This is a genomic window from Bacteroides stercorirosoris (genome assembly GCF_900142015.1).
In the GTDB taxonomy this organism is placed as follows: domain Bacteria; phylum Bacteroidota; class Bacteroidia; order Bacteroidales; family Bacteroidaceae; genus Bacteroides; species Bacteroides stercorirosoris.
In genome coordinates, this window is sequence record NZ_FQZN01000009.1 from 57,672 (window position 1) to 115,342 (window position 57,671).

At 46.1% G+C, this 57,671-nt stretch carries 29 protein-coding genes (2 of these 29 cut by a window edge); 15 read left to right on the plus strand and 14 right to left on the minus strand.

Features of this window, described 5'->3' with window-relative positions; genetic code table 11:
- The 11 genes from BUC01_RS08480 to BUC01_RS08530 form a co-directional block, all read left to right on the plus strand.
- Positions 1 to 433, plus strand: partial view of a SusC/RagA family TonB-linked outer membrane protein gene (locus BUC01_RS08480; RefSeq protein WP_025834598.1) — the end only. Its footprint begins 2,606 nt before the window's first position; only the last 433 of its 3,039 coding nucleotides appear in the window; the start codon falls outside the window, past its left edge; the stop codon is at positions 431 to 433.
- 95 nt (positions 434 to 528) lie between these two features.
- Positions 529 to 2,049, plus strand: coding sequence for a RagB/SusD family nutrient uptake outer membrane protein (locus tag BUC01_RS08485; RefSeq protein WP_073313348.1), 1,521 nt, complete (start codon positions 529 to 531; stop codon positions 2,047 to 2,049).
- Positions 2,050 to 2,068: 19 nt separating this feature from the next.
- The gene (gene bglX, locus BUC01_RS08490; protein WP_073313350.1) at positions 2,069 to 4,372 is read left to right on the plus strand and encodes a beta-glucosidase BglX; all 2,304 of its coding nucleotides are present in this window, start codon (positions 2,069 to 2,071) and stop codon (positions 4,370 to 4,372) included.
- A gap of 143 nt (positions 4,373 to 4,515) precedes the next feature.
- A complete protein-coding gene (locus BUC01_RS08495) occupies positions 4,516 to 5,919 on the plus strand; it encodes a glucoamylase family protein (RefSeq protein WP_073313352.1) in 1,404 nt (467 codons plus the stop codon).
- A 366-nt stretch (positions 5,920 to 6,285) separates the two neighbouring features.
- Positions 6,286 to 9,354, plus strand: coding sequence for a SusC/RagA family TonB-linked outer membrane protein (locus tag BUC01_RS08500; RefSeq protein WP_073313355.1), 3,069 nt, complete (start codon positions 6,286 to 6,288; stop codon positions 9,352 to 9,354).
- Positions 9,355 to 9,382: 28 nt separating this feature from the next.
- A complete protein-coding gene (locus BUC01_RS08505) occupies positions 9,383 to 10,849 on the plus strand; it encodes a RagB/SusD family nutrient uptake outer membrane protein (RefSeq protein ID WP_025830903.1) in 1,467 nt (488 codons plus the stop codon).
- Positions 10,850 to 11,048: 199 nt separating this feature from the next.
- Positions 11,049 to 13,379 carry a beta-glucosidase BglX gene (gene bglX, locus BUC01_RS08510; RefSeq protein WP_073313358.1) on the plus strand — a complete coding sequence of 777 codons (2,331 nt, stop codon included), beginning with the start codon at positions 11,049 to 11,051 and terminating at the stop codon, positions 13,377 to 13,379.
- A gap of 24 nt (positions 13,380 to 13,403) precedes the next feature.
- On the plus strand, positions 13,404 to 14,264 hold the full coding sequence (locus BUC01_RS08515; RefSeq protein WP_025830904.1) for an endonuclease/exonuclease/phosphatase family protein: 861 nt from the start codon (positions 13,404 to 13,406) through the stop codon (positions 14,262 to 14,264).
- An 8-nt stretch (positions 14,265 to 14,272) separates the two neighbouring features.
- A complete protein-coding gene (locus tag BUC01_RS08520; RefSeq protein ID WP_073313361.1) occupies positions 14,273 to 15,592 on the plus strand; it encodes a glucoamylase family protein in 1,320 nt (439 codons plus the stop codon).
- A 296-nt stretch (positions 15,593 to 15,888) separates the two neighbouring features.
- Positions 15,889 to 18,717 carry a triple tyrosine motif-containing protein gene (locus BUC01_RS08525; RefSeq protein WP_073313363.1) on the plus strand — a complete coding sequence of 943 codons (2,829 nt, stop codon included), beginning with the start codon at positions 15,889 to 15,891 and terminating at the stop codon, positions 18,715 to 18,717.
- 62 nt (positions 18,718 to 18,779) lie between these two features.
- Positions 18,780 to 20,660, plus strand: a complete 1,881-nt coding sequence (locus BUC01_RS08530) for an outer membrane protein assembly factor BamB family protein (protein WP_025830905.1) — start codon at positions 18,780 to 18,782, stop codon at positions 20,658 to 20,660.
- Positions 20,661 to 20,783: 123 nt separating this feature from the next.
- Here the strand turns inward: BUC01_RS08530 and BUC01_RS08535 are convergent, their stop codons facing one another.
- The 11 genes from BUC01_RS08535 to prfB all read right to left on the minus strand — a co-directional run bounded on the left by BUC01_RS08535 (position 20,784) and on the right by prfB (position 37,436).
- Complete coding sequence (locus BUC01_RS08535) at positions 20,784 to 22,079, minus strand: zinc-dependent metalloproteinase lipoprotein (RefSeq protein WP_025830906.1); 1,296 nt, start codon at positions 22,077 to 22,079, stop codon at positions 20,784 to 20,786.
- 14 nt (positions 22,080 to 22,093) lie between these two features.
- Complete coding sequence (locus BUC01_RS08540) at positions 22,094 to 23,254, minus strand: Omp28-related outer membrane protein (protein ID WP_025830907.1); 1,161 nt, start codon at positions 23,252 to 23,254, stop codon at positions 22,094 to 22,096.
- Between the two features lie 13 nt (positions 23,255 to 23,267).
- Positions 23,268 to 24,830 (minus strand): DUF6029 family protein, encoded by a 1,563-nt coding sequence (locus tag BUC01_RS08545; RefSeq protein ID WP_073313366.1) that lies wholly within the window; start codon positions 24,828 to 24,830, stop codon positions 23,268 to 23,270.
- Positions 24,830 to 25,315 carry a peroxiredoxin family protein gene (locus tag BUC01_RS08550; RefSeq protein ID WP_073313420.1) on the minus strand — a complete coding sequence of 162 codons (486 nt, stop codon included), beginning with the start codon at positions 25,313 to 25,315 and terminating at the stop codon, positions 24,830 to 24,832. The genes BUC01_RS08545 and BUC01_RS08550 overlap by 1 nt, the downstream gene beginning before the upstream one ends.
- Before the next feature lie 67 nt (positions 25,316 to 25,382).
- The gene (locus tag BUC01_RS08555; protein WP_139261832.1) at positions 25,383 to 27,983 is read right to left on the minus strand and encodes a hypothetical protein; all 2,601 of its coding nucleotides are present in this window, start codon (positions 27,981 to 27,983) and stop codon (positions 25,383 to 25,385) included.
- Between the two features lie 1,329 nt (positions 27,984 to 29,312).
- Positions 29,313 to 30,887, minus strand: a complete 1,575-nt coding sequence (locus BUC01_RS08560; RefSeq protein ID WP_025830910.1) for an MAC/perforin domain-containing protein — start codon at positions 30,885 to 30,887, stop codon at positions 29,313 to 29,315.
- A gap of 235 nt (positions 30,888 to 31,122) precedes the next feature.
- Positions 31,123 to 33,651 (minus strand): TonB-dependent receptor domain-containing protein, encoded by a 2,529-nt coding sequence (locus BUC01_RS08565; RefSeq protein ID WP_025830911.1) that lies wholly within the window; start codon positions 33,649 to 33,651, stop codon positions 31,123 to 31,125.
- Positions 33,652 to 33,836: 185 nt separating this feature from the next.
- A complete protein-coding gene (locus BUC01_RS08570) occupies positions 33,837 to 35,129 on the minus strand; it encodes an MgtC/SapB family protein (protein WP_025830912.1) in 1,293 nt (430 codons plus the stop codon).
- A gap of 120 nt (positions 35,130 to 35,249) precedes the next feature.
- Positions 35,250 to 35,717 (minus strand): CYTH domain-containing protein, encoded by a 468-nt coding sequence (locus BUC01_RS08575; protein WP_025830913.1) that lies wholly within the window; start codon positions 35,715 to 35,717, stop codon positions 35,250 to 35,252.
- Positions 35,718 to 35,724: 7 nt separating this feature from the next.
- A complete protein-coding gene (locus BUC01_RS25440; RefSeq protein ID WP_175560872.1) occupies positions 35,725 to 35,862 on the minus strand; it encodes a hypothetical protein in 138 nt (45 codons plus the stop codon).
- Between the two features lie 458 nt (positions 35,863 to 36,320).
- Positions 36,321 to 37,436 carry a peptide chain release factor 2 gene (gene prfB / locus BUC01_RS08580; protein WP_025830914.1) on the minus strand — a complete coding sequence of 372 codons (1,116 nt, stop codon included), beginning with the start codon at positions 37,434 to 37,436 and terminating at the stop codon, positions 36,321 to 36,323.
- 136 nt (positions 37,437 to 37,572) lie between these two features.
- On the opposite strand from prfB, the gene BUC01_RS08585 reads away from it, so the two are divergent.
- The 3 genes from BUC01_RS08585 (at position 37,573) to BUC01_RS08595 (ending at position 44,678) form a co-directional block, all read left to right on the plus strand.
- Positions 37,573 to 40,491 (plus strand): M16 family metallopeptidase, encoded by a 2,919-nt coding sequence (locus BUC01_RS08585; RefSeq protein ID WP_073313369.1) that lies wholly within the window; start codon positions 37,573 to 37,575, stop codon positions 40,489 to 40,491.
- Between the two features lie 206 nt (positions 40,492 to 40,697).
- The gene (locus tag BUC01_RS08590; protein ID WP_025830915.1) at positions 40,698 to 42,176 is read left to right on the plus strand and encodes a glycoside hydrolase family 28 protein; all 1,479 of its coding nucleotides are present in this window, start codon (positions 40,698 to 40,700) and stop codon (positions 42,174 to 42,176) included.
- A 30-nt stretch (positions 42,177 to 42,206) separates the two neighbouring features.
- Complete coding sequence (locus tag BUC01_RS08595) at positions 42,207 to 44,678, plus strand: glycoside hydrolase family 95 protein (RefSeq protein ID WP_073313371.1); 2,472 nt, start codon at positions 42,207 to 42,209, stop codon at positions 44,676 to 44,678.
- Positions 44,679 to 45,121: 443 nt separating this feature from the next.
- On the opposite strand, the gene xyl3A is transcribed toward BUC01_RS08595, so the two are convergent.
- From xyl3A to BUC01_RS08610, 3 genes are all read right to left on the minus strand, one after another.
- Positions 45,122 to 47,710, minus strand: coding sequence for a xylan 1,4-beta-xylosidase (gene xyl3A / locus BUC01_RS08600; RefSeq protein ID WP_073313423.1), 2,589 nt, complete (start codon positions 47,708 to 47,710; stop codon positions 45,122 to 45,124).
- A gap of 127 nt (positions 47,711 to 47,837) precedes the next feature.
- A complete protein-coding gene (locus tag BUC01_RS08605; protein ID WP_025830917.1) occupies positions 47,838 to 49,862 on the minus strand; it encodes a RagB/SusD family nutrient uptake outer membrane protein in 2,025 nt (674 codons plus the stop codon).
- Positions 49,863 to 49,884: 22 nt separating this feature from the next.
- Complete coding sequence (locus tag BUC01_RS08610) at positions 49,885 to 53,163, minus strand: SusC/RagA family TonB-linked outer membrane protein (protein ID WP_139261836.1); 3,279 nt, start codon at positions 53,161 to 53,163, stop codon at positions 49,885 to 49,887.
- 281 nt (positions 53,164 to 53,444) lie between these two features.
- Here BUC01_RS08610 and BUC01_RS08620 point away from each other — a divergent pair, with 281 nt between their 5' ends.
- Positions 53,445 to 57,671: the 5' portion of a hybrid sensor histidine kinase/response regulator transcription factor gene (locus tag BUC01_RS08620; RefSeq protein ID WP_073313376.1), read on the plus strand. 132 nt of this gene lie beyond the right edge of the window; 4,227 of the gene's 4,359 nt are visible here — the first part of the coding sequence; the start codon lies at positions 53,445 to 53,447; its stop codon lies off the right edge, out of view.

Genomic DNA, 57,671 nt, shown 5'->3' on the forward strand with positions numbered 1-57,671 from the left:
GGAATTGTCCGTGGATATGATGGGACAAGGCGGTAATCAGATTTACCGCACATGGGACAATTATACCTGGAGCCAGTTCAACTTCATGGCGCAGCGCATGGGCCGTTGGCATGGAGAAGGCACCAGCAACACCCAACCGCTGCTGAACACGAAGCATAGCATCAACAATATGAATTCTGAATATTACATAGAAGATGGCTCGTTCTTCCGCATCCGCAACGTGTCTCTAGCTTACAACTTCGACAAGGCGCTGATTTCCAAAATCGGCATGCAGGCATTGAAACTCTACGTGAACATACAGAACTTGAAGACGTGGAAGCATAACACCGGATATACACCGGAGTTGGGCGGAAGTGCCATTGCCTTCGGAGTGGATGACGGCAGTTATCCGATGCCGGCCATTTATACATTCGGATTTAACCTGACGTTTTAGGGGATTTTTTACCTACCACCCCGCCCTTTGGGCACCTCTCCTCCCAGGAGGAGAGGAATTGAGATAGTATCCTAAACCATTAATACCTTTAAATTATGAAGATAAAAAAATATATCCTGTCACTGTTGATTGGCGCAACCGCCCTCTCATTCAGTTCTTGTAATGACTTTCTAGACCGTGACCCGCTGGGACAGTTCACGGAAGATGACGCCCCGAACGCCCTTGTAGGCGGAAAGATATTTAACGTTTACTATCTGATGCGTGGTTACGACATCACCGCAGGTATCCCCGCCTTCATGGTGCACATGGTGCGCAGCGAGGACTCCGAAAAGGGTAGTGATGCCGGTGACGGTGGCGAACAGGCCGCTATGTGGGACGATTTTGAATATACGGCTTCCAATGGCCCGTTGGGCGCCTACTGGAGCCAGAACTACAAAATCATCTACCAGTGTAATGAGATTCTGGACGACATCGCGGGCAGTGACCACAAAGATGACACCGAGTCCATCCGCAACCGCGGCGAAGCGCTCTTCTTCCGTGCCTACTGTTACTTCAACCTAGTGCGTGCCTTTGGCGAAGTGCCTCTGGTGACCATCAAAGTAGTGGAAGCCTCCGATGCCAATGTCCCCAAAACCACTGCCGAGAAGATATACGAACAGATTGACAAAGACCTGACCGAAGCCGAAGACTGCCTGCCCCTGAGATGGGACAGCGACTACACGGGCCGACTCACCTGGGGTGCCGCACGCTCATTGCACGCACGCACCTACATGATGCGGGGTGACTGGGAGAACATGTACAAGGCTTCCACCGAAGTCATCACTTCCGGCATCTACAATCTGAACACTCCGGTAGATAAAGTCTTCACCGTGGAAGGTGAGAACTGTGGTGAAAGCATTTTCGAGTTACAATGCGAAGCCACCGATGCCATGAAGGAAGACGCCAGCATCGGCAGCCAATTCTGCCAGGTACAGGGTGTGCGTGGAGCCGGCGACTTCGACCTCGGCTGGGGTTGGCACATGGCTACCAAACTGATGGGCGAGGCTTTTGAAAAAGGTGACCCCCGCAAAGATGCCAGTTTGATATACTTCCGCCGCAGTGACGAAGAACCTATCACCCCGGAAACGACTAACAAGCCATACGGCGAATCACCCGTATCTACCGCCATGGGCGCTTACTTCAACAAGAAGGCTTATACAGACCCTGCACTGCGCCGTAAGTACACCCGCATGGGATTCTGGGTGAATATCCGTATCATCCGCTATCCGGACGTATTGCTGATGGCTGCCGAAGCGGCCAACGAGAAAGGTCTGATGGGCGAAGCAAGCGGTTATCTGGAACAGGTACGTGCACATGCCCGCGGCACGCTGACGGATGTATTGCCCAAAGTGGAGTCTCTTGACCAAAATGTCCTGCGCGAGGCCATCCGCCACGAACGCCGCGTAGAACTGGCATTGGAGCCCGACCGTTTCTATGACCTCGTGCGCTGGGGTATCGCACAGGAAGTGCTCCAGGCTGCCGGAAAGAACTATCAGCCGAAGAACGCACTGTTGCCTTTGCCGCAGACTGAGATAGATAAATCGAACGGGGTATTGGTGCAGAACCCGGACTACTAATTAATATAAACTGAAGTATATGAAAGCAATATTCAAAAAAGCAAGTCTGTTGCTGCTGGGCACCCTAATGAGTTTGGCAGCCGCACAGGCGCAGAATTCCCCGCTGGACATGGACCGATTCATCGACGCACTGATGAAACGGATGACCGTGGAAGAGAAGATTGGTCAGCTGAACCTACCCGTCACAGGCGACATCACCACAGGACAGGCCAAAAGCAGCGACGTGGCGCAAAAAATCGAGAAAGGGCTGGTAGGCGGCCTTTTCAACCTGAAAGGCGTAGACCGCATCCTTGAAGTACAAAAACTCGCAGTAGAAAAATCACGCCTCGGCATCCCCTTGCTATTCGGCATGGACGTGATACACGGATACGAGACTATCTTCCCCATCCCTCTGGGATTGTCCTGCACCTGGGATATGGCAGCCATCGAGCAGTCCGCCCGCATCGCCGCTATCGAAGCAAGTGCCGACGGCATCTCCTGGACGTTCAGCCCGATGGTGGATATCAGCCGCGACCCACGTTGGGGACGTGTCTCCGAAGGTTCGGGAGAAGACCCTTTCCTGGGTGGAGCTATTGCACAGGCTATGGTCCTCGGATACCAGGGTACGGATTTGAAAGACCAACTGCATCGCAACGATGAAATCATGGCCTGCGTCAAGCACTTCGCCCTGTATGGCGCCGGAGAGGCCGGACGCGACTACAACACCGTGGACATGAGCCGCAACCGGATGTTCAACGAATATATGTACCCGTATGAAGCTGCCGTAGAAGCCGGTGTGGGCAGTGTGATGGCTTCCTTCAACGAAGTGGACGGCATACCTGCCACCGGAAACCGATGGCTGATGACCGACTTACTCCGTGACAAGTGGGGTTTCCAGGGTTTCGTAGTAACGGACTTCACGGGCATTTCCGAAATGGTGGAGCACGGCGTGGGCGATTTGCAAACCGTCAGCGCCCTCGCCTTGAATGCCGGAGTGGACATGGATATGGTGAGCGAAGGTTTCGTAGGTACATTGATGAAATCCATCAAGGAAGGTAAAGTACGGATGGCTACGCTGAACACAGCCTGCCGCCGGATACTGGAAGCGAAATATAAACTGGGATTATTTGATAATCCTTATAAATACTGCGACGTGAACCGTCCGAAACGGGATATATTCACCAAAGAACACCGCGACGTGGCACGGAAGATTGCCGGAGAGAGTTTTGTGCTCTTAAAGAATAGTGCAGGTGTGCTTCCATTGAAAAAGCAAGGCACCGTTGCTGTCATCGGCCCCCTCGGAAACACCCGCAGCAATATGCCGGGCACATGGAGTGTAGCCGCCCGCCTCAACGATTATCCTTCCCTCTACGAAGGTCTGAAAGAAATGATGGCAGGCAAAGTCAACATCACCTATGCCAAAGGCAGTAACCTCATCGGCGATGCCGCCTACGAGGAACGTGCCACGATGTTCGGCCGTTCGCTGAACCGCGACAACCGCACGGATAAGGAGTTGCTGGACGAAGCCCTTCAGACGGCCGCCGGAGCCGATGTAATCGTAGCCGCACTGGGCGAGTCTTCCGAAATGAGCGGTGAAAGCAGTAGTCGCACGGAACTTGGCTTGCCCGACGTGCAGCACACTTTGCTGGAAGCTCTGCTGAAAACCGGTAAGCCCGTTGTACTGACTCTCTTCACCGGTCGTCCGCTGACGCTGACTTGGGAACAGGAACACGTTCCTGCCATTCTGAACGTATGGTTCGGCGGTAGTGAGGCGGCTTATGCCATCGGTGACGTCTTATTCGGTGACGTAAATCCGAGTGGCAAGCTGACAATGACTTTCCCGAAGAATGTAGGGCAGATACCTTTGTTCTACAATCATAAGAACACCGGACGCCCGTTGGCGGAAGGCAAATGGTTCGAGAAGTTCCGCAGCAATTATCTGGATGTGGACAATGAACCGCTGTATCCTTTCGGTTATGGTTTGTCGTACACCACTTTCCAATACAGCGACATTGCTCTGAGCACGCCGACACTGGGGAAAGACGGTTCCGTGACGGCCGTAGTCACCGTAACCAACACCGGAAAACGTGACGGTGCAGAGGTGGTACAGCTTTACATCCGCGACCTTGTAGGAAGCATCACCCGTCCGGTACGCGAACTGAAAGGTTTCAATAAAATCTTCCTCCGCGCCGGAGAAAGCAAGACGGTATCTTTCAAGATAACCCCTGACCTGCTACGTTTCTATGATTATAACCTGAATTACATTGCAGAACCGGGTGATTTTGATATCATGATCGGTGGAGACAGCCAGGCTGTGAAGACGGCAAGGTTGACACTGAAATGATAATTTATCGAAATGAAGAACTAAGAATGAAGAATTACCTAGCGACATGCTTGCATAGCGCAGCCAAATTCTTCATTCTTCATTCATCATTCTTCATTAAATTATCATTTATATCATCATTCACTCATTAACCCTTTATTAATATGAAGCATATACCTCAATACCTTTTTCCCCTCTTCTTCCTCCTCTTTCTTGGAGGCTGCAAGAACTCTAAATCCGGCAGTACCTCCCCGCTTACCGATGATGCCCTCATGGACACTGTCCAGCGCACTACTTTCAACTACTTCTGGGAGGGTGCCGAACCCAACAGCGGTCTTGCTCCCGAACGCATCCACATGGACGGCATCTATCCCGAAAAAGATCAGAACGTCGTCACCTCCGGCGGCAGTGGCTTCGGCATCATGGCCCTGATTTCCGGTATTGACCGTGGTTACATCACCCGTGCCGAAGGTCTCGCCCGTATGGAAAAGATAGTTTCCTTCCTCGAAAAAGCCGACCGCTTCCACGGTGCTTATCCACACTGGTGGTATGGAGATACCGGAAAAGTGAAACCCTTCGGGCAGAAAGATAACGGCGGTGACCTCGTCGAAACGGCCTTCCTCATACAAGGACTGCTTGCCGCACACCAATACTACGTCAACGGTAACGACAAAGGAGTATCTCCCAAAGATTATTCTCAAGGAGATTCTTCCCAAGCCGACAGTACCCTGACAGCCCGCGAGCAATCTCTTGCCCGCCGCATCGACACTCTTTGGCGTGATGTAGACTGGAACTTCTACCGTCAGGGCGACCAGAACGTCCTCTATTGGCACTGGAGTCCCGAATACGGTTGGGCTATGGACTTTCCCGTTCACGGCTACAACGAATGTCTCATCATGTACATCCTTGCCGCCGCATCGCCTACTCACGGAGTTCCCGCTACCGTTTATCATGACGGTTGGGCACAAAACGGCGCTATCGTCGAACCCCACAAAGTCGAAGGTATCGAACTCCATCTGCGTTACCAGGGCTGTGAAGCAGGCCCTCTCTTCTGGGCTCACTATTCCTTCCTCGGTCTGGACCCCACAGGGCTGAAAGACGAATACTGCGCCAGCTACTTCGACGAGATGCGCAACCTGACCCTCGTCAACCGTGCCTACTGCATCCGTAATCCGAAACATTGGAAAGGCTTCGGTGTCGACTGTTGGGGACTGACCGCCAGCTACTCCGTCAACGGCTATGCCGCCCATATGCCGAACGAGAAAGACGATCACGGCGTCATCTCCCCCACCGCCGCCCTGTCATCCATCGTTTATACCCCGGAACAGTCCCTTGCCGTCATGCGCCATCTCTACGAAATGGGTGACAAAGTCTTTGGCCCTTACGGTTTCTACGATGCCTTCAGCGAAACGGAAAACTGGTATCCCAAACGTTATCTCGCCATCGACCAGGGCCCGATAGCCGTCATGATAGAGAACTACCGCACCGGATTGCTATGGAAACTCTTCATGAGTCATCCGGATGTACAGGCAGGACTAAAGAAATTGGGATTCTCAATCAGCAATTAAAACGAATCAGGAGTTGAAATTCATTCATAACCGCTACAGAAAGGAGGTAAATTCAACTACTGATTCATATAATTAAATAAAAAGAAGCCGACAACAGTACACAATCCCCGTTGCCGGCTTCCGCTTTTTCAAAAGTCAATCCTTACGTCCCTATCTTTATAATTCTAATAAACAACGCATTAAATCAATTTGAGTAGTAAATGAGTAGTCTCCTGTTTGTTAAAAATCGGGGAGATGTATTTGTGGTGAATATCTTTTTTGCTTTCCGTTTCCTGAAATTCCTACATTTGCGATGAAGTTGAATTCAAGCCCTGCGCAGAGCGAAGAATAAAAGAAACTGAGTTATCCACTAAAAAATTTAATGCGATGAAGAGTAAGACACATCTTCTGAAAAAAGCCTCATGGCTGAAAAATCTATTATTAGCGGCATGCCTGCTATTGGTGACAATGCCGGCAATCTCCCAAACAAAAACAGTGACAGGCGTCGTAACCGATACCTCGGGTGACGCACTGATTGGTGTATCCATCCTCGTGCAAGGTACCGGCAATGGTGTGGTTACCGACCTGGATGGTAAATATACATTAAAGGATGTTCCCGGAAACGGAACACTCATCTTCAGCTATATAGGTATGCTGACACAGGATGTAAAGGTGAACGGACGTTCGGTCATTAATGTGACACTAAAAGAAGATTCACAGCAGTTGGAAGAGGTTATTGTTATCGGCTATGGTGCAGCAAAGGCCAAAGACCTGACAGCACCGATCACGGTAGTCAAGGGTGAAGAACTTGCAGCCGTGCCGTCGCCTACCCCAATGGCAGCCCTCCAGGGAAAAGTCCCCGGTGTCAATATTGTGAATAATGGTGCCCCGGGCGAAGGTCCTACCGTCCAAATCCGTGGTGTCGGTTCTTTCTCCAACAGCACACCGCTGTTCGTGGTAGATGGCATGTTCTATGATAACATCAACTTCCTGAACAATGCAGATATTCAGGAAATGTCTATTCTGAAAGATGCCTCGGCAGCCGCTATTTATGGTGTACGCGCCGCAAACGGCGTCGTGCTGATTACTACCAGAAAAGGCTCACGCAACCAAAAGGCCAAGATTACATACGATGGTTATGTAGGTATTCAGAAAGCCTCCAATGTGCTCGAACTCTGTAATGCACACGAATATGCAACCATGCTTCTCGAAGGTAACTTCGACTCCTATAAGACGCACTTCATACAGTCCATCGACAAATACGGCGGCAGTCATGACGACCCCGACTTTCACAACTGGACTTTCAAAGCAGACAATGACTGGTATGACCAGCTTTTGCGTACTGCCGCCATCACCAACCACAGTTTGAACATCAACGGTGGTTCGGAGAAAGCTGTTTATTCTGTTGGTGTGAGCTATTTGTATCAAGACGGTATTATGGATGTTGACAACAACTATAAACGCATGAACTTCCGTGGCTCTGTCGATTATGATGCAACGAACTGGCTGAAAGTCGGCTTCAACGGCGTGTTCAGTAACTCCACCCAGCAGGTGCCCAATAACCAGGCATGGCAGAAGGCTTTCAACTGTCCGCCTATCGTAGCTCTTTATGATGACGAATTTAACGAGAAAGGTTTCCCGGATAAATTTGGCTCTCCGGACGCAATCGGTTATACGTCAAACTTCTATAATCCCATTGCAACTGCCAAATATTTCGACTCAAGCAAAGAGAATTATCAGGTACTGAGTAATTTCTATGCACAGATAGACTTCATCCCCAGTAAACTGAATTTCAAGACAAACTATTCTTATAGTTTCCTTTCCACCCAAGGCCGTGAGTTTACTCCGAAGTACTACGTAAGCAGCTGGCAGCAATCAGCCACCACCCAACTTACAAAGAACGAAAACAAGTACTATAACTATATCTGGGACAATACCCTGACCTACAATGACCAATGGGGAAAGCACAGATTCGGTGCAATGGCAGGTTACTCCATGCGTCAGGAACAATGGCGTATGTTCGAAGGTAAAGCAAGCAACGTTCCCGATGGAGCGGATGAATATTGGTACATCAAGAACGGTGATGCGGCAGGTGCTACCGTAAAGGATGATGGCTACTGTTACAGAGGTCTTTCTTACTTTGCCCGCCTCAACTACAATTACGATGACAAATATCTGCTGATGTTTACGATGCGCGCCGACGGTTCCAGCAAGTACCAGGAACATTGGGGATACTTCCCTTCAGTAGGTGCCGCCTGGGTTCTGTCGGAAGAATCGTTCCTGAAAGACCGGGAATGGATTGACTTCCTGAAACTGCGTGCAAGCTGGGGTAAGCTGGGTAACGACCATGTTGCGGCAAGTGATGGCTTTGCTTCTATCGCTACCGGTAACGCTGCATCCGGTGTATTCGGCAACTCTACCATTGCAGGTTATCAGAACACTACATACTTCAGTTGGCTGAAGTGGGAAGTTGTTGAAGAGTGGAATGCCGGTGTAAACTTCATCACGCTGAACAATCGCCTGAACATTGACGTCGATTACTATCACCGTATGACCAATAATGCCGTAATCGCTCCGCTTCTCCCGTTCAGCACCACTACCCTTGCAGGTAACTACGGTAAGATTCTCAACTCCGGTATTGACGTAAGCGTCAACTGGAACGATAAAATCGGCAGAGATTTCTCCTATAATATAGGTGTGAATCTCTCTACCTTAAGAAATCGCGTGAAAGACCTGAACGGCAACAGCATCATCAGAGGAGGCAAAACAGTGAATATCGTAGGAAAAGAAATGAACTCATTCTATGGATTCAAGATGATAGGCGTTTATCAAACTGATGCGGAAGTTGCCGCTGACCCTATTGCGGTTGCCAACGGCTGTGTACCGGGTGACTTGAAGTATGCCGACCTCGACGGGAATGGTGTTCTCGACGGAAACGACCGTACCACATTGGGCTCTTATATCCCCAACTTCACTTATGGCATCAACCTCGGCCTCAATTACAAGAACCTCGACTTCCAACTGACCACTTACGGACAGGCCGGAGCTCAGATGTTCAACCGTAAGCGTGCGCTCCGCTATTCCTCGCAAAACTATAACTTCGACCGTGCCCAATACGAAAACCGTTGGACTGGACCAGGTTCTACAAACTCTGACCCTTCAGCTGCCGCCCTGCTGAAACCCTGGAATGTAAGCGACCAGAAGTATAGCTCTTACTTTGTAGAAAGCGCCGACTACTTCCGCATCCAGAACATTACACTCGGCTACACATTCCGTAACCTCAAGTTAGGCAACTATACCATGCCGGGCCTGCGCCTCAGTCTGACTGCCGACCGTCCGTTCACCACCTTCAAGGCCAACGCATTCACTCCCGAATTGTCCGACAGCCAAGGTTGGGATACAGAAGTATATCCTTTGACATCGACTTATACATTAGGTTTGAGAATCGATTTCTAAGAAATAACCCATTAATAATTTAGAACAAATGAAAACATTAATAAGACCTTTCATATTTATAGTGTCCGCCCTGATGGTGTTATCATTCGCATCCTGCAATGGTTTTCTGGATAAAGAGCCCGAAGGTAAAGTTCCGGAGGAGAAGGTGGATTATACCAATATCAGTAATATGTACCAACCGGTATCAGGTGTGTATGCAAAGATCCGTACCAGCGGTTTGCACTGGGTGATTTGGGAAATTACGACCATCCGCGACCAGGACGTATTCAGCGGCCAATGGAATGGCAGCGACTATTACAACCTGAGCGAATATAAGTACAACGATTCTTTCTGGGGATTCAATGAGTTGTGGATGCAATACTACAACATTATCAAAACCGCCAACGCGGCCATCGAGTCGCTGGACTTATACGCTGAGAATATCACCAACGATAACGATATGAAGAATTACAAGGCCTATCGTGGTGAAGTGATGTTCATGCGTGCCTATGCTTACTACCGTCTGGTTCAGGCTTTCGGTCCCGTCACTATTCTTCGTGACAATAATCAGGTTGATTTGAGCCGTTCCACTGCCAACGCGGTAAACAAATACGCATTGGAAGATTTGCAGTACGGCATGGACAATATGCCGCGCATCCGTCCCAATCAAAGTGAACACAAGGGAGCCGTAACAGCTTTTTCCGCTGCTATGCTGGCTGCTAAGATCCATCTGAACATGGGTAACTATGCAAAGGTGGAAGAACTGACGGACGACATTATCGAGCATGGTAACTTCTCACTCTATCCCGACTTCTATCAATTGTTCAAGATTCCCGGAAAACTTTGTGACGAGTCTATGTTCGAATGCCAGATGACCGACTTCGGCAATGGTTCAGGTGATTTGATTGACGGCGACCAGTGGTTTGTTTGCCAGGGTCCCAACAATTCCGGTAGCGACATCAGTGGCTGGGGAGATTGCGGAATCCTTAAATCCTTCCGTGACTGGGCATATGCCCGTGGAGAGACGATACGCGCCACCACTTCGTTCCTACTGGCAGATTCAACCACACCGGACGGCGATTATATCCGTGCTCAGGTAGACCCAAAGAAAACTGACTGTTGGAACGGAAAGGCTTATACCCCACTCAACCAGCTGACTCCGGGCCGCACGAAATATGGCACAAACAACAATGCCCGCATTTTCCGCTATGCCGATGTACTGCTGATGAATGCCGAAGCCAAAATAAAGAATGGCAAGAGTGGTGACGCCCCGTTCAATGAAGTAAGAAGACGCGCACAGATGCCGGAACTTACCAATGTAACCTTCCAACAGGTTATTGATGAACGCCGCATGGAACTGGTGTGCGAATGGGGTGAACGTTACAACGACCTTGTACGCACCGGTCTGGCTAAGACAGAATTGAAGGGATGGTCGGAAGACAAGGCACTTTTACCGCTTCCTTTCAACCAGTACACTCAGATTCCTGATTTACTGAAAGAGCCTAAAGATGAATAAATATTCGTTGGCAGAATCAATACAGCACGTTGATATCCGAATTCCCCTACCAACGGAGGAGTTTCCAAGAGTCTGATAAACGTATCATTCTGTCATCCTAAACGTTGTCGAAGAATCTCTTCTCAATATTCAAGAGAGTAGATTCTTCACTTCGTTCAGATACTTCAACTTGAGATATTTCAAATTATAACATATAGGTATGAAAAAAAGAGCATTATTTATAGCTTTCTCTTTATCCGCTCTGATGACAACGGCCATGCCGGGGAAAAACAACCCGAAAGATACCCCCCGGGAGATGGACAAGTTCGTAACGGAACTGATGAAGAAAATGACCGTAGAAGAGAAAATCGGCCAGCTGAACTTGCCCGTGACCGGAGAAATCACCACCGGACAGGCACAAAGCAGCGACGTTGCCAAAAAGATTGAACAAGGACTGGTAGGCGGCCTCTTCAACTTGAAAGGAGTGGATAAAATCCGTGATGTACAAAAGCTGGCAGTAGAGAAATCACGCCTCGGCATCCCTCTGCTGTTCGGTATGGACGTAGTGCATGGCTACGAAACCATCTTCCCCATCCCACTGGGGCTCTCCTGTTCATGGGACATGGCTGCTATCGAGCAATCGGCCCGCATTGCAGCTACAGAAGCCAGTGCCGACGGCATCTCATGGACATTCAGTCCAATGGTGGACATCAGCCGTGACCCGCGGTGGGGACGCGTCAGCGAGGGTAATGGCGAAGACCCGTTCCTGGGAGGAGCCATCGCACGGGCAATGGTATTAGGTTATCAGGGTGCAGACCTCGACAATCAGCTGAAACATAACAATGAAATCATGGCCTGCGTAAAGCACTTTGCCCTATATGGTGCAGGAGAAGCCGGACGCGATTACAATACGGTGGACATGAGCCGCAACCGTATGTTCAATGAATATCTGTACCCTTACCAGGCGGCTGTGGATGCAGGGGTAGGCAGCGTGATGGCCTCTTTCAACGAAATAGACGGTGTGCCCGCCACAGCCAACAAATGGTTGATGACGGACGTGCTTCGCAAGCAATGGGGTTTCAACGGTTTTGTTGTTACAGACTTTACCGGCATTGCCGAAATGGTTGCGCACGGCATCGGTGATTTGCAGACCGTTTCCGCACGCGCACTCAATGCAGGCGTGGATATGGATATGGTGAGCGCAGGCTTTGTAGGCACTGTCAAGAAATCCATTGACGAAGGCAAAATCAGCATGGAAACACTGGACACGGCATGCCGCCGCATACTCGAAGCCAAATACAAACTGGGCTTGTTTGATAATCCATACAAATACTGCGACCTGAAACGTCCCGCACGTGAAATCTTCACCAAAGAACATCGTGAGGCAGCCCGGCGGATTGCCGGTGAGAGTTTCGTTCTGCTAAAGAATGGCAGCATACATCCGGGCTCTGCCGAACCTCTCCTCCCCCTCAAGAAAGAAGGTACGGTTGCCGTCATCGGCCCCCTGGCAAATACCCGCAGCAATATGCCGGGAACATGGAGTGTAGCCGCCCGCCTCAACGATTATCCTTCCGTATACGAAGGACTGAAGGAAATGATGGCAGGCAAGGTGAACATCACTTACGCCAAAGGCAGTAACCTCATCAGCGACGCAGCCTATGAGGAACGTGCCACGATGTTCGGCCGTTCGCTGAACCGCGACAATCGCACGGATAAGGAAATGCTGGACGAGGCGTTGAAAGTAGCCGCCGGTGCCGATGTTATTGTTGCCGCACTGGGTGAATCTTCCGAAATGACCGGTGAGAGTTCAAGCCGTACCGACCTGAATATTCCCGATGTACAGCGCACTTTACTCGAAGCCTTGCTGAAAACAGGAAAGCCTGTTGTACTCACCCTCTTTACCGGCCGCCCGCTGACGCTCGTCTGGGAACAGGAGAATGTACCTGCCATCCTGAATGTATGGTTCGGCGGAAGTGAAGCCGCATACGCTATCGGTGACGTACTGTTTGGCGACGTAAACCCAAGTGGCAAGCTGACAATGACATTCCCGAAGAATGTGGGACAGATACCTTTGTTCTATAATCACAAGAATACCGGACGCCCACTGGCAGAAGGCAAATGGTTCGAGAAGTTCCGCAGCAATTATCTGGATGTGGATAACGAACCGCTGTATCCGTTTGGCTACGGTTTGTCATACACCACTTTCCGGTACAGTGACATCACTCTGGATAAAACGGTTATGGGACAAGACGGCTCCGTCACTGCCACAGTCAGCGTAACCAACACCGGCAAACGCGACGGTGCGGAAGTCGTACAGCTCTACATCCGCGACCTTGTAGGAAGCATCACCCGCCCGGTAAAGGAGTTGAAAGGCTTCGAGAAAGTCTTCATCAAAGCCGGCGAAAGCAAGACGATATCTTTCAAGATAACTCCTGAATTATTACGTTTCTACGACTACGACCTCAATCATGTGGCCGAACCGGGAGACTTCAACATAATGATCGGCGGTAGCAGCCAAGCAGTAAAAACAGCACGATTGACCCTAAAATAATTACTCAATTAAAAACAAGAAAACATGAAACACACGGTTTTACTTACCTGCATCTGCGGCCTGCTATTCCTCTGCGGCTGTAAAAGCCATACAGCCCGGAATGAGCGACCTCTGGAAGTCATGACTTTCAACATCCGCCTGGATGCCCCCTCTGACAGCGCCAACAACTGGAAATACCGTAAAGACAACATCTGCCGGATGATTGCCTATTATCAACCCGACCTGCTGGGTATGCAGGAAGTATGCCATAACCAAATGGAAGACCTGAAACAAGGTCTTCCACAATATACCGCTTTGGGCGTGGGACGCGACGATGGCAAGGAGGCAGGCGAATACTGCCCGATATTCTTCAATACCGGACGGTTCACCCTCGTAGAATACGGCAATTTCTCTCTCAGTGAACAGCCCGAAACCATCGGCATCAAAGGCTGGGACGCCTCTTACAACCGCATCACCACCTGGGCCATCCTGCAAGAAAAGAGCAACGGAAAGAAACTCGTCTTCTTCAATACCCACTTGGACAACGACGGAGCAATAGCCCGTAAAGAAGGTGTACAGCTCATCTTGAATAAAATCGGAGAAATAGCTCCGGGTATGCCTGCCGTCATCACCGGCGACTTCAACTGTACACCTAATGAAGCCCCCTTGCAGACTCTGGAAAAAGGAGGAATGGAAAACACCGCGAAAACGGCAACCGTCACCTATGGTCCGTCCTGGTCTTTCCACGACTTCGGACGCCTGCCGGCAGAAGAACGCGTATTGTTGGACTACGTATTTGCAACCGGCGGAACGAAAGCCACCCGTTACCGTGTCATCCAGGATGCCCCGGAGAACGGTTTCCTCTCCGACCACTGCCCTGTTCTCGTTGATTTAACACTTCAATAAGTATAACTATGAAGATGTACCATAGCCTACTATTCCTCCTGCTGTTGCCGGTCTTCACACAATGCAAAAGTCCCGACAGCCAGCCGGTTCCGATGAGCGACGAAGCCCTGATGGATACCGTACAGCGGAGTACTTTCAATTACTTCTGGGACGGCGCCGAACCGAACAGCGGCCTCGCCCCCGAGCGCATCCACATGGACGGCGTCTATCCCGAAGACGACCGGAACGTTGTGACCTCCGGCGGCAGCGGTTTCGGCATTATGGCCATTCTGGCCGGTATCGACCGCGGCTACGTCACCCGCAGCGAGGGACTTGCCCGTATGAAAAAGATTGTCTCCTTCCTTGAGACGGCCGACCGCTTTCACGGTGTCTATCCCCATTGGTGGTATGGAGAAACCGGCAAGGTGAAGCCCTTCGGACGAAAAGACAACGGCGGCGATCTCGTAGAAACCGCCTTCCTCATGCAGGGATTGCTTGCCGTACATCAATATTACATCAACGGTTCCTCCGAAGAACAAGCCCTCGCACAGCGTATCGATACCCTTTGGCGTGACGTAGAATGGAACTTCTACCGACAGGACGAGCAGAATGTGCTCTACTGGCATTGGAGCCCGGAGTACGGTTGGGAAATGAACTTCCCCGTCCACGGCTACAACGAGTGTCTCATCCTGTACATTCTTGCCGCCGCCTCGCCCACACATGGCGTTCCTGCCGCCGTCTATCACGAGGGCTGGGCACAGAACGGCGCCATCGTCGCTCCCCACAAAGTGGAGGGCATCGACCTGCACCTGCGCTACCAGGGTTGCGAAGTCAGTCCCCTCTTCTGGGCCCATTACTCTTTCCTCGGTCTGAATCCGACAGGTTTGAAAGATGAATACTGTGCCAGCTATTTCGACGAAATGCGTAACCTGGCTCTCGTCAACCGCGCCTACTGCATCCGCAACCCGAAGAACTGGAAAGGTTTCGGTCCCGACTGCTGGGGACTGACCGCCAGCTATTCCGTCAACGGATACGTTGCCCACAAGCCCGATGAACAGGATGACCTGAGCGTCATCTCCCCCACCGCCGCCCTTTCATCCATTGTCTACACTCCGGAATATTCGCTGGAAGTGATGCGGCATCTTTATGACATGGGCGAGAAAGTATTCGGTCCGTATGGGTTCTATGATGCTTTCAGTGAGACGGAAGACTGGTATCCCAAACGATACCTTGCCATCGACCAAGGTCCGATAGCCGTCATGATAGAGAACTACCGGAGCGGTCTGCTCTGGAAACTCTTCATGAGCCATCCCGATGTGCAGGCAGGACTAAAGAAGCTGGGATTCTGAGTCAGCCGGGCAAAGAGCCAAACAGAGACAGGGCAAGGTTATACTTGAAGATATCATCATCCGTATTGATGCCTACCATCATCCGTATTGATGATAGTCACAAGTATAACCTCAGCCTGCCCCTACTTACCTTAGAGTCCGTCACAAATCAGCTCAGAAGCATAGCCGGCATTCCCCTCCCCGTGGCGGTGATAAGAAATACCCCCATATTTTTGCACTAACCTTAAATTAACTATCTTTGTCCCAAGAAAAAACAGTAAGGTCGAAAGCCTTCACTAACCTTTATTCAACCTATTATGGACATTCGAAAGCACTTATTAGTCACCTTTGCGTGTCTTTTCACCTGCATACCGATAATTGCCAACCAGAAGCCTTATGTATCCAATCTCTCACGTGACAAATATCATGCAGCCAACAAAAACTGGTCTATCGGACAGGACGAGAAAGGCATCATGTACTTCGGCAACAGCATCGGCCTGCTGGCATCCGACGGCATGGAGTGGAAACTCTTTCAGACTCCTAACGCCGACCTCGTGCGTGCCATAGCCGTAGCAGACCATCAGACCATTTATAGCGGTGGTTCCGAAGACTTGGGACGATGGGACCGCGACCAGTCGGGAGAACTGAAATACACCTCTTTGAAGAGCATGATCAAAGGGGAAAATCCCCTGGACAATCAAAGTTTTTGGCGCATCTGGATAGACGGGGAGAAAGTTTATTTCCAGTCTTTCAGCCACATATATGTATACGACCACCAGACAATCACTCCGGTTGAAGGTCCGAATGCTTTCCTCCTGTTGCTGAAAGTGCGCAACGAATATTGGGTACAGGAGATGTACGGAGCACTCTACCAACTGGATAACGGCAAACTCATCCGGATGCCCGGCAGCGAATTCCTGAACGGTACCACCACACGGGTCATTCTGCCTTATGGCACCGACCGCTATCTGGTAGGTACTTCCACCGGCGAAATATACCTCTACGACCGGAAAAACTTCATCCCCTGGAATCTCTCCCTCTCACGCCAACTGGCAGGGCAGGAACTGAACTGCGCCATCTATTCCGCCAAACGGAATACCTATTACCTGGGTACGCAACTCAGCGGGGTGTACGAGGTCGATACCGAGGGAAACATCCTCAATCACTTCTCCAGCGCCAACACTCTGCAGAACAACACCGTCCTTTCACTCTACGAGGACAATCAGAACAACATCTGGGTGGCACTGGACCGCGGGCTGGCCTATATCCGCTATACGGACGGACTAAGCTATTACCGGTCTACGGACGGCGGTTTCGGAGGCGTCTACAGTGCCACTGTCTGGAACGACCATCTGTTTATCGGCACCAACCAAGGCGTATATTACACTCCGCAAAGCAGACTCAACGACCTGGACATCTTTTCTTCCCTCAAACTGATAGAGGGTACCCAGGGGCAAGTATGGTCTTTCCAGCAAACTGACGGACGTCTGCTTTGCTCACACACCAACGGGTTGCTCGAAATTCTTCCCGATCTGCACATCCGGCATCCCTATCGCATCAATACGGGAGTCTTCCGCACCCTCGATGCGAATATCAACGGCAAACCTATACAGATTATCATCACCTACGAAGAGATGCTGATATTGAACAAGTCTACCGGAGAACTGAATGCCATGAGGCAGATTTCGGACCCGATATACAATGCCGAAACGGACCACTTGGGAAATATCTGGCTGGAAACCGCCAGCCGGGGTGTCTACAAGTGCCGACTGAATGATGAGTTGAATTCTTTCCGCTACTATACCTATTATGGCAATGAGAAAAACAATTCGCTGCCTTCCCACCTGCAATTGTTCAAATCGGGCGGACGCATCCTCTTTCTGGGTAACAACCGTTTTTACATCTACGATGAAATTAACGATAACCTGCAACTTGAGCAGCATCTGAACCGTTGCTTCGAAGCGATATATGACCTCAAAAGAATTGTGCCGATTGACAGCGAGGAGAATTGGGCCATCACCGGTTCATCCGTCTACCGTTTCTTCTACGACGGCTACATCGCCCGCATCCGGGAAGCCTATAAGGTGGAGGCGGACAACCTTTCGCTCATCACCGCTTTCGAAAACGCTTCTGTCCTCAACGACTCTCTGTCGCTCATCTGCCTGGATGCCGGATTCATCCTCCACAACTCCCACCGCAGCAAGCGGCAGACCGTACAATTGTCGGCTCCCAACCTTGAGTTTGTGCATACGGGAAGAGAAGTGAACGCCGGATTTATGGATTTGAGCCGGGATATCCAGGTGGCGTATGAAGATAACACAGTCACCGTCGGCTTTTCCGTCAATGCCGCCTTTGCCGAAAATCTCTTCGTGCAATATCAGTTGATGGAGATGGACAGCACCTGGAGTGCTCCCAAACGTCTGAACAGCGTCTCTTATGCCCGTCTTCCCCAAGGCAAATATACTTTGCGCCTGCGCACGACGGATGGCCTGAACAACTATTCACCGGATACGCTGCTGAATTTTGAAGTACTGCCTCCGTGGTATAATACTGTCTGGTGGTATCTCACCTGCGGGGTACTCACTATCACTACCCTGTTGGGTGCCTTCTATTTGACGAAGCGGCGCCTGCAAGCCAAGCATCTGCGCAGGTTGAAAGCACAGGAGGCGAGGTATCTGCGTATGGTGAACGAGCAGTTGCAAAATGAGATAGAAGAGAAGGATGCCGAAATTTTCACCCAAACTTCTTTCATTATCCATAAGAACGAACTCATTCTGAAGTTGAAGGATATAGTAGATGAAATCTGCGCCAAGAATACACAGAAGGGATTGCTGCCCCTCTATCAGAAGATAAACATCCTGCTTGCCAACAACCTCGATACGGAGGACGACTGGAAAATGTTCCTCATCAAGTTCGAGCAGAAGCATCGTAACTTCTTCAAACGGCTGAAAGAGATGCATCCGCAACTCACCAACAATGACCTGCGTCTTTGTGCCTGCCTCAAACTGAACCTGGAGACGAAGGATATCGCTTCCTTGATGAATCTCTCCGTCCGTGCGGTGGAAAATAACCGGTACCGATTAAGGAAGAAACTGGACCTGAAGCCAACCCAGAACCTGAATGAGTACTTTTTGACTATTGACTAAGTTGGTTTTAACCAAAAAATCCATATCTTTGAGGGAACACTTACTAATACCCCCAAAGATTTATGAAAAGAGTTTTATTGGCCGTCTGCGTGATGGCGCTGTCAGTCCTCTCCTACGGGCAAGACGGCAAAGAACGAGCCTTTACTTTCGCCTGGCTCAGCGATGTACATCTCAATTCTTTCACTTATGCCGAAGATGACCTGCGGCAATCCATTGAAGACATCAATGCCAATCCGGCTGTAGACTTCACCATTCTCAGTGGTGATGTAACGGAATTCGGTGATACGAAAGAATTCCACCTGTTGCAGGAGATTCTGAAGAATTTCCGCAAGCCCTATTTCCTGCTGCCGGGCAATCATGATGTGAACTGGAGTGAAAACGGCTGTACCATGTTCGACAAGATTTTCCGGGCATCCCATTTTTATTACGATTGGCAAGGGGTGCGCTTCATCGGTTGCGGTGCCGGACCGAGCCTCCGCATGGGACCACCCCACATTCCGCGTGAAGAAATCCTGTGGCTCGACTCCATTGTACGCGCCACTCCTCCGGAGCAACCCATCATCTTCATCAATCATTTTCCTATCGACCGGGATTTAAGCAATTGGTATGAGGTGGTCAATATTCTTAAAACACGCAATATCCAAGCCATCCTTGGCGGACATCTGCACGTGAACCGTGCCTATGATGCAGAAGGTATTCCCGCCGTCATCGGCCGTTCCTCCCTGAGAAGGAAAGACCCGATAGGAGGCTACAACCTCGTTACCCTGCACGGAGATAAACTGGAATTCCGCGAACGCATCATCAAGAGCGAAACGCGCCCGGCCTGGAATACTATCAATCTGGCACCCCTACACGAAAGGAAAGATACTGTTTATTATCGTCCGGATTTTAGCGTCAATGCCGCTTATCCGTCAGTCAGTGAGGTCTGGAGACTCAAGGATGTTACTGATGTAGCCTCACAGGGGAACATCGACGGTAACCTGTATGTTTACACCAATACCGCAGGTGTGGTTCATGCGCTGAACGCCACCACTGGTAAGACTTTGTGGACTTACACCACCGGAAATAAAATCTTCTCCGCTCCTTTCATTACACCGAAACTCGTGATTGTTTCTTCCTGCGACGGTTTTATCTATGCTTTGGATAGGAAGCAAGGCACAGTGCGCTGGAAGTACAACACCAACTATCCGATTGTTGCTTGTCCTGTCGTTGCCGATGAAACCATCTACATAGGCAGCAGCAATGGCAAATTCTATTCGCTGAAACTGGCGGACGGCAGCGTAAACTGGACTTGTGACGGATTGCAAGGCTACATAGAAGCACGCCCCGCAGTAGACAAGGAACGTGTATACATAGGAACCTGGGGTGCCATGTTCTATGCCATCGACCGGAAGGACGGGAAAAAAGTCTGGGAGTTCGATACCAAGCGTGGCAGATACTTCTCACCGGGCGCTTGCTGGCCGGTAGTGCTGCCTTACACCGAGCAAAACAAGAAAGCTGAACAAGTCATAGTCCTCAGTTCCGATTACTTCGTCCGGGCCTTCCAACCCGGAAACGGAGAAATAATCTGGGCATCCGACGAAGCCAAAGGCCGGGAGTCACTCGGCTTTTCACCGGACGGAAAAACCATGTATGTGAAGGGGATTAAGAACACGATCACTGCTGTGGATATTGCTCACGGCAAGTATCACTCACTCTGGAGCACAGTTATGCCATACGAAAGCAATTTCATCCCCACCCGCATGGAAACAACCGGACAGCTGGTTTTCATCCCTACCGAGTTCGGCGTACTGTATGCCGTGAAGGCGGACGGAAGCGGCATCGCATGGTCTCACAAGATTTCTCATTCGGCCATTACTTCCCTGAAAAATGCAGGAAAAGGGAAGGTGATTGTGATGACAATGGACGGTACGGTGAGCTGTCTGAAATATACTGATAAGTAAAGGGTTACTAACTTATAGAAGAATAGATACCTAAAAAGTGCGGGAAGCGCGGAGAATCAAATAAATTCTCCGTTCTTCCCGCATTTCAATCTGGATCATCGCTGAGTTTCCTGTTTTCCCTTCTTATTCTATGAATTGAGGAGTAAAACGGAAATCAGAAGTATTATGTCTTGTGGTTGTGAAGTCGGTGCCGGTATAATCCTTCGGACCCGGGACAAAAACCGCATGGTGCAGAATGTATTTCACCCGCGCAGCCTGTTCTGCCGTGAACGCATTGGCATCCGAAATGGCATAATCCATGATATTGGTTGAACGGAACTTCTCACCTGTCTTGCTATGAGTACGCATCACAAATTCCTTATAACCGTCAGAGGTTGTCTTCGTGATATCACCATAATAGGTCAGATAGTTCGTCAGTTTGACGTCATATTGATATTTATTATAAGGAGGAGTGTCTGTGCAGTAGTCAGAATCTTCGTTACTATTTGTATTGCCATTCAGCAACTGATTGAATGCATGATACAATCCCAGGAAATGTCCCAATTCATGAGATAACGTCACAACAACATCCGACATTGAATAGTCGTTTGCACCCTTCGGAATGTCGTAAATATATTTATTATTAATGCTTACACATTGCGGATAGGGGTTCTCATTTAAGTTGGCTCCCTTCTTCACCTGGCTGATACCCTCCATTTCGAAAGGCTCGGGCAACCATGGGAACTGGGCAATGCCAAGCACCAGCTCATCAGAGAAATTGTATAAGACCACATTGATATATTTACTCGGATCCCACAATATATCCTTATATTTTTTATCGCCGCTACCCATAAATGCAGAAGGATCCATCGTTGTGTATTGCCACTTCTCGCGGCTGACTCCCGGTTCTTCCAGCTTATTGCCATCCGGATCTTCCGTAGCCATCACAAAATCAAAGTTCATGGCAGCGCCACAATTATCATAATACTGGTTCACACTATCCAGCACTTTCTGCAAATGTCCTTTTTCCACATAGTGATACTTATTGTTTTCATTCCAATAAAGAACATGGAAAACCACAGGCAACTTATAGAAATGATTTTCACTGAAGGCATAAGCATCCTGCTTAATCGTCACCTTCTGCGAAAGGTTCTCGGCATTGGTCAGCGTAATGTCCGCCGAACGGCTGTCTTTCCCCAGATTCTCACTTACCTTCAGCACCAGTTTGTCTTGTGTAGCCGAACTTTCTGCAGCTACCCATGACGGTGCAGCAGAAATAGTCCATGCACTGGTACTTGCCACTTCTATAGTATACTCTCCCCCTTCTGCAGTAGCCGCCAATTCCGATTTCTGCAAAGTAAGGACAGGATCTTCATCATCTTCCGAACAGCCACTGAATAATGCAACTGCCAACAGTAAGAATAAATATTTCAGTTTCATTCTCTTGATTTATTTTATTTATATTCAAATTTCACTTGGCTGTTCAATCCGCAGCTAACCGCATTGTCCACCGTATAGCGTGATCCGCTTTCATTTTGGGTTACGATAAACACCACACGGGCTTTAGCCAGGTTGGCCACTTCCATGTCTTTCAGGTTGAATTCATAAGAGAACTTCAATGTCTCACCGGCCTGGCATTCGGCTTTTCCACCCAGATTTACACCTGACACCGGATCGGACGAAGAAATGCAACGCAATACATTGCTGTGATGTGTGAAGTCATAATTGGCTTCCAATGCAGGATAACTGTTCAACTGTCCGGTTGCATAAATATCATCCTCTACTACCCATGCAGAGATACGATATTTTCCGGTCTTGCCTACTTTGACCGCAGCAGTCACCTTGATGGATCCGGAAGCCTCAGTGCCCGAAACGGCAGCACTGATACCAGTATTGGCTTCCGCCTTCAACAATGTCTGGGCAGTTGATTGGATGCGCGTAGCTACAGAAGAGGGTGTATCACCTGTTTTGAGTTCAACACGTTCACTGACTGAGCGCATATTGAAGAGCACAATCGGCACACCTATCGTATGGAAGTTCATGCTCCTTGCTACAGCAGTGCTGTATGCTGAAATCATGTCATCACCCTCCATTATGCAGTGTGCGGCCACCAATACAGTGCTTTTACTCTCTTCCAGCTTGGCATACTCAGTAAGCCCGGCAATCATAAGAGGGCAATATGTACACCCCAGGCTTGTGCCCTGCACTGCCAGCAAGCGGTGTTTGAATCCTTCGAACTTGCTCGGTTGCGGGTCGTCGGGCAAATCCAGCATACCACTGGTCACCACCACTACGACTGCGGGAGATTTCTCATTATTATAGCTGGCGAAGAAAGAATAGTCGCCCTGCGTCTTCGAAGAAAAGGAAGCAGAAGGCAGAAGTTCGAAACTTGAACCTTTCTTCTGGTAAATCTTAGCCTCAGCCGTGACATCCTTTTTGCCTTTCAGTACTGTAAATACAGCCTGATCCGTTCCATTATTCTCAATGTAAGTAGCCGAAGAGATTAACGTCAGTTCGCCTGTCTCTCCTTCCGGTTCATCGTCGGAGTTGCCCGAACAAGCTGCAGTAAATACCAACAGAAATGAACACAATAATAAATTCCAATATTTATTCATAAGTCTTGTTTTTTTAGAATGAAGTAGTTAATGTTAGATTAGCCCCTGTGTAAGCGGGAGTATAGCGGCATACGCCTCCCGAACAAATAAATCCGGCACGATTGCGGCCATAGCTTAACTGCAGGCGTGTGTTTTTGCGAGTATAGCTCACTGAGCCATTGTAATAGTGCACTTCCGTAGTACCCATATTATACATATCGCTCAACGAGAAACTCCAGCGAGGTGCCAGGTTGAATTCAATCAAACCCGCAATCCAATCCTTCTCATAATCCTGTGAATAGAGGTACTGCACTTCGGCACGTATCGACTTTTTCTTGTCCAGTTTATACTGTCCGTCCAATACAAATATATTCGACACATAAGTCTTGTCGTCCATACCGTGAGTAGGGCTCCATTCCTGCACCGATACCAGGAAAGTCGTTTTCAGTTGCTTGTTCCACTGGCGTTCCACATCCGCATTGATATCCCGCCACAACAGACGCGATTTTACCGTGGTCGCTTTATCCGAATAGAACATAGACCCGTTGGCATGGAAGTTCCAATATTTGCTGCGGTCGTTCTTGTTACGCAGAGAGTAGTACACATCCACTTGTCCGCCTTTCTCTCCTTCACCGTTGCTTTGGTAAGGATTCAGATTGGCAAGCATATAAGTATACTGGCGCGTTAAAGCCGGCAGATAGTTGAGGATATTCCCCACCCCGTTTCCTGTGAGCGAGAGTTTCGTACTCATATACTTCAGTTCACGGTAAGTGCCCAAAATAGAGAATCCCTTATTACTGTAGCCCAATTCGGCCAATAAGCCATGCCCTTTGGCAGTAGTCCCCATCAAGACAGGCGATACATCTTTACCTTTTCCTACATACTCCACACGGCCATTCAGACCATTCCAGTCAAAGTTGGCACGTGCCGAATACATGTCTACATTAGGCTTCGCTATACTCGCTATATCCTCAGCCACCTCTTCATTACGGTTCACGTAGCTTCCTTCCACATTCAGCAGAATTCCCTGCCAATTGGCAATGCTGGCGAGAGAAATGCTGAGGTCAGCCCCCCGCACCCACGAGTCAGCATAGTCGGTATACAGGCGCGGACGCCCATACAATCCTTTCACCGTGATATAATCCTGATAAGAATACGACCCGAAAAGTCCTTCAACTGAATTGTTAATGCCCAGCGTACGGTCTTCAAAGCTACGGAATATCATTCCCGAACCAAACTGTTCGAAGATATCTCCCGCACGGAAACCGAAGTTTTCATCCTGCCAACTGATGTATTTCACACCCAGAAGTGCTTTCTTGTTACCGTATACTCCAATATCATATCCTTGCAGAGCAGGCAGATAGCCTTCCAACTGAATCCCAGCACTGAATTTTCCCTGTGTATAATCAAGTTTCAGGTAGTTATTGCTTCCGAAGTGGTCGTCGGGATATACACTTCCGGCATCTTTCAACTTGCTGTCTTTCACATAATAGATGCTATTCGATTCCAGTCCTCCGGTCAAATGTCCTTTGCTCTGTGCCGCTGCTTCCGGCATACAGATGCCGACTAACAACAATAAGAATAAAACCTGTTTCATTATTTGCCGATTGCTTTAAGTTGCTCCAACAATTCATATTCACTGCCCGGCGTATAACCGGTATGTGCATAAACCACTTTTCCGTTGCCATCCACAACGAATGTCTGCGGTGTCAGCATCACATTCATCGCACGCTTCAGATCTTGGTTCTTATCAAAGAGGCAAATAAAATTCCAGTCAAATCCTTTTGCCATGGAACGTGCCCGCGCCGTGAAACGGCTGTCGTCAATGGAAACAGCGATAATGTTGAAATCAACTTCCTCTTGCCACTCTTCCATCAATTCATTCAGCGTGTTCAGTTCTGTCATGCAAGGCTTGCAGGTAACACCCCAGAAAGAAACAATCGCCGGTTTCCCACCCAGTATATTCTGTGTGCTGACTACTTCACCTTTCGCATTCTCAACTTTCACATCCGGCCACGCATCTTGCGCAGAAGCCGCTACGGTGAAAAGGAGAAAAAAGACAATATAGATTAATTTATTCATAACCAAAATATTAAAAGAACCTCTAAGGGAGGGCTCTCCCATAGAAGTTCTTTATAATGATGCTAAATTATTTCTTCAGGTTCTTCTTGGTAAGACTTCCGGACGATATCTCCAGTTCTACCGGTTCCATCGGAACATATCCAAAAGGAGAACGAGTTCTGCGGAAGTGGCTACCGCTATTAGGAGCAACCTCAGGTATCACTGCTGTAGAAATGCCACGTGTAGCATTGGCCGGTGCGGCATTCTCTGCAGCACGTGTCAGAACTATACCGGTTCCATCAACCTGATATCCCCATGACAGAGTTCCACCTTGAGAATATTGAATTGCAATACTTGGAGTGTATGTTATACCATCTTGTTCAACCGGCTTAATAGTCATCGTATTCATATCATCAGACAGTTCTACCGGGAAGTCTGCCATATAGAAGCTAGTGGCAAGGTTAGCATCGTATGCATACAGGTTCAGAGTATATTGCCAATCGGACATCGGGTCAATATAACGGCTATAGTAACCGGTCGTCGGGTCAATCATCGTTGATATAACCGTAACCTTATCCTTGCCTTCTTCATCTTTTCCAATCTGGAAGAACAACTTGGGTCCATAATCGCGGAACATTTCATCCGTATCATAAGAGGAATATGAAGTTGACTGGAATAAATCCCACGGGCTGGCAAAAGGTGCATAAACAGGACTATAAGAGAATCCTGTACCCACCAGGCAATTCATATTCTTATATTTCTGGGTATAGTATGCAGTTCTTTCCTGATACTGTGCAAAATAATCAAGCACAAGTTTTTCAGCAGCCTCTTTTGTATAATGCTTCTTATCCATGTAGTAAGTTACCAGATGAGTTTTCACATCTTCGGGTAATGAAGCTATTTTCTCAGGACCCGCAGCGATTGTAACAGGCATTGTCAGAGGCTTGTTTCCTTCACCCGGTTTGGTTATTGTTGCATTCCAAGTACCTTGCAGTTTGCTGAACAATTCGCTATTCACCGGTTCTTCCGGTTTCAGCGGAGCCGACTTGACTCTATAATCAGAGCCATCATAGAACAGTTTAGTCTTTTCATCCGAATTGTAAGATTCCAGGATAAGCCAACTTTCAATATCGTCCATTGAAGTGAAGTATAGATCACAACCTTCACTGCTATTAATCTTGCCCAAAATCTCAGGATCATTAACAGGTTGTCCGAAACTTGACATCATTGTAGCAATTTTTTCTTCTACTTTAGTTCCTTCCATTCCGCTTTCTTCCAGTTGTTTGAACACGGGATACCACTCCTTGGTATAATTAATGATATACTTAAATCCGGCACAATCAGCATTAGGAGCTTTAATATTGAAACCTATCTGATAAGGATTCTCCAAAGCCAATGGGGTCACTTTAAACTCCACAGCCGGTTTATCAGAAACAATGGCTTTAATACCATCTTCCTCATGGAATGTCTGTACTGTTGATTCTTCATTATATAGAGCAACAACCGATAGTCTGTAGCTTACTCCCGGACTTAATTCGATAGACAATTGTTGCGCACCGTCAAACACACGGCCGGAACTCAAAATATAGGCTTGCCAAGTCTCCTCACCGCCGAGAAGAGGAATCAAAGTTTCGGCTTCTTCGCTAGTAGACACATTAACCACATATCGATAAACATCGTCAGTCGGAGTCAAAGTAACCACAGCAGTCTTTTCCGTTACCCGGTCAACATGGATCATTACATTACCGCTGCCTTGATTTGGTTCTTGAGTAACCAGAACGGTTTTTGCACAAAATCCCGTGAATTCCATATTCTCGCTAACCGGCTTTTCTTCAGTATATTCCTTCACATTAGGTAGTTTGGAGCCTAAAATGGGGTCATCATCGTCACCACCACCATTATCAATATAGTTCACAAACCCCTCAGAAGAACCATCCTCATTACATTGAGCGACAAAAATAACATATCCAGTTCCCGGATGTACTTCATACGGATAAACATCATCGTTATAGTCCTTTTCATTAAAAGCACCGGTATAAGCATTAACACCATTTGCTATCGTAATATTTTGAGGACCTTTATAACGGGGATCCTTCATACCTCCATAGGGGCTTGACACTACATAATCGATATCCGTTCTTCCATATTGTATCTTATAGGCCTCATATTTTTCCTTATCAATAAATCCTAAAGAGTAATAGACATCATCAGGCACCTCCACATGCAGTGTCATAGAGGACATATCCGTCTTTATAATCGTCACCAGCTGCGAGTACTCCGGTGTATTAATCTCCTGTGAGTAAATCTTATACTCATCACCCACCTTGAAGATAAAAAATACCGTATATGTTTTGTTGCCTTCCAAGCCAGCCACCAGAGCTTCGTCCGTGTCACCGGTAACGGCTACAATAGTTCCACTCTCTTGTGCCTCAGCATAGACCACAACAGGGTCAGGTTCAGCAGCATTGGCACCTTCCACAGCTTTATAAACATACGATTCGGCCCCTTTGGTGCTTAACTTGAAAGTAGCTGAAGTTGCAAACACGGCATCCGAAGCAGGCGCTTCTACTCCTAAAGTAGAATCTTCCCCATTAGTGCCCGGTTGGTCGTCATCATCCGAACAGCTCCACATACTCCCGGCCAAGACTACTGCGCTCAGCAGGAATAAACATTGAAACAATTTTCTCATAATTCTAACAAATTTAATTAATAAATACGCGAATCAGCGATACATGACATTCCCTAATCCGCTAAAACAAAACCTCTATATATAATCAATAAAATCTATAATATTTACGAATAGATAAAATCTCCGACATAGTTAATCCTGTAGGAAAAGAATTGAATAATACTTTTCCTTTTCAAACAGTTATAATCGTCCCAGAAATTATAAATATGCAAATCTAAAGTCAAGATACAATAGACACCCGCAGACAAATAATTCCTATATGTCCAGATTAACAACTTGTCATTTTATCCTTTAAATAGAAGAGTGGGGAAGATTATCCTCTATCCTTTCGAATATCTTCAAAAGGGAGGAACAGGTGATAGCATGAAATTATCATTAAAAGCGGCATCATTATAGAGGATTGATACTCTGATAGTACCCTCCGACTTTGAACCATTGCAAAAGCAGTACACAAAAAGTACAATGCAATAATTCACCAATGAAAGCGTTTTTTTTGCATTTGGCATATTCGTTATTTTATAATGTGAATAAGCTATTAATCAATCCTTCCAAACAGTCACATCAAAACATTTTATACAACTTTTTACCTACATTGATTTTGTAAACAAAAACAGTATTCCAATCTTTAAAATAGCTAGTTCAAGAAGAACGTTTTTAAATGCTTTAAATCTTGTCTATATGCTCTACAGGGACGATATTTTGATAAGTCTAAAAAAGGTAGAAAGAAAGTGTACCAATATAACATATAAAAGATAATTTCATCCAATAATAGCGACTTGTATGCTCTTGAATGGGAGCAGACTCAGATCAAAGAATAGATAGGTAGAAAACCGGATATAGGAATAAAGGAATTATATAATGCAGCTACTTTACTATAAATATTATCAGCATTGCTATTAATGCTCTCTATTCGATAGCATTAATAGTATTAAACTGATTTATTTGATTACATTTTCACAAAGTTCATTTTTACCACGTTAAAAAGAGCATAAATGTATTGTTTTTACAAAAAAACGCATATCTTTGTAACCGTAACCTAAATGAAACTTAAAAAGTTCATTTATCAGTTACAAGCGATGAGGCGGCTTATTTTTCTTTGTATATATGCATATATATACATTATAATATAAAAAAGAAAACAAAAAACGCCAAGTTCTTCTTGAACTTGGTAAGTTTATTTTCCTTTCAAAAATCATCTGGTATTTCCACAAAAAATGCCAATATTCTACAGAAACAACTGGCATATCTCTTACAAAGGCCTTTTCTTAAAGAAGACAACCAGCCAATATATAGCCAGTTGCCTTCAATAAAAATACATCAATATTTTCATCAGAGAGCAACAAGAGTATATTTACTTAGTTCATCGAAGGAAATATCGACAGATGGAAGAGCGTAAACTGCATTCCTGATAGCATAAGTATCCAAAAGATAATCACTATGCACAGAATAACCAACTTTATTTTCTCGATCTAAGATGTAGAGTACCCCATCCGTATCCCTATAGCAGACACTACGTTCCATGAGCGGGGCATCATAATCAAACACCTTCATATATAGCTCAATCATGTTTGAAGAACCTTTCCCCAATATAATTTTCAAACGATAAAACCTATTAAGCTGTCTCGATTTAGTATTAATCCACGCATCCACATCAGAAACAACCTCATGGGATAGCGTAATAAACTCATGATTTCTAGTATACAAATACACATAACATCCTACCGCCTTATCCCACCAACTTTTCTCACCACATTGAAATATGATTTGTGGCTCTTCATAATAAGGCCTTAGCCCATTGCCTCTTTCCATATACAGCCTTATTCCATCCTTTATATTCTTCTCCAAAATAAATTCAGAAATAGGCAATAGTCCCTCATCAGCTATATCTACAATACTATGAGTCGTTGTATCCGCCAAAGAAGCCATCCATTGAGATAAGTCGAGATTTACATCTTCCAACTTCTGCGGAATAGTAAAGACAGGAAATGCCGGCGAACCTCCAACTGTTTCTATAGCCATAGATATATTTGTCACTCCACTATCTGTACTTGATCCTGAGCCTGTAGAGTTTTTACCAAAACTTAAATCTACTGACGCACCCACATTTTTTAAGCTAAAACTGCCACTAATCTCATTATCCAATGCTTTTTCTTTAACAGCAGAAGTTGCCTCCTGTTCATAAAGACCCGCATAGAAAGCAGTGGCTCGCCCACCGGTAATAAACTTTTTAAGAACAAAAGCACCATAATTATTATAAAACTCACCTATCGGAGTATTATACAATTCATCCTTAAAAGTCGCAGTCAGATATTTCTCCATTATTTTTGATCTGATATTACTGCTGTACTGCATTTCATAGGCATTTTGATCTATCGCAACATTTAGTTCTCCAAATACACTTTGCGTATTATTGGTTACTGTTGAACCAAAAACTTCAGTCATCTTTCTTTTATGCCCAATCTTAAATAAGCCAAGATTTATAGAGAACCCACTATTAACCTTCTTGGAAACTTGTGATTTTTCCATATATCTATCAAAAGAGGCAAAGGAAAAGGAATTAATGACGCTATGCCCTATTCTATTCACCGTACAGTAATCATTATAATCAGCCTCAAGCTTCTTAATATCAATCACCGCATGGCCCAAGTTCTCTGCATCAGCATAAGGATAGGCTGTTGCCCTGAATGAACGCCCCAAATAATCGCTAAAAGTCAGCCTCGTGGCTCTCGTTGTTGGCTCTGAAGGAGTGTATTGTCTCTGAAACAAAATGAGAGGAGAATTAGGATCCCGCTCTTTTAACACTACAACATCTTCGTTAGAATCAGAAGAAAAGTTCTCATCTTCTTCAGTACATGCACCTAATGCTATCGCAAAAAGCGCGAGAAATAGTAGTTTTACTTTCATAACACTTTAATTTAAGTTTAACAATATGTGAGTTTCAAAAAAAATGCGAGTGTTAAGTATTAAAGTTGCGTTTGTACCATAAATGCAAATATATACATTTTTCTTGCATTTCAAACAAGAAAGCGTTTTATTATTGCAACCTCGTGTTACAAAAGAGCCGAAATTAGCCATAACCCACAAAAAAAAGAGGAAGCCTATCAAAAGCTCCCTCTCCTCTTAATCTCCTGGCATCGGATTATTCTCCGCCACCACCACCTTCGCCACCGCCACTCTTCACATCATCATTACTGATGGTGCGGGCAGCTTTTTTCACGCTGGCTCTCAGCTCACCAATGCGATAGCTGATGCTCATGCCGAAACGTTGGCGGGTATATCTATTCCAGCTATCCTGTATAAAGCCAACACCTTCTATGCTTGAAGTAGGATGCATATACTTTTTGAAGAAATTGCTGGCAAATGCCGATAACGTCAGGCGTTTCTTCAGGAATGACTTATTCACGCTCAACCCGTAGTCGAAGAAACTACTGCCTTTCCCCTGCAACATAATCCATGGAGTCTGACCATAAATATTCAAACTAATGCGCCAATCATGAGGCAAAGATTGCTGTGCACCACCGTAAGCAAAAAGATTCCAACCATCATTCTTCAAGCCATTGGCACCTTCCATATACGTATAATTCCCATAAAGATTCGCATAAATACGAGTGTTGGAAGTTGCATTCCAGTTGACATAAGCACTCAAGCTGGCGTTCTTGCTCTTACCAATGTTCTGGTAAGTAGAATAAAGCACTTCTTTACCGGTAGGATTCTGTAAGCCGGGAATATCCGTATCCTTCTTTTGCTCCGTCACACGTTCAATACTATTATTGGTAAAACTATAACGTGCTGAAAGATTGATATTGAACTTCTGCGTGAAGTTGCTATAACTCAAATTAAACGAGTGGCTCTTCTCACTATCGAGGTGCGAATTACCCTGGCTTATATTCGTAGGATTACTATCATCCAGATAAGGATTCAAGTACCAAATGCCCGGACGGTAAATACGCATATTATACCCTAAACGAAGATTAGACATATCCGTCAGCTTATAACCGATACTTGCAGAAGGAACCAAATCGTCAAAGTTCTTATCAAAGTTATCTCCCTTGCCCAGCAGATATTTCACTTCCTGCTTCGTATGCTCATAACGCATACCAAGTCTTCCGGAAATCTTCTTTACTTTCAGTCCGTATCCGAGATATGCAGCCAGAATATCATTCTGGTGTTTATAATGCGAACTGTGGTCATTATCAAACTCATAATCCGCCTGAGTCGCTGTCGCCTGTTCATAGCGGTCATCCTCCGAAGAGTTATCACGGAGAATATATTTCGCACCGGCCTCAAGCGTATGTATCTTGCCGATAGGTGTCGTATAGTCAGCCTGGAAAGTATGTTCAGTAGTATTCTGGGAACCATCATTATGCTGGTTCTTCATACGTTTCATAAAATCCTGCCAATCCGGAGCTACATCCTCCATATCATAATCATAAGTGGAATATGAATCCGAACTTTCCGGCCGGGTATTGATCTTGTAAGAGAAGGTCAACATACGGTCTTTTACGTGGAACATACGTTGGTAGTCAATGCCACCGTCAATAGAATACCAGGAACTTTTGCTTCTATTGTTTGATACATATTGATACAGATCATCACCGGTACCGGGCATCGTTGCAAAAGTATTGCTCAAGCCATTACTGTTATTTCCGCCTCCCCAAAGTCCGAACGACATGGTTATCAAACGTAACGTATCAATCTCATAACTGGCTTCCATGCTACCGGACTGGAAGTTGCCATGTCCTTTGCTGTCACCACTGTAATCCAAATCTGAAGAGCCGTCGGTTATGGCACCTACTGTACGGCGGGTACCACCGGAATAGCTGCGCGGACGATCACTATAATTATAATTGTAACGGGCACTCACCGTCAGCTTACCGCTCTTAATCGTACCGAACAGACCACCGCCGGCACCCATGTTACTGACGTTTCCGCTAAACGTAGCCGTGTAACCTTCCAGTCCGCTACCTACGGTAACGATATTCAAGATACCACCCACACCCTCAGCATCATACTTAGGACCCGGATTAGTAATCACCTCGATATGCTTGATGGAATTGGCAGGCATACTTTTCAGCACTTCCGTCGGATTGTTACTCATCATATTGTTAGGTTTACCGTTCACATACACCTTAAAGCTGCTGCTGCCGTTCACCTTAATATTATCTTCGCCGTCTACGGTTACCAAAGGCACTTTGCGAAGCATTTCCAATACAGAGTTTGATTTCGAGTCAGGATCATCCTGCACATTATATTCTATCTTGTCGATATCTGCCTTTACCAGTGGTTTTTGGGCTACCACTTCTACTTGTCCCAGTTCATTGGAAGCATCCGTAATATACAGTGTCCCAAAATCGACAACCTTTTCTCCTGCCTTCACGGTGAAATCCTTCACAATGGTGTTTCTGCCAATAGAAGAAATAGTCATCACAAAATTACCCGTCCCGGGAACTTTCTCCTGAAACTTACCTTTCATGTCTGTCACCAGCATCTTCAACGCATGAGCCGGTGCTTCTTTTTTTACGATTTTGATTGTGGCGTAAGGTTCCCCCTCCTGCGTCAGCGAGTCCAGCAGAACTCCCTTAATCTGGAATAGAGGTGCCGCATTCTGTGCCGCTACTAACGAGGATACCACCAACATAATGAGCAGCAAAGGGCATTTAATTTTCATTTCTGTTTTTGTTTGTTTGATGAATATTAGTTGACTGTTTTTGTATTAGACGTAACTTGTACCAATTTTGTCACAATGAAAGTGACAAAAATAGGCTGTTTTTCTCTAGCTACGAGAATTTCGGAGTTAAAAAAGCACAAAGAAAAGATGAAAATAGATAATAATTGTAAGTATCTTCAGGATATTTATAACAAATAGAAGAATATCAACAGGCAAACGTTAACCGCAATCACACAGCCAAACCCGCGCAGCACCCACCGCCGCAACGGACTCCGCCCACCTGCAAAGAACAGTGCATAACACATATTCACCGCAATATTGCTCACAATGGCCTGCATGCAACAAGCCGTCACCACCAACACGGCAACGCCCGAACCTTGCAACAGGTTTAAGATAAACGGAGTAATGTCGCTCAGACCAGCTATAAAAGATAAGACATTCAAACCACCCGTACCGGTATAAAGCAGCGTATAGTGCGTCACAATTGTAAATATCACAAACAAGACGGCGAAAATCAATGCGACCTTAAATTCCAGCGGATTACTGCTGTCCTCTTCCTCTGCTACTCCTTCAGTCAAAGAAACCGGCTGGCGTTTCCGGTGCAGAAACCAGGCTACCCCTGCCGTAACCAAAGACATAATGAGCAGATATGGATAAATCACCGCAAGAATCGCTTTACTGAATATTCCTATTAATATAAGGAAACGCAGAAACATCATGCTGACCGCCAACAACATCGCCGCCGCATACTCCGGTGCCTCCTGTGCGGGCGCTTTGCGACTCTTACGTGCCAATACGGAGATGGTAGCCGTACTACTGTACAAGCCACCGATAATACCGGATACCAGAATACCCGACTCCTGGAATACATACCGCCTCAATAAATAAGAGAGGTAGGAAATACCGGATACCACTACCGTAGCCAGCCAAATTGTATAAGGTGTCAGATTAATGTCCGGAATCAGATTTTCATTCGGAAGCATCGGAAGAATGATACCACTGATAGCCAAGAACTTGGCAAGAGTAATCATTTCATCATTCTTCATGCGTTGCGCCAGTTCCGTGAAAGTATGCTTCAACTCCGTGAAAAGCAGAACCGTAACCACTACCATCACATAGAACCAGGAAGGCTGCGTGTCGACAATAGGAGCGATACAATAGGTGATGAGAGCAATGATAATGGTAGTGACCCCGAACACATGAAACTGAGATTGCTTGACGTAGTAGTTCAAACCAAGCAACAACCCCAGTATGGCACCACCACCCATGAACAGGCGGTATTCCATCGGGTCAAGAATATAAAGCAAATACCCCAGAATACCTATGAAAGTGAACGTACGATCCGTACCGAACAACGTCGTTTCACCTTCACGCTTCAAGCTGATTTTCCGCTGTGAAAGCCCTATTAATAAAGAGAATAAGGTCACCAATACAAAGGTGACCAGTTCCCTCGGCAGATATTCATAAAGTTTCTCCATTTCGTCCTCCGAATATACTTGATTAGCAACCATTTGCAAGGAGTTAACTTCCTGTCGGCAAGAAGTTAACTTCTTGCTGACAAACTCTTAACTTCTTGTCGACAGGAAGTCAAGACAGTCTCACCAAGTCGTATATGGACGCTTCATCAGTTGTGAATTATAATAGCGGACATCGCCTGTCACTTCACGGCCGATAAAGTCCGGCTTTTCGAAAGCCTCGTCTTCCGAAGCCAGTTCCACTTCGGCCACAACCAGTCCTTCGTTTTCACCATAGAACTCATCGACTTCAAACATATGTCGTCCGCTGCGCACCAGATAACGGGTTTTATCAATAACTCCCGGTTCACAGAGTTTCATCAACTCTTCAGCCTCACTGAGCGGCAATTCCTTTTCCCACTCATAGCGACTGGTTCCCGAGGCATTGGAAGCACCTTTTATCGTAAGGTATCCCTTTCCGTCACGGATACGTACCCGCACAGTCCGCCCTCTCGCACTACTGATATAACCTTGCACAATGCGGCTTTGTTCATACGCCTTCGATTTATACTCCCCCTTCACGAGGAATTTCCGTTCTATTTCTTGCGACATTTATCCGTTATTTTCCCAAGAACGAGTATCCTATCAGCATAACCAGCACCAATATCAATGCAGATACACCGATAATCAATAACACTTTCTTGGCTTGTTGTTCCTCTTTTTGGCTATGTGTAACCTTTTTCTTGTTCTTTCCCATGGTGTCTTTTAGTATTAAAGTTCAACTGATAACAAAGTAACAGGAAATTTAGGAAGTTTCCAAAATAAAAGAGGGAAATTTATTTGTAGCCGCACAACATACGCTTCTCAGGCGGGCAAGTACATCTCAATTAGAAAGCGCATGTATTTTCGTGATGTTGGATATATAGCCCGTGCGTGTTGTATATATAGATGGGAGACATCGGATATATAGATGGGAGGCGTTGGATATATAGATGGGAGACGCTGGATATATAGATGGGAAACGTCGGATATATAGGAAGTATTGACTGAAAGTGGAAGCTTCATTCCTTCAGAAGATTCTTTCAGCCGTAAGGCCGATGAACAGGATGGTTGACGAGGGCTGAAAGAACTGCAAGATAAAAAACAAAATATGGTATACATATGACCAATGCCGGTCACGTGCATACCATTTTTTTAACTGCATTCAGAGGAAAATCACCCCTCCTGCCCCGCAAATTCCATCAGATACGCCTTAATGAACCCTTCCAGCTTTCCGTCCATCACTCCGTTCACGTCCGAAGTCTGGTAATTGGTTCTGTGGTCTTTCACGCGGCGGTCGTCGAATACGTAGCTTCGTATCTGCGAACCCCATTCGATTTTCTTCTTGCCGGCTTCCACTTTGGCCTGTTCCGCCATGCGGTGCTGAAGTTCCTTATCATATAAGATAGAGCGCAATTGACGCATCGCATTCTCACGATTCTTGGGTTGGTCGCGTGTTTCGGTATTTTCAATCAGGATTTCTTCCTCTTCACCGGTATACGGGTCCTTGAACTGATAGCGCAGACGGACACCGGACTCCACCTTGTTCACGTTCTGACCGCCCGCACCGCTGGAACGGAAAGTATCCCAGGAAATATTGGCCACATTGATGTTCACCTCAATCGTATCGTCCACCAACGGAGTTACGAAAACAGAAGCAAAAGACGTCATACGCTTGCCCTGCGCATTGTAAGGAGACACACGCACCAGACGATGCACCCCATTCTCCCCTTTCAGGTAACCATAGGCATAGTCACCCGAAATCTCGATGGTACAGGTTTTGATACCTGCCTCGTCACCTTCCTGCAAATTGGAAATCACAGCCTTGTAACCGTTAGTCTCGGCATAGCGCAGATACATACGCATCAGCATGCTGGCCCAGTCCTGGCTCTCCGTGCCACCCGCACCGGAATTGATTTTCAGCACACAATCCATTTGGTCGGCTTCATCACGAAGCATATTCTTCAACTCGAAGACCTCGACAGCTTCAGACGCTTTCGCATAAGCCTCATCCACTTCTTCCTCGGTCACAAGCTCGTCCTTATAGAAGTCGAAGGCCAGCTGCAATTCTTCCGACAATGTCTTTATTTCATTATAGCCGGATATCCATTGTTGCAAACCTTTCACTTTTTTCATCTGTGCCTCGGCAGCTTTCTGGTCGTCCCAGAAGCCCGGAGCCTGGGTGCGCAACTGTTCTTCTTCCACCTGGATTTTCTTCCCTTCTATATCCAAATAGCGATAGAGTGCTTCCGTGCGCTCTTTAATGTCTTTCAGTTGTTCTATGGTAATCATAAGTTCTATTTACGATTTAACGATTTACTATTTATGATTGAAATTAGTATCTAAATTATGAAAATATTTACTTTTTGAGTGCAAAGGTATGAAAAAAACGCATACTTTTGCAGTTATCAATCTAATAAGTCAGCTTATGAACAAACTATTCCGACAAATTGGTTTAACGCTTATCCTGCTGGTAGCGATAAGCTTAGGAAGTTGTACTTCGAAGTACAGTTACGAAACAGTGCCCAACGATCCGCTGAAAGCGCGCATCTACACTCTGGACAACGGTCTGAAAGTTTACATGACCGTCAACAAGGAAACTCCGCGCATACAGACGTACATTGCCGTACGCGTAGGCGGTAAGAACGACCCCGCAGAAACCACCGGGTTGGCCCACTACTTTGAACACCTGATGTTTAAAGGTACCAACAATTTCGGCACTCAGAACTACGAAATTGAAAAGCCTATGCTCGACCAGATCGAGGAACAATTTGAAATCTACCGCAAGACGACGGACAGCCTTGAACGCAAAGCCATTTACGCAAGAATAGACAGCATCTCTTACGAAGCTTCCAAATATGCCATCCCCAACGAATATGACAAGCTGATGGCAGCCATCGGCGCCAACGGAACAAACGCCTACACCAGTTTCGACGTGACCTGCTACACCGAAGACATCCCCAGCAATCAGATTGACAACTGGGCGAAGATTCAGGCAGAACGTTTTGAGAACTGCGTAATCCGTGGTTTCCACACAGAATTGGAGACGGTTTACGAAGAAAAGAACATGTCACTGACCCGCGACCCGCGCAAGGTATACGAAGCCGTTCTCTCCTCCCTCTTCCCCCACCATCCTTACGGCACCCAAACCGTGCTCGGTACGCAGGAAGACCTGAAGAATCCTTCCATCAAGAATATCAAGGAATATTATAAGAAATGGTATGTACCCAACAACATGGCCATCTGTCTTTCGGGCGATTTCGATCCCGACCAGATGATTGCCACCATCGACAAATATTTCGGTGGACTGAAACCTAATCCCGACCTGCCGAAACTGAATCTGCCGAAGGAAACAGATATCACCGCACCGGTTGTGCGCGAAGTCTTCGGCCCGGACGCAGAAAGCGTTGCCCTGGCCTGGCGTTTCCCCGGAGCTGCCAGCAAAGATGTGGAAACATTGCAAGTGGTTTCCCAAATACTCTATAACGGTCAAGCCGGCCTGTTCGACCTTGACCTGACACAGCAACAAAAGACGTTAAGTTCTTATTGCTATCCTATGACCATGAGCGATTACAGCGCACTGTTGATGCAGGGACGCCCCAAACAAGGACAGACCCTGGATGAAGTGAAAGACCTCATGCTGGGTGAACTGAAGAAACTCCGCGACGGCGACTTCGACGAAAAGATGCTGGAAGCCAATATCAACAACTTCAAACTGTATCAGATGCAGCAGTTGGAAAACAATGACGCACGTGCCGACATGTTCGTACAGTCATTCGTTAATGGCAGCGACTGGGCAGACGAAGTAACCGCCCTCGACCGTATGTCCCGACTGACCAAGAATGACATCGTAGCTTTTGCCAACAAATATCTGAAAGATGACAATTACGCCATCATCTACAAGAAACAAGGTAAAGACCCGAACGAAAAGAAGATGTCAAAACCGGAAATCACCCCTATCGTGATGAACCGCGACACAGTCAGCGCTTTCCTGAAAGAAATACAGGCAAGCACCGTGCAACCCATCGAACCGGTATTCCTGGATTACTCCAAAGACCTCGCGCAACTGAAAGCCAAATCGGACATCCCCGTGCTCTACAAACAGAACACTACGAACGACCTCTTCCAGTTGATTTATCTCTTCGATATGGGTAACAACAACGACCATGCGCTCGGCACCGCCGCCCAATACCTCGAATACCTCGGCACCGCCGACATGACTCCCGAAGAGGTGAAGAGCGAATTCTACCGGCTCGCCTGCTCATTCTTCGTATCACCGGGCAGCAAGCGCACATACGTCGTGCTCTCCGGCCTCAACGAGAATATGCCTGCCGCTATGGCCCTCTTCGAGAAACTGATGGCAAACGCCCAGGTCAACAAAGAGGCTTACACCAATATGGCAAAAGATATTCTGAAATCACGCAAGGATGCCAAACTGAATCAGATGCAGAACTTCTCACGCCTGTTGAGTTATGTCACTTATGGCCCGAAATCCCCTGCCACCAACATGCTGACCGAGGCCGAACTGACCTCCATGAATCCGCAGGAACTGATTGACCGCGTGAAAGACCTGAACAGCTTCAAGCACCGCATTCTTTACTACGGTCCGAGCAGCCAGGACGATTTGCTCGCTATCATCAACAAAGAGCACCAGGCACCGGAAACATTGAAAGAGATTCCGGAGGGAAATAACTTTGAACCGCTACTCACACCGGAAACAAAGATTTTCATCGCTCCGTACGAAGCCAAACAAATCTATATGTCGCAGATTTCCAACAAGGGAGAAAAATTCGACCCTGCCACCGAATCGGGACGCCAGTTGTACAACGAGTATTTCGGCGGTGGCATGAACTCCATCGTATTCCAGGAAATGCGCGAAAGCCGCGGCTTGGCTTACTCTGCATGGGCAGGTATGATGAAACCGACTTATTTGACCGATCCTTATACGCTCCGCACCCAGATTGCCACGCAGAATGACAAAATGGTAGATGCCATCAATACATTCAACGACATCATCAACAATATGCCGGAATCTGAAGCTGCCTTCAAGCTGGCTAAGGATGGCATGATTGCCCGTATGCGCACCGACCGCACCATCAAGATGGACGTTATCTGGGATTATATCAGCGCCCAATATCTGGGACAGAACGTCGACAGTCGCATCCAACTGTATAACGACGTGCAGAATATGACGTTGAAAGATGTCATCGACTACCAGAACAAATGGATCAAGGGACGTACTTATACGTATGCCATCCTCGGTGATAAAAAAGAACTGGACATGAATGCCTTGAAGAAAGTAGGTCCGGTGATTGAACTGAAACAGGAAGATATATTCGGATATTAATTTATCCGGTTCATAAACTCAGAAATGAGGGTATATCAAAAGTGCCGCGCTTTTGATATACCCTCTTTTTCTTTTTATAACCGTTCGTTTTGTCCCAGTCTATAAATACTCCTTATTACATAAAAATTCCCCCTTCGGCATACTGCCATTGCCTATCTTTGCCCCGCATTCACTTTGTATCACTATCAAAGAACATTATACAAACCATGAAACGTTTATCTATCTTCATTGTGGGAGTAATGGTGGCTGTGGTAGCCATGTCCCGCACATTCGACATGAGAAAATTGGGAGCTGATGCCAAAGGCATCAAGCCGTGTACGGAACTTATCAACCGGACCATCGAGAAAGCAGCCTCAGAGGGTGGAGGAACCATCTATTTTCCTGCCGGAACTTATCTGACTGCCACTATCCACATGAAAAGCAATATAACATTGCATCTGGAATCGGGTGCCGTATTGCGCTTCTCCGACAAGTTTGAGGATTACCTGCCTTTTGTAACCGCCCGTTGGGAAGGAACCGTCATGCAGACCCTCTCCCCACTGATATATGCACACTCGGCAGAAAATCTGACCATTACCGGACGGGGAACACTGGATGGCAACGGCCTCAAATGGTGGTTATGGGAGTTTGACACCCGCAAAGTGATAAAAGAGAATGGAGGCAAACTGCCTTCACTGAACAAGTTGCAACAAATGTGGGTGGATGCCAATAAAGACCTGGAAATATCCGACTATTACAAGCCTTCACTGGAACGCCGGATGTTCCGTCCGCCTTTTATCCAGTTCTACGAATGCAGCAATATTATTATTGAGAATGTGAAAATCATAAATTCACCTTTCTGGACAGTGAATCCCGCCTTTTGTGACAATGTGACGATTCATGGAGTTACCATCAATAACCCGTCAAGCAACCCCAAAGGACCGAATACGGACGGCATCAATCCCAGTTCCTGCCGGAATGTGCGCATTTCGGACTGCTTCATCAGCGTAGGAGATGACTGCATCACCATCAAATCCGGACGCGACGCCGACGGGCGCAAATACGGAAAGGCTTGCGAAAATATTACGATTACGAACTGTATCATGCTCTCCGGTCATGGCGGAGTGGTAATCGGCAGCGAAATGTCAGGAGGAGTGCGCAGGGTAGCCATATCCAACTGCGTGTTCGACGGAACCAATGCCGGTATCCGGCTGAAAGCGTCCCGCGGACGTGGCGGCGTGGTAGAAGATATCCGGGTAGATAATATTGTGATGAAGAATATCCAGGGCGATGCTTTCATTTTCGACCTGTTTTATGACCGCCTGTCAAAAGTGGAACCGGTAAGCGAACGTACACCGGTTTTCCGGAATATCCATCTGAGCAATGTTACGGGAAATGATATCAAGCGGATAGGCTATATAAAAGGTATTGAGGAAATGCCGGTATCGGAGCTTTCTTTCTCCAATATGAATATGGTGGCGGAGAAAGGTTTTCAGGCAGAGACCGCTACCGACCTACGGTTCAACAACGTGAGCTTTACGGTGCAGGAAGGACCTTCACTCAACTTCAGGCAGTGCAAGGAGGTATTCCTGAATGATGTACGGTCGAAGCAACCGGTAGACGGACAGCCTGTGGTGAATATAGAGAAGAACGTGGAGAAGGTGACGATTATCCATTGCGATTCAACACAGATTGTGAGAAAATAAAAAAGACATAACCTACAAAACCAATCTGACATGAGACAACATTTATTCAAAATCTTGTTAGTTTGCTTTGCATCCATAGCAAGCAACCATCTGAATGCCCAGGAAAGAGCCATCTTATGGTATGACAGCCCGGCCGAATATTGGGAAGAAGCCCTCCCCTTAGGCAACGGAAGACTCGGAGCAATGGTATACGGAAATCCGATAAACGAAGAAATCCAACTGAATGAAGAGACGATTTCCGCCGGTTCTCCTTACACGAACTACAATCCGGAAACTAAAAACCACTTATCTGAAATCAGACAGTTGATTTTTGAAGGAAAATATCCCGAAGCGCAGGCGTTGGCAGGTGAAAAGCTTCTCTCGAAGAATGGCTTTGGTATGCCTTATCAAACGGCAGGCAGTTTACGGCTGAGATTCCAAAACCAGGAAGGTTATACAAACTTCCGCCGGGATCTGGATTTGGAAAGAGCTGTCGCATCAACCACCTATACAGTGAATGGCGTTGACTATAAACGCGAAGTATTCACTTCATTTGCCGACCAGTTAGTCATTATCCGGTTGACCGCCTCACAACCGGGGAAACTGACATTCACCACCTCGCTGACATGCCCGCAAGATGTCGACGTCACCACTTCCGGCAAAGACGGCATGACTATGGAAGGAGTGACCAAAGGAAATGAGTTTGTGAAAGGTGCGGTTCGTTTCCGTACGGACTTAAAACTTAAAGTGCAGGGAGGAAAAACCTCTGCCAATGATTCTACCTTGGTGGTAACTCATGCAAACAGTGCTACCATCTATCTGGCCATGTCCACCAACTTCGTCAATTACAAAGACATATCCGGCGATCCCGTCAAACGCAACCAGGCATCCTTAAAGAATGCGGGAAAGAATTATTCCAAGGCACTCCAGGCTCATATCAGTGAGTATCAGAAATATTACAACCGTGTATCGTTAGATTTAGGCCGTACTGCCCAGGCTGATAAGCCTACCGACATACGTGTCAAAGAGTTTGCCACAGCCAACGACCCTCACCTGGTAGCACTGTACTTCCAGTTTGGACGCTACCTTCTGATCTCCTGTTCACAACCGGGAGGACAACCCGCCAACCTGCAAGGCATTTGGAATCAGAAGTTAAATCCGGCCTGGAAATGCCGCTACACCACCAATATCAATGCCGAAATGAATTACTGGCCGGCCGAAGTAACCAATCTGCCCGAAATGCACGAACCTTTCCTGCAAATGATAAAGGAACTCTATGAGAATGGCCAGAAAGCAGCTCGCGAAATGTACGGTTGCCGTGGATGGATGCTGCATCATAACACCGACCTGTGGCGCATGAATGGCGCGGTAGACAAAGCATATTGCGGTCCCTGGCCTACCTGCAATGCCTGGTTATGCCATCATTTATGGGATCGCTACCTGTATTCGGGTGATAAAGAGTTCCTGGTGCAGGCATATCCAATCATGAAAAGCGCTTCCGAATTCTTTGTTGACTTTCTTGTCAGAGACCCCAATACAGGTTATATGGTAGTCACTCCAAGTAATTCACCCGAGAATTCACCTTCGCAATGGAGAACAAAAGCCAATCTCTTTGCGGGCATCACTATGGACAATCAGTTAGTATTTGACCTTTTCACAAATACTGAAAGAGCCGCACGGCTTTTGGAGAAAGATGAGCAATTCTGCGATACGATCCTCTCACTCAGAAAACAGTTGCCACCTATGCAAGTAGGGCAATACGGACAATTGCAGGAATGGTTTGAGGACTGGGATAACCCGAAGGATCATCACCGTCATATCTCTCACTTATGGGGATTCTTTCCGGGATTCCAGATATCTCCGTACTCCTCACCCGTACTCTTTGAGGCTGCACGCAACACTCTGATACAACGTGGCGATCCTTCCACCGGTTGGTCTATGGGATGGAAAGTCTGTTTCTGGGCAAGATGCCTGGACGGAAACCATGCATTCAAACTTATTACCGACCAACTCAACCTCGTTTCCCCCGAAGTGCAGAAAGGACAAGGCGGAGGAACCTATCCTAATCTTTTCGATGCACATCCTCCTTTCCAGATAGACGGTAACTTCGGTTGTACAGCCGGTATTGCTGAAATGCTGATGCAAAGTCATGATGAAGCCATCCACCTGCTGCCGGCCTTGCCGGATGTATGGAAGGATGGTGAGATAAAGGGACTTCGGGCACGCGGAGGTTTTGAAATCATTTCATTGAAATGGAAAAACGGACAGATAGAATCTGCCGTAATCAAATCTACTCTCGGAGGTAATCTTCATCTACGCACACACCAGGAATTGGCTATGAATGGAAAAAGTTTGTCTGTGAGTAATACCGGCAATACAAATCCTTTCTTTGCCAAACAACCCATAAGCCGACCTTTGATAAGCGAGAAAGCTCCTTTGAAGGGTATTGAACTGAAGAAATCATACGTTTATGAAGTAGATACCCAGGCAGGGGAAACTTATACTTTTACGAATGTCCGGTAGTAGGAAACCGGGATTCTTTGTCAAGAGCAGATTTACATAAGATTAACGGACGGGAGGCACAGACCTCCCGTTTTTGCTTTCAGAACAGACCATCTGTTTACCTCAGATACATAGTCTGTTTGCCCAAAACACATCATCCGTTTGCCTCAGATGCATCATCCGTTTCGCAGGGGTGAATCACTGGAATGCCACACTTCAGCAAGTGAAACGAATGGGCTTTAGGCTGTTGAGGTGTGGCATTCGGGTCACTAAGCTGTGGCATTCGGGGAGCAAACATGTGGCATTTGGAAAGACGAACCATAGGGATAAAAAAAGAACGGAGAAGCAGTGCCTCTCCGTTCGCGCTAATTTAAAATTGAATCTTAAATGGATTTACGGATACAAATATACGACATCGGAAAGGCGATGTCAAGTGTTCGGGGATTTTTTTCGCTTTCCAACAACTATTTTATAGCAATCGTCGTCCGCTGCAAATCTTCCTCTTTAGAGCTTCCCCCTACCATAATATCATAGTTACCCGGACACACTCTTACCGTATTGGACTGATCGTCCCACCACTCCAGTTCTTTATCTTTCAGATCGAACTCTACATTGACGGTCTTTCCTGCCGGGATGCGCACACGTTTGAAAGCACGCAGTGTCTTCACCGGTCCTTCCGCATCCCCTTGTTTTCTGAGATAAACCTGCACCACTTCTTCTCCGTCACGCTTACCCGTATTCGTGACAGGTACGGTGAGTCTCAATGGCTGTCCGGCTGTAAGCTCACTCTTGTCAAGTGCGGTTTTGCCATAGCCGAAAGTGGTATAGCTAAGTCCGTAACCGAATGGGAACAAAGGCGCATCCTGCATATATCTGTAAGTTCTTCCGGTCATGTTATAATCTTCAAAATCGGGAAGCTGAGATACATTACGATAGAACGTAACCGGCAATTTCCCGGCCGGATTATAATCACCGAACAGCACCTCGGCAACAGCCGTACCGCCTTGCTGACCGGGATACCATGCTTGCAGGATAGCTTCGCACTTCTGAGTCTCAGGCTCCAGACCGATAGGCGATCCCGAACAGTTGACCAGAATAATCTTCTTACCCGCACGATGCAAGGCTTCAATCAATTCACGCTGAACGGCTGGCAATTCAATATCCGTACGGTCACCTTTCTTGAAACCGGGAAGATTTACTCCCATCTCCTCACCTTCAAGGCTGGGAGATATACCGCTCGCAAAAACAACGATATCCGCATCCTTCACACGTTCCACTGACTTCCTGATATCCACTTCTTTCTTAAATCCGAGATCGAAGTTCAACTGTGCATCACTTCTCAGATATTCAAAATCAAGTTCCAGATCATACGATTTACCGGCCTGCACCTTCATCGCATGGGTAGATTTTCTTGCGCCATGCTTGTTGGAGAACCCTTTCACCTCTTCTCCGTTCACGCGAAGTCTTCCACTGCCATAGCAATAAACCTCAAGGACGATTTCTCCTGATTCTTTTGGAGTAAATACGCTGTTATAAGTTGCGGAGAAATCCGTCAGATTCACCCCCGGAGCAAACACCGTAGCACCCGAAGTGCAGAAGCGGAAAGGAGTGGTGACCTGTGCAGTGGTTACCGGTTCGCCCTCACGCTCCAGGTTATTCCAGTAACGGGCCGTGAAGCCGGGGCCCTTGTCGGACTTACACTGGCTGAATGCACTCTGAATCAGAGTTCTTTCCACCCACGGGCAACCTTGCTCATAGATCAGTTTATCATCAGCACCCAGCATATTCCGCACTCCATCAAGAATGGTAACAGTGTGTGGCGGCATTCCGTTATAATTTCCCCATTGCATCACGGAGTCATTCGCATTCGGCCCCATAACGGCTACCGTCAGTCCGCCACGTTTCAGCGGCAGGAAGTTATCCTTGTTCATCAGCAATGTCATGGACTCGCGAGCTATATTCAATGCCAGAGAATCGTGAGCAGCCGATGCCACTACCGAGAAGGGAATCTTTGTCCAAGACACTTTCTCCGGCTCATCCATTTCGCCCAATGCGAAACGGGCTTTCATCAGTCGTTTGACAGACGTATCCACTGTCTCTTCCGAAATTAATCCTTTCTTCACGCTCTCTATCAAAGCCTTGTAGCTGGAACCGCATTCCAAATCTGTTCCACTGACCACTGCGGCGGCAGAGGCTGATTCCGCATCGGGGTGAGTGTGATGTCCCCGGTCGTTATAGAAATCGGCTATTGCACCGCAATCAGATACGACAATGCCGTCAAATCCCCATTCTCCACGCAATATCTGCATCAACAGACGGTCGCTTCCGCAACAGGGATCACCTTCAAAACGATTGTAAGCGCACATCACTTCTTCCACTTTCCCTTCTTTCACCAACGCTTCGAAAGGCGGCAGGTAAGTTTCATACAAATCACGCGGCTTTATATTCTCCGCATTAAAAGAGTGACGGTTCCACTCCGGCCCCGAATGTACGGCAAAGTGCTTGGCACAGGCATGCAGTTTGTCATACTTTCCATCGGCAGGCCCTTGCAAACCTTTTACTACCATCACTCCCATCCGGCTTGTCAGATAAGGGTCTTCACCGTATGTCTCGATGCCCCTGCCCCAACGCGGGTCACGGTAGATGTTCACTGTGGGAGTCCACATGGTCAAGCCCTGATAGCGCTCACGGCTATCCTGGGATGCGTAGTAGGTATTCTTCGCGCGTGCCTCGTCCGACACGGCATTGAACACTTCATACACCATTTCAGGGTCGAACGATGCCGCCATACCTATCGGCTGGGGAAAGACCGTAGCCAATCCTGCCCTGGCAACGCCATGCAGCGCCTCATTCCACCAGTTATACGGTTTTATACCCAATCGTTCCACGGGACGGGAACCATCCATCATAAGATGCGCTTTCTCTTCCAGCGTAAGTTCCTTCACCAGAAGTTCCGCCCGCCTTTCAGGGGATAAAGAAGCATCCTTGTAGGATGGTTCTCCACAACCCGCCAAAGCAAGGAAAGGCAGTAAGTAAAAAAGTCTTCCTTTCATCATTGTCTATTCTATAATTTCACAAAATTAATATATTAAATGAAATAGTACGACAAAAACCGCAAGATTTTAAATCCGTTGGAGATGAAATCCTGCAGTTTTTTCAAAGCTCTATGTTAAATACCTATTATTGCTGTGGCAGTCCATAGCCATTTGTCACTTTTCCTTTGGATTGACTAATTGTTTCATAAGGAATAGGCCAGTAATAACACGGAACACTCTCTTCCGATGTAATGCCCGGAAGGATATTACTCAGATAAATATCAATATTGGCGGCAAGAGTGCTTCCCCACTCTGTCTTTACATATCCTTCCGCTTCTAATTCCGCAGCAGTCTCACTATCCGGAGCAATATATTCAAATAACCCTTTGATAGCGGTATTATGGTTAGTTCCATTAACAGACAACCCTAACTGAGCAAAATCCAATACACCACGCCATCCCGGGAAAAGTACAGGATCGTTTTCATCCGTACAGTCATAAGTCAGTTTGGCTCCTGCAACCTGCTTTGTCCAGATGTAAGCGGGTAAGATGTTGCCATTCTCAAATTCATGATAACCTTTAGTCTTCAGATTCTCAGCAAGGGTTGACATTTCATTACGTACTTCCATTGCTTTTTGTGAGAATTTACCACTCCGCACCAGGTCGTAACCGGTATGCCCTTCACCGAAAAGTTCAAACTTACGTTCCAGCAGAATAGCTTCTTTCAGAGCTTCACCGGACAAACCGGAAATATTATGCAGATCATCACCAAAAGCTCTTTCACGAATCTGATTAACCAGGCCTATAGCTTCAGTATCTGCATCCAATCCTGCTTTCACTTCCGCTAACATCAGAATAACATCAGCTACACGCATAATCGGCATATTGAAGCCTGCACCCATCTGGGGACCGACAAAGTAAGGATTTTGGCGGCAAATATCCCATTTATTCAAGCAAATACCTCCGTCAACCTTAGCACCTGCCTTAAAAGTAAATGCCAACTCATTACCTTTACCATCCAGTCCGGTAACCACTGCACTGACATCACGACGTTTATCTGCATTGTCATAACCACCGTAATAGAAACTCGGCACCATACGTATACCGGCAAATACTTTATTCGGGGCAGTATTGTTACCACCGTTAGAACCACGACCGAAATCATAGCAATACATACGGCTTGTAGCCTGATTCTGTACACAACCTATTTCAAAGATGGCTTCAGGACTCATCAGAAGATCCATTCCATATTGGAAATGACGTTGGAAAGGATTGTTTGCATAGCTACGCTCATCCGTAGTAACCAGTTTGGTAGTTCCTGCATTGGTTGAAAGAGCTTTCTGCAAATAGTCTTCAGCTATAATATAATAGTTCTTGTAATCAGAACGACGGGCATAAGCGCATTTACGCTTAGCATCCGTACTGAGAGTTTCGAACTGTACACTTCCATAAAGTTCCGGCATATCCGTACGGATAGTTTGATAGCCTCCGGCATAAAGAGCCATTTTACCAATCAATCCATCAACAAATGTCCGCGTAATACGCTCACCGTTCAAACCGCCTTCCCCTACTTTATACATATACGGTTCCGCTGCTTTCAATTTTTCAATCAGTGCATCATAAATATCAAAACGTGAAGTCAGCCCGTAATCATCTACATAGTTATTCTCATAGCCATATGGTACATCGCCACAATGTTTAATCAAGTCAAAATAGCATAATGCACGCAATGCTTCGGCTTCACCTTTCAGGTGTGTCCAGTCGGAAGTTCTGCCTGCTGCGATATCATCCTGATAAACTGCTTTGGCAGCAATCAGATCAGCTGTCTTTCCGGCATAGGAGATCACATTGTACAAAGCATTGAAGCTACCCTTCATGTGGTCACAAGGAATCTGTTCGGGAACCAGCTTTGCATTGATATTATTGGAAGTATTATTCTCGGGGAAATATTCGATATCCGAACGGTAATGGTCGTTCCAATCGTATGCCCCATTACACGACTCACGATAAAGAGCATAAGCTCTTGACAAAGTCTTTAAAGTTTCTGCGGGACTGGAAGTTACAAACTCGTCATCTGTATTAGAAGGAGAAGAAGTTTCCAGAAAGTCACTGCACTGTGCAAACAAGACACAGCAGGCTGACGCAAATGCCATTTTTATATACTTATTCATAATTTCATCTTTTATTAAATGGTTAGAAGCTAAGATTTACACCCAGTACGAAGGAACGTGCACGCGGATAAGTACCCCAGTCCATACCCAATTGAGGATAGGTCTTTGTAGAAGTGGATGTACTTACTTCAGCATCAATTCCGGAATATCCTGTAATCGTAAAGACATTATAGATACTTCCGTAAACACGCAGATTGCTGATGCCCGCCTTCTGAAGAATGCTCTTCGGTAAAGTATACCCCAAAGTCAGTGTATTCAAACGCAGATAAGAGCCGTCTTCAATACCTAATGTAGATACATAACCATTCTCACTGTATGCCAGTGGTAACTTAGCATTCGCATTGGCAGCATTCAGTTGTTCAGGAGTGGTCAATGCGACTAATTCTCCATTCACTACATCATAGATTTTATAGCAATCCTTTACTATAGAGAGCTTATTCTCGTAAACGGCACCTTCTTTATAACCATAAAGTGCTGCCAGCTTATTTACATTATAGATTTCATTGCCATAGCTCCAGTTAAAATACAAACCTAAATCGAAATTCTTATAGGTAGCATTAATATTAAAACCACCGGTATGGACAGGTGTCATATCACCGATAACATCCACGTCATCATCATTGATAATACCGTCATCGTTCAGGTCTTTGAACTTTGCCATACCCGGATAAGCCAACTGTCCTGCAGGGCGTTCGTTTATACCATTGTGCAAGTGATAGTTGGGGAATACAGCAGAAGAAACATCCGCAACTCCTTTTTTCAGGGTATACACTCCATTTTCATAAGTGAAATCATCGGTAGTATAGAATCCATCGGCAGTCAAGCCACGTACCAAGCCAACAGGGCGTCCTTCTTTCAAGACATAATCCGATTTCGGGAAAGTAGATGAAGTAGCCCATTCCGTACCATAAAGTCCGGTAACATTATCAGCCAGCTTGTCCACTTTACCGCGATTGAAGTTAATATTGAAACCAGCCGTTACATTCCAGTCCCTCGTTTTCACGAGTACACCCTGAAGAGCAATTTCAACACCTTTATTGCTGGTCTGGCCTACATTGGCATAGGTTGTAGTAAAACCCGTAATACCCGGTATGGCAGTTTTCATCAGCAAATCCTTGGTAGTATTCCAATAGGCATCAATCGTACCGGTCAGGCGGCTATTAAAGAAACCGAAATCAACACCAATGTTGCGGGTAATCGTAGTTTCCCACTTCAGATCCTTGTTCGCCATATCTGCACCAAGTGAATAAGAAGGTAAGAAGGCACCATTCACAGCTCCCTGATATCTCTTGTCACTGGTAGCCTCCCAATTCTGTGACCACAAACTGGAATTTATACCATCGTTACCTACCTCACCGTAGGAAACACGGAGTTTAAGGTTATCCAACCAGTTCACATCATTCAGGAATGCTTCTTCAGACATACGCCAGCCCAAAGCTGCTGCCGGGAAATATCCCCAACGGTTACTGGGAGCAAATTTAGATGAACCATCCGCACGGAACGTAACCGTCAGCAGATAACGTTCCATAAGGTTATAATTCAAACGACCAAAGAAAGAAAGGATACGGCTCGGCGTAGAAACACTTGAAGAGAAATCCCCCATTCCTTTAGTGCTGTCATATTGATTGATCATAGCAAATGCATTTTCCTTCGTAAAGTTGGCAGGGAAATAAGTTCCTGAGGCTTTCAGTCCGTCACCGCCCGAATCGGAAACTTCATGGCCGGCCAGGATATTCACCCGATGTATCTTACCTAAAGTAAAGTCATAACTCAAAGTATTTGTCCAACGAAGTCCCCAGCTATTCTTTTTCTCCAGATTCGCATTACCTGCATATAAAACTTCGCCGGTATTATCATCCAGATAGTTATTTATGATGGCTCCCGTCCATTCTTTATTCTGATTCCAGGTCTGACTGAGAGACAGGTCAGTATGATAGGTCAATCCTTTTACAATTCCCCAGTTCAGCGAGAGAATTCCACGCAATGACTGCTGGGCATTCGGCGCATACTTGTCATTGATGCGGTTTACCGGATTATATCTGTCCCACTGGCTCTGTTTGGCATAGTTCTCAATCATACCTTCATTCATTGCAGACAAATCACCCAAAATATCATCTGTTGCAATTGGACGGAAACGATAAGAAGATGACAGAACTGATCCGCTACCATTTGTAACACCCTCATCACCCATCTTTTTAATATTGGTATAACGGGTATCAAGACTCAAATCAAGGTTTTTGGCAATCTTCTGGTTCACTTTCAACGACACATTGGCACGTCTGTAATAAGAAGCGAGTTTCATACCATCCTCGTCCATGTAGTTTACCCCAAACAGCACTTTGGTCTTTTCAGTACCACCCGTAACTGAAAGGTCATGATTATGAGAGAAAGAATCTCCATAAATCTTCTTCTGGATATTATCCGCCTTCACATTGCGATAACTTTCTATGCCGCCAGGGTTGGTAGTCGTATAACGTCCTATTCCATACAGTTTCTCCAATGGTTCCATATAGCTGTTACCACCAACCGAAGCTGCACTTGCCCAGCTATATGCCAGGTAGTCATAAGGATTGAGCGCATCCATATACTTAGTCGGTGTATTGAACTTCGCATAACCATTGTAGCTGACAACAACACGTCCTTCTTTAGCCCCCTTTGTGGTAACAAGAATTACACCATTAGCACCACGGGCACCATAAATAGCTGTTGATGAGGCATCTTTCAAAACGTCAATCGACTCAATCTGATCGCCCGGAATATCACTTAACGAACCACTGACTCCATCAATCAACACCAGCGGGTCATTACTCTGTGAGATAGAACCTCCACCACGTACACGAATAGAAACAGCGGCATCGGGACGTCCATCCTGCGTTGTTACATTTACACCGGCCAGCTTACCCTGCAAAGCCTGGGCTGCATTGGCAACAGGCATAGCTGCAATTTGCTCACCCGAAACAGAGGCTACCGATCCGGTAAGGTCCTTTCGTTTCACCGTCTGATAACCGATCACTACAACTTCATCCAGAATCTCAGCATCTTCAGCCAATGTCACATGAACCGGCTGCCCTGCAACAATGGATACAGTTTGCGTCTGCATTCCGATAAAACTTATTTCCAATTGTTTGGCTGTACCCGGCACGGCAAGGGAGAATTTACCATCCAGGTCTGTAATTGTACCGATAGAAGCGTCACTTACTACTCTGATATTAGCACCAATAACAGGATCACCTCTGCTATCGAGCACAACACCTGAAACAGTACGACTCTGTGCAAGAGAGATAAGGCAGATCATACTCATCAAGAGAGTAGCAGCTGTCCTTTGAACAAGTCTTTCAAAATTCATAAGTTAATGTGTTTTTAATAGTTAATGATTAAAATAATTCACTCTGCAAAAATAGCCAACCTGTATCATAGCAACGGAATAAAATCAGGTAACAAGAGTGCACTTTTTCAAAATGGAACAAAAAAGAAGGTGGACTATTCGGGCGAAATATCGGCTTTTTCGGTCAAACAGGTCCTATACTTTTCATTTATTCCCTTTTTTCCATACATTTGTTCTGCACTATTCAAAACGGTACTATGAGACGACTGATTATCTACTTTTTATACCTAATGATACCGATGTTTTCATCGGCACAGCCCATCTGCCAGATTACTGATTTTACAGCAGAGAACGGACTACCCCAAGATATCGCATCAGTAGTTTTACAAGATCAGAAAGGCTTTATTTGGATCTGTACCCGTAACGGACTCAATAAGTTCGACGGATATACATTCAAGAACTACAAATCCGCGCCACATAAAGAATATACACTATCCAACAATCGGATAACCTCCATTTCAGAAACCGCATATGGCGATATCTGGTGCCAGACGTATGACAGCAAGGCTTATATATTCGACACGCATCTTGAAATCTTCTACGATGTCCTGCAAACAGTAGATAAAGATATGCAAAGAAGAAACTTTGTTCAGAAAATATTTCCCCTAAAAGAAGGCATAGCCTGGGTGACATGCGACAAAGGTTATTGTTACAGAATCGATGAAAAGAGATATAAAGAAAAAGACGGAATTACACTCTATAGCACATTCAATGGCTTTTTAAAAGGTGAACACATCCACACTATCTTCCAGGATTCCGATAAGGATGAGTGGATATTGACAGACAAAGGTATATCCATTATAGGTAGCAAGAAAATCGACAGCGATTTTCCTTTCCGGTTTATTCAGGAATACAACGGTACAATTTACCTTGCTTCCGCTTCTGAAAAGATAGCCTATTATAACCAACAAACTGAAAGCATAAAATTCATAGAGCTTCCTTACCCCATCAACAAAATAAGCTCTTTAGACATAACCAACCATGGGCTACTCACCATAGCCACTGATAATGGCGTCATCCTGTTCAATCCGGGAAATAAGACTTCTCAGCTAATTGATATCCGCACTCCCATGCAATCCTCCAATGAAGCTATCTCCATTTATGAAGATAAAGAGGGAGAGCTATGGATATTCCCCACTACTCCCGGAGTGATACGCTTTAATCCGGCAACAGGTGAAAAGCAATACCTCTTTACACCCGAAAAAGAGGTCGTGAATTATGGCAGAGAGAACAAAAATATCATATTTGAAGATAAACAAGGTACTTTATGGCTGATTCCCCATAATGGGAACTTCTGTTATTATGACAGGAAAAATAAAGAATTGAAAGCTTTTTATACAGATCCGGACAACCCCCAATCACTATTTGCTCCGCTTGTTCGCTATCATTATCAAGACAGACAAGGAAACTACTGGCTAGTCAGCGCCAGAGGAATAAAGAAAATGTCTTTCTATCCACAAATTTATGATCTGAAAGGGATAGACAGAGGATTCGAAATCCGTGCTTTCCTTTTGGACAGTTCACAACGATTGTGGGTAGCTTCCAAAAGCGAATATGTCAGGATATACCACCCTGATGGCAGCCTAGCCGGTTACTTGTCTTCACAGGGAAAGATAGATAGAGATAAAGTATCATTCAATGCCAGTGTTTACAGCATCTGCGAAGGAAAGGACGGAACAATCTGGATAGGAACCAAAGGAAACGGACTATTCCAACTCACAAAGAAAGCCGATGGGAATTACAACATACAAAACTATGTGTACGACTCCGAAGACGTATATAGTTTGAGTTACAATGACATATTTACCATATATTCCGATAATCATGACAACATCTGGGTAGGATGCTACGGTGGTGGATTAAATCTGTTGCAACAAACCCCTGAGGGAAAAGTGTACTTTATCAACCACAGAAATAAACTACAAAACTATCCGTTCAGTACCTGCCATAATATCCGCTATATCACAGGAACGGAAAATGGTATCCTATTGGTAGGAACCACCTTTGGTTTAGTGACATTCTCGAATGACTTTGCACAACCGGAAGAAATCAAGTTCTACAGAAATATACAAAACAGGAACAAACCTTCCAGTCTGACAGGAAACGACATTATGCATATATATGAAAATAGCCATAAAGATATCTATGTATTGACATTCACCGGAGGAGTCAACAAAATCACATCCAGAACCCTTCTTAGCGAAAATATTGAATTTCAGTATTATACCGAGCAGGAAGGATTAGGTTCCGATATGGTCCTAGCCATGATAGAAGATTCCCAAAAGAATCTGTGGATAGCATCCGAAAACGCTTTATCCAAATTTAATCCGGAAACAGAGGCTTTCGAGAACTATAGTACAGGATTTCTCAGACAAAAAATGAACTTTAGCGAAGCGATACCCACCTTAAACGCCCGAAAACAATTGATTTTCGGCACAGATATGGGCTTCTTGGAAATTGTTCCGGAACAGATGAAGAAAAGTGATTATGTACCTCCCATCGTCTTCACTGATTTGAAAGTCAACGGAAAGAAATCAATTGTCTCCACCGATGATCTGAAAGAGATAACCTTACATCCTTCGGAACGAAATATTAATGTACAGTTTTCAGCCTTAGACTTCACAAGACCGGATGACATACGCTATGCCTATCGCCTGGAAGGTCTTGAAAAAGAATGGAATTATAGCGATAAAAACAAATCGGCAAGTTACATCAATCTGCCCGCAGGCGAATATCGTCTTCAGGTTAAATCAACAAACAGTGATGAAGTATGGGTAAACAATATACGTACACTTTCCATCAAAGTCATTCCTACTTTCTGGGAGACTCCTTGGGCCTTTTTGGCATACCTTGCAGCATTCATTCTTCTCACCGGGTTAATTCTGTATATCTTCTCCTACATTTATCGTCTGCGTCACCAAGTGGATATGGAACAACAATTATCAAATATCAAACTGAAATTCTTCACCGATATTTCACATGAGCTACGTACCCCATTGACACTTATCTCCAGTCCGGTCAGTGAAGTTCTGGAGGACCAGACCATTTCTCCTTCCGTACGGGAACATCTGACCGTTGTACATAAGAATACGGAACGCATGTTGCGTCTTGTCAATCAGATACTCGATTTCCGGAAGATACAGAACAAGAAAATGAAAGTAATGGTCGAGCAAACAGAATTGATTGCTTTCCTGATGAAAATCACAGAAAACTTCCGCCTGATTGCTGAAGAGAAACAAATAGACTTCACATTCAAAACTGATCAAGAAGAAGTATATATATGGATAGACAGGGACAAAGTGGAAAAAATAGTATTCAACCTGCTATCCAATGCATTCAAATATACTCTACCCGGGAAAACGGTAAAAATTACAGTACAGAGATCGGATCAGCATATCCGCATTTCCATTATTGATGAAGGGATTGGCATTGCTCCTGATAAGATAGGTTCTCTTTTCAAACGCTTTGAGACACTAAGTAAGAACAACAATATTCTGCAACCTTCATCAGGCATTGGTTTATCACTCGTCAAAGAGTTGGTGGATATGCACCACGGAAATATAGAGGTTAAGAGCCAGCCGGGAACAGGCAGCGAATTCAGTGTGACTTTACCTTTGGAACGTGAAGTTTTTGAGAAAGATACCCAAGCCGAATTAATCCTTACTGACAGTTCGGACAATACAGAAGATATTGCTACAGTTGCAGGTAACGGTATAACTGAATCTGAAAACAGCTCGGAAGAGGATTTTTTATCCATTTTAATTGTAGAAGATAATCGTGAACTGAGAAACCTGCTCAGAAATATACTATCAAAGAAATACACTGTTCTGGAAGCAGCAAATGGAGAAGAAGGTTTGAAACTTGCATCGGAAGCTATACCCGATATGATAATCAGTGATGTGATGATGCCTGTCATGGATGGATTGGAAATGATTAAACGTATCAAGGAAAACAAAGATATCTGCTATGTACCGATCATTCTTCTATCAGCAAAAGCATCACTGGATGACCGTATCACCGCTTTGGAACAAGGTATCGATGATTACATTACGAAACCGTTCAGTTCTTCGTACCTCAAAGCCCGTATTGCTTCTCTGTTTACCAAGCGTAAGCAGTTACAGGAAATATTCATGAAGCAGTTATCAGCAAACAATGAAACCGACAATTCCAAGGACTGGACTCCTTCGGAACCTGAAGTTATGCCGCACGATAAGTTATTCATGAAAGAAGTGATGGATTTCCTGGAAGAACAGATGGATAATCCGGATCTGGTAATAGATGATTTCGCCAACAAGTTACTGCTGAGCCGGAGTATTTTCTACCGGAAGCTTAAGTCCATTGTAGGAATGCCTCCGGTAGATTTTATCAGGGAAATTCGTGTAAAGAGAGCCGCCCAGCTGATCAGAAGTGATGTATACAACTTC

Excerpts from the sequence above, each read along its gene's own strand:
- BUC01_RS08485 (WP_073313348.1), top strand. The coding sequence starts at position 529 with ATGAAGATAAAAAAATATATCCTGTCACTGTTGATTGGCGCAACCGCC.
- bglX (WP_073313350.1), top strand. The coding sequence starts at position 2,069 with ATGAAAGCAATATTCAAAAAAGCAAGTCTGTTGCTGCTGGGCACCCTA.
- BUC01_RS08495 (WP_073313352.1), top strand. The coding sequence starts at position 4,516 with ATGAAGCATATACCTCAATACCTTTTTCCCCTCTTCTTCCTCCTCTTT.
- BUC01_RS08500 (WP_073313355.1), top strand. The coding sequence starts at position 6,286 with ATGAAGAGTAAGACACATCTTCTGAAAAAAGCCTCATGGCTGAAAAAT.
- BUC01_RS08505 (WP_025830903.1), top strand. The coding sequence starts at position 9,383 with ATGAAAACATTAATAAGACCTTTCATATTTATAGTGTCCGCCCTGATG.
- bglX (WP_073313358.1), top strand. The coding sequence starts at position 11,049 with ATGAAAAAAAGAGCATTATTTATAGCTTTCTCTTTATCCGCTCTGATG.
- BUC01_RS08515 (WP_025830904.1), top strand. The coding sequence starts at position 13,404 with ATGAAACACACGGTTTTACTTACCTGCATCTGCGGCCTGCTATTCCTC.
- BUC01_RS08520 (WP_073313361.1), top strand. The coding sequence starts at position 14,273 with ATGAAGATGTACCATAGCCTACTATTCCTCCTGCTGTTGCCGGTCTTC.
- BUC01_RS08525 (WP_073313363.1), top strand. The coding sequence starts at position 15,889 with ATGGACATTCGAAAGCACTTATTAGTCACCTTTGCGTGTCTTTTCACC.
- BUC01_RS08530 (WP_025830905.1), top strand. The coding sequence starts at position 18,780 with ATGAAAAGAGTTTTATTGGCCGTCTGCGTGATGGCGCTGTCAGTCCTC.
- BUC01_RS08535 (WP_025830906.1), bottom strand. The coding sequence starts at position 22,079 with ATGAAACTGAAATATTTATTCTTACTGTTGGCAGTTGCATTATTCAGT.
- BUC01_RS08540 (WP_025830907.1), bottom strand. The coding sequence starts at position 23,254 with ATGAATAAATATTGGAATTTATTATTGTGTTCATTTCTGTTGGTATTT.
- BUC01_RS08545 (WP_073313366.1), bottom strand. The coding sequence starts at position 24,830 with ATGAAACAGGTTTTATTCTTATTGTTGTTAGTCGGCATCTGTATGCCG.
- BUC01_RS08550 (WP_073313420.1), bottom strand. The coding sequence starts at position 25,315 with ATGAATAAATTAATCTATATTGTCTTTTTTCTCCTTTTCACCGTAGCG.
- BUC01_RS08555 (WP_139261832.1), bottom strand. The coding sequence starts at position 27,983 with ATGAGAAAATTGTTTCAATGTTTATTCCTGCTGAGCGCAGTAGTCTTG.
- BUC01_RS08560 (WP_025830910.1), bottom strand. The coding sequence starts at position 30,887 with ATGAAAGTAAAACTACTATTTCTCGCGCTTTTTGCGATAGCATTAGGT.
- BUC01_RS08565 (WP_025830911.1), bottom strand. The coding sequence starts at position 33,651 with ATGAAAATTAAATGCCCTTTGCTGCTCATTATGTTGGTGGTATCCTCG.
- BUC01_RS08570 (WP_025830912.1), bottom strand. The coding sequence starts at position 35,129 with ATGGAGAAACTTTATGAATATCTGCCGAGGGAACTGGTCACCTTTGTA.
- BUC01_RS08575 (WP_025830913.1), bottom strand. The coding sequence starts at position 35,717 with ATGTCGCAAGAAATAGAACGGAAATTCCTCGTGAAGGGGGAGTATAAA.
- BUC01_RS25440 (WP_175560872.1), bottom strand. The coding sequence starts at position 35,862 with ATGGGAAAGAACAAGAAAAAGGTTACACATAGCCAAAAAGAGGAACAA.
- prfB (WP_025830914.1), bottom strand. The coding sequence starts at position 37,436 with ATGATTACCATAGAACAACTGAAAGACATTAAAGAGCGCACGGAAGCA.
- BUC01_RS08585 (WP_073313369.1), top strand. The coding sequence starts at position 37,573 with ATGAACAAACTATTCCGACAAATTGGTTTAACGCTTATCCTGCTGGTA.
- BUC01_RS08590 (WP_025830915.1), top strand. The coding sequence starts at position 40,698 with ATGAAACGTTTATCTATCTTCATTGTGGGAGTAATGGTGGCTGTGGTA.
- BUC01_RS08595 (WP_073313371.1), top strand. The coding sequence starts at position 42,207 with ATGAGACAACATTTATTCAAAATCTTGTTAGTTTGCTTTGCATCCATA.
- xyl3A (WP_073313423.1), bottom strand. The coding sequence starts at position 47,710 with ATGAAAGGAAGACTTTTTTACTTACTGCCTTTCCTTGCTTTGGCGGGT.
- BUC01_RS08605 (WP_025830917.1), bottom strand. The coding sequence starts at position 49,862 with ATGAATAAGTATATAAAAATGGCATTTGCGTCAGCCTGCTGTGTCTTG.
- BUC01_RS08610 (WP_139261836.1), bottom strand. The coding sequence starts at position 53,163 with ATGAGTATGATCTGCCTTATCTCTCTTGCACAGAGTCGTACTGTTTCA.